We start from the raw sequence: 46,961 nt of genomic DNA, 5'->3' as shown, positions 1-46,961 counted from the left end.
AAAATTTATTTTCTGAAGCGTTTCTTCTAAACTCCCGTCTTTACTGGCCTATATAGGTAGTAGAGACTTACTTCAGGAGGTTTGCTGTTTTGCTTTTCCCCCGAAGCGGATGCGCATTTTAGGGAAATGAGCGCTCACGTCAACACTTATTTTAAAAAAAGTGTCATATTCGATTTGAACGCTCAAAATACCAACTATTTCCAGTATTTCAGCTTATTTCTCAACCGGAACTTGCGCCAAAGGTTAAGAGGCTTAGATTTTATCTTACCTCTATAGTTATCATTAAAGTCATCTACCGCATCCAAAATTCGTTCGCAATTGCCACCATCTCGATAAGCTTCATGATAATGAGCAAATCTATTTACTTCTTTCATTAGCGATTCCGGTCGCGTTAATGCTATTTCAATAGCATTTTCTACATCATCTACTTCTGTGACATTAAGTAGATGTTCTCCGGGATTCGTATTGCGGTAAGTAACAACAGGCTTATCCATCAGCATAAACTCTAGAATGATTGAACTACTGTCACACAACATAACGTCTGACTTCCGAAAGTCCTCTAGGCTAACGTTGTCAACGAATGTTACGTTGCTGTGCTCAACTGCTAACTGGCGATATCTATTTAGTAGCACTTGGTCATTCAACTTAGGATGGAATGTCAAACGCCAATTCCACTTCTTTTCTTTTACTAGCTTACTAATTGTGTCGACTAATACAGGCGCGGAGGTGATACCTTTAGAGAACGTGGTGGAATAAAGAACAGTTGGAACCTCGCTCTCCTGTTTATATGAAGTGAAGTAATTGTCTACTTTAGCCCACCCTGTCTGGTATACCTTGAAGAATTGATGCTTGGCCTCGAGCTTTTTGAAGTACTCTGTACTGCTTGGTCCTTGCGTACAGTACATATCGAACCACCCGCGAATAGCGAAGTGATCATCTTTTTCACTACTTTTTTCCCCTCGCTTACCTATTGGGTAACCATGAAATACAGACACCTTTATACCTGGCAAGAAATGGTAGATGATATTTCCACAGGCAAAGATAGCCAGAGGGCTATATTCATTGATATCTTCTAATGAGCTAAGTTTAACTTCATCCTCTGAAAGAAGATTTGGGCATCCATCCTCCAAATACCAAGCAACTTCGTCTCCTCTTGCCCTTATGGCTTCTTGTATAGGTCTGTAAATTGGATACGCATAGGCAAGTGAAGTAAAAAAAACGTAGCGCTTTGTCATTGGTTTTTCTCTGTTTCTTTATTAGCACGCTACTTTATCATTTTTCTTTTTAACATTCCCTAAGCCGACTGGATAAGAGAAGATGGTCTATAACAGCCATATAGTATAAACATAACTCTATTACTGCTAAAGTTTGTAGTGTTTATTTACAGCTGTATTTCTAAGAGTGTGTAATGCATAAATCGATTAATAGTTTTAAAGGCGTATCTCCTACATTAGGCAAGAATGTTTATATTGACGACTCGGCAAGAATAGTCGGTGATGTAAAAATTGAAAAAGATAGTAGCGTCTGGCCTTTGGTTGCTGCGCGCGGTGACGTGAACAAGATTCGTATTGGCGCTCGCAGTAATATTCAAGACGGCAGTGTTTTGCACGTTACCCGTAAATCAGATAAAAACCCTGATGGGTTTCCACTTATTATTGGTGACGACGTTACCGTAGGTCATAAATGTATGCTGCATGGCTGCCAATTAGGTAATCGTATTCTGGTCGGTATGGGCGCTATTGTAATGGATGGCGTTGTTGTTGAAGACGATGTGTTCATTGGGGCAGGTACATTAGTACCGCCAAACAAAAGATTAGAGAGCGGATTTCTTTATGTAGGAAATCCCATGCAAAAGAAAAGGCCACTCAACGACGCTGAAATGGCATTTCTAAAACAATCTGCCGTGAATTATGTGGTATTAAAAGATGAGTACCTAGAAGAAGCGAACTAGTTTCGCTTCTCACTTTGCTCAACGATATCTCGAACCTGTTTCACAATGTCCGAGGTGTCAGGGCGTTTGCCCATCCATATATAGAATGCTTCGGCAGCTTGTTCAACTAGCATCCCTAGCCCATCTATCTGAGTTTTTACACCCAGCTCAGCCGCATCTCTCATAAAACGCGTGGGTGAGTTTTTATAAACCATGTCATACACCACTTCACAGTGCTGTAAAACACCGTCATTTAAACTGCACGGCAATTCATTACTTAAACTGGCGGCTGTTGAATTAATAACAATATGAGGCGCTATAGTTGCAATGTCTTCAAGTGCAACCACCTGCACTTTTGGGTTTGAGACAGCGTTTGCCACTTGTTCAGCTTTGGCTTTCGTTCTGTTAGCAATAGTCAGCGAAACAGCGCCCGCTTTTAATAACGGAGTGATCACACCCCGAGCTGCACCGCCGGCACCGATAAGCAACACGCGCTTATCTTTAATCTCCACGCCGCTATTTAGTAAATCGTTTACTAGCCCTACACCATCCGTGTTGAACCCTAATAGTTCACCAGTGTCACTATTCATTAACGTATTAACGGCTTGTGCATCTTTGGCTGCTTGGTCATCTACCTTTGCTAGATTGAAGGCATCAAGTTTAAAAGGCATGGTGACATTGCAGCCTACTGCACCTTCCTGAGCTAAGAATGCTTTGGCAGCTTCAACAAAACCATCTTCAGGCGCAAGTATCTTTTCATAAGAAATCTTTTCTCTAACTTGATCTGCAAACATTTGGTGAATAGTTGGTGATAAACTCTGTGCAATAGGATTTCCGAATACAGCGAATTTTTTCATGGGAATACGAGACTTATTTAATATAAAGAAGAAAAGCGATAGTCGTGCTTCGCAGAGTACACCATATAAACGTATAGGTGGAGAGGAGAAAGTACGGGAATTAGCAAATACGTTTTACGACATTATGGAAACCGACCCACTAGCAAATGAGCTGCTTGCTATTCACCCTCAGCCATTAGACAGAATTCGCCATGTATTCTTTTTATATTTAAGTTTATGGCTTGGCGGACCTGATGATTACCAGCAGCAGTTTGGACACCCGCGTCTGCGCGCGCGCCATCTTCCTAATACCGTAACTCCAGAGTTAAAAGCTCAATGGATGTACTGTATGCGAAAAGCCATGTTTAAAACGGTTAATGATATTGCTTTAGCGCAACAGTTAATCGAAGCCCTTGATCAACTAGCGGAACATATGGTGAATACAAAATAAAAAAGCGCGTAAAAAGGATTATCCTCTTAACGCGCAAGTCCCCTGCTACTGTATGCACTCTTTGAGGCGCATTAAGTAGTGCAATTATGGAAGCATCACTTGTTGGATGTTATATCTTAAAATGTATAGCCTACCGATAACGTGTACACCCAAGGATCTATTTCGATATCACTAACAGTTCCATCAGCCTCACCAACTTTAAATGTGGCTTCGGTATCAATATCAATAAATCGAACCGAAGCGTTTACATGCCACTTGGTATCTATTTGATAGTCCATACCGACCTGAGCTGATAAACCAAATGAGTTATCAAGCGATAGATCGTTTAAGCCCGCAGTTTCATTTGCTCCCGTAAATTCCTCGTCAAAGATAAAGGTATAGTTGATACCTGCACCAATGTACGGCTGAAATGCAGAGCTTGCGTCGTTAAAGTAATAGTTCGCCGTTAGCGTAGGTGGGAGGTGTGTGACTTCACCAAGCTGATTCCCTGTACCTAGAGGGTCAGCTACGGAAAAATTAACGTCGTGCTTAAAGGGCGTTGCGGCGAGCAGTTCAATATTAATATTATCAGTAATAAAGTACGCAACGTTCAAACCTAGCTGGGTATCGTTATCGATATTAAGGGCAACACCAAGGTCAGTTCCACCAGCGACGATGTTAGAAGTAGATTCGTCGGGTGCAACGGTAGTAAGACCGCCACGGACAATCCAGTCGCCCTGTTGGTGAGCGTTAGCTAAAGGTGAAAGTGCAGCAAGTGTAAGACAAAGTGCAGATAAAGTGTGTTTGCGCATGATGTGTCTCTTTTATGTTTAACTAAGATGGCGCAACTTTACGCCCCTGGTTAAGAGAAACATTGATCCAGCGCAAGCTTGATAACTTACTGAAACACAGTTGATATTAGACCTTGATGTAGATCAAAAAAACGCCGCATCATAACTCTATGCGGCGCTTGTTAGTCACGAAAGTTTAGTGCTTGAGTGATATTGCAACGTAATCCGAAAGGCGGCCTATTTAAAGGATAATCACCAGTCAGTAGGCTTTAACCAGTCTGTTAACTTAGCCTCTGCGCTTCCTGGAGCAGGCGTATAGCAATACTCCCAGCGCGCTAAGGGCGGCATCGACATCAATATAGACTCGGTTCGCCCGCCGGTTTGCAGCCCAAACAAGGTGCCACGGTCAAAAACAAGATTGAATTCAACATAGCGGCCTCGGCGATAAAGCTGGAAGTCTCGCTCTCTTTCACCGAAATCGGTCTGCTTGCGACGTTCAACGATAGGAACATAAGCATCAATAAAGCCATTTCCGACCGCCTGCATGAAAGCAAATGACTTTTCAAAGCCCCACTCATTAAGGTCATCAAAGAACAAGCCTCCCACTCCGCGGGTTTCGTTGCGGTGCTTTAGGTAAAAGTAGTCGTCACACCACTTTTTATACTTTGGATAAACATCATCGCCAAATGGCGTGCACAACTTCTTTGCAGTGTCATGCCAATGCACAACGTCATCTTTGTACGGATAAAACGGCGTTAAGTCAAAGCCACCGCCAAACCACCAAATAGGTGCTTCACCCTCTTTTTCCGCAATAAAAAAGCGAACGTTAGCGTGCGACGTTGGGATATACGGATTGTGTGGATGAATAACTAAAGATACGCCCATTGCTTGAAAGTTTCTTCCCGCGAGCTCTGGACGATTAGCCGTTGCTGATGCCGGCATTTGACTGCCAAAAACGTGAGAAAAGTTAACACCGCCTTGCTCAATAACCGCACCGTTTTTTATTACTCGAGAACGACCACCACCGCCTTCTTCCCTCTGCCAACTGTCTTCAAGAAACTGACCTTTGCCGTCGGCAAGTTCGAGGGTTTGGCAAATAGTATCTTGCAACCCTAGTAAATAGCTTTTTACTTGTTCAATAACTTCGTCGGCGTTTTTACCATCCAACAATTCTGCTGATGTCATGCTCTTATTACCTCTGCTGTATCACCATCGCGAATGGTACTTGGTTTGGTTGCACCGCCTACTTGCCCGTCTACGTAGAAGACGGAATCAGCGAATACGGCGTTTGCCTCTTCAGTAGTGGTGGCGGGCGGTTGACCAGTAAGGTTAGCACTTGTAGAAACAAGTGGCTTCCCTAACTTATTGCACAGCTCTACTACTACTGGATGATTAGTTACGCGCACTGCTATTTTACTATGCTTACCGGTCAACCATGCAGGTGCTGATGCCGATTTAGGTAATAGCCAAGTGTTGGGGCCTGGCCAGCTTGAGAAAATATCGGTGCGACGATGTGGTTGTATGGCATTGTCGTTGACATAGGGCAATAGCTGGCTGTAATTGGCAGCAATTAAGATTACGCCCTTTTCTACCGGTCGCTGTTTTATCTCTAACAACGCATTTACCGCTGCTTCGTTGTCTGGGTCACATCCAATGCCCATTACCGCTTCGGTTGGATAAACAATTAAACTACCCGCTTCAAAAGCGGCAACAACAGGGTCTACTTCAGATGAATTAGCCTCAACGGGGTTAAACGTATTTACGTTCCCATTTTGGATATCAGACATGTTTTTTATCTCTACGTATAGTTCTTCGTTTAGTTCTTCGTATAGCTACTTTTTAAAACCGCAAGCCGGTTGAGGGCACTGCAACTGCCCCTTTTTATCTATCAATACTCCCCAACCACAGTCAGGGCAGCTTTCATTTACAGGCGTGAAATTTAGCACATATCGACATTGTGGATAATGGTTACACGCGAAAAACTGCTTGCCGTATTTGTTAGTACGTGAGATCAAATGCCCTTTCCTACATTTAGGGCAATCTACCAAGGTGTCTTCTTTTTCTTTAATAGGCTCTATGTGATGGCATGAAGGAAAATTGGTACAGCCGATGAACATGCCAAACCGCCCCTTTTTAATTGCTAAATCAGAAGCGCATTCGGGGCAGGCAATACCATCTAAGGTTTTAAGTATTGTGGTTTGTTTATCGTGAAGTGGCTTACTAAAGTTACATTCAGGATAACCGGTACACCCGATAAAAGGGCCTGATTTACTGTTCTTTATATGAAGAGGTTTGCCACACTCAGGGCAATCTCCGAAGTTATCATCAAGAGCGTGCTCGTGTGCAGAAAAAAGTGAATGGTCTATTTAGACATGTTGTGGACGTAAAAGCCTTAAACGCGCTGCTGTTGCACAGCGCATTTAGTTAAGTATAGATGTAAAGAGCAGTGGGCAAGCCTGCATTAATGCAGAACACCATCTGGCTCTTCGAACAAAAGATCTTCCATTTGCGCATAGGCTTTTTCTTTACCCGGTACATTAAACAGTACCATTAGCACAACCCACTTAAGGTCTTCTAGACAGAATTCGCTAGAATCAATTTCCATAACGCGGTCTATCACCATTTCTCGTGTAGATGCATCTAAAACATTGACCTGTTCTAAGAACATAAGAAAGCCACGACATTCCACGTCTAAACGCATTTGTTCTTCGTGTGTGTAAATACGACTTAAGCTTGTGCTTATCCCTTTACAAAAGTACGGCTTTATATCGGTTTCTTGCAGAGCCGCTAGCTTTTCCAACCATGCGAGGGCTTTATAAATCTCATCATGATGGAAACCTGCGCGTACAAGCTCTTCCGTCAACTCGTCTTGATCAACACGAATTTCCGTTTCACTGTGAATGAAGTTTTCAAACAGATACATGAGGATATCGAACATATTATTTTCCCCTCAATTTAACGTAACCACCAGGGACAGCGGCTACTAAACCACGCAACTCATATTCTAATAATGATGCCATTGCTTGCGATACAGATACGGCATTGCGCTGGGCTATAACATCAATAGCGGTGATGTCATAATCCACACTAGCTAATAATTTATCGGTTGCCAAGCTATTCGCTGCACTTTTTTCGTTTTGCTCATTAACATCCAAGCCTAGTTGTTCAGGCCGAAGACCAATTTCATCAAGAATATCGTTAATATTAGTTACTAATTTGGCGCCCTGTTGGATTAGCCAGTGGCAACCTTCAGAATACGCGTGAAAGATATTGCCCGGCACAGCGAATACTTCTCGCCCCATATCTGCGGCCAAATTCGCAGTTATCAAGGTGCCACTCTTGATTTTTGCCTCAACCACTAAGGTACCGAGGGATAACGCCGCTATAATTCGGTTGCGTCTAGGAAAATGCCAAGGCTTAGGTCCCTGCCCCGGAAAGAACTCTGTAACGGTTAGGCCTCCTTCATTATTGATAGCTTCATAGAGCTTTCGGTTTTTGGTTGGATATATACTATCGGGTCCCGTCCCCATTACCGCAATGGTACCAGTAATCCCAGCCATGGCGCCTTGATGAGCAGCACTATCAATGCCCATGGCAAGCCCACTTGTTACCGCGATACCTTTACTAGAAAGCCCATACGCAAACTCATTTGCGACACGTTTACCTTGAATGCTGGCCCTTCTGCTGCCGACAATGGCTATTTGTGGGTTTTGTAACAAAGTACTGTCTCCTGCTGCAAACAACACAAGGGGTGGACTGTCCAACTGCTTTAAAGATTGAGGATAGTATGAAGACGAGTAAGGAATAATGTGTCTGTTGTCGCTTTCGTGCTGCCATGTAATAGCTGCAGCAATAAGTGGCTTGGATATTTGGTCTGTGAGTTGTTTCACAGCGTCGGGAAGTGATACTGCATTATCGGCTAGATCAGCGGCACATAGTTGATAATGTTCAAGGGCCTGTAGCCAGACTTTAGGAGAAACACGCTGAGCAGAAGCCAGTGCAACCCATGCAGATACGTCGCTGTCTATTTGAGAAACTTGTTGGTTCACCATCGCTCCTTTGTGAGCGACAATGAACCATGTAACGCTTAAGGCTTAGCGACAATAAAGCCGCGCTTAATTCCTTTTTTCGCTCGCGTTATTAATCCGTAACTTGCCGCATTAAATGTTTTAAAAACAATAACCTCACCTACTTTAAGTGCAGGCTGCTCTACCGTATCAATAAACCACTCACCACCATTTTTAGCACCGGGTTCATTAACATAGCGCGGGCTATCTTCATCAATAATGGCCGGGCCTTGCGCATATACGCCTAATACAGTGCCTGGCGCCACGTCCATTGAGCCAAGATTTAGAATGACAACGTCATACTTGCCAAGTAAATCGTGATCGTGCAAATCACCAACTACGGCACCGCGTTGTGAGGTAGCAGGAGTCAACTCAAAATCTTCAGGATGGGTAAAGCCACCGGCCATGAGTTTGTCGCCACGTTTTGCTTCTTGATTGGCGTCATCTATAAAAAGCAGCATAGTATCGTCTGCTTGATCTTTCTCTACTAATGAAGCATTTGACACATGCGTAACCTGAATACCCAAGGTTTCTCCGTCTAGGTTTCTGATAGTAGCGTGCTTTCTTATCACTCTGTACTGATCGTCGGTACTGAATTGTTGCTGGCTTAGCACAAAATCGTCCGACGCAAATCTAACGTTTCCATCCTGATTACCTAGTAGTCTAGGCAGCGCAGAATAGCTTTCTTCATCAAGCAACATATGTTGCCTCACAAAGGGAGAAATCGTAGTCCACGACAGCACATCAACAGGTTGTGACTTAATTCGTTTATCGGTCGAAGGAGACAATTTATAGGCGAGTTTATCGCGCTTGACAGTTAACACAGGCTTACCATCAACATAGCCAACAAGTATTACATCACCGGGATAGATGAGATGAGGGTTCTCAATTTGAGTATTGGTTCGCCACAATTCTGGCCACAGCCAAGGCTCGTTAAGAAAAATACTGGCAATTTCCCACAGTGTATCGCCGCGCTTTACTGTATAAGTTTCTGGCGCACTCTCTTTTAGTTGAAGAGCGAACACAGGCAGAGACAAAAGCGCTCCTAATACAAGTATTACTGCGCGACACGCGTTATTTAATCGCTTTTTCAAATTGACCACCTGCAAATTATTCACTATCACTTATTGTTGTTTTTTCAGACAATAGCACTTTATCGGCATAAGTTCGTATTCTTATAGGGGTTTGGCAAAAAACTGCGCGAATGAGCCCGATATACGTTAGAATAGTAACTTAATAAGCACTGTAAAGTGTGCTGGCAATTAGATCGTATATTAATTTATACAGCGAAAAGGTGAAGTAAGCGAGAAATGGCAATTTTAGACGTATTAAGTTTTCCTGATGAACGTCTTCGCACGGTAGCTAAGCCGGTAGAAGAAGTGAATGACGAAATTAAACAATTGGTTTCGGATATGTTCGAAACCATGAAAGACGAGAACGGTATTGGGCTTGCTGCGACGCAAGTTAATCGCCACGTTCAAGTTGTTGTAATGGACGTATCGGAAGATCAAAACGAGCCACGCGTATTTATCAATCCTGAAATAACCCACAAAGATGGCTCAACAATTAGCGAAGAAGGCTGCTTGTCTGTACCGGGCAACTACGCCAAAGTTGAACGCGCTGAAGCGATCACGGTTAAAGCTTTAGACCAAAACGGTGACGCTTTTGAGTTGGAAGCTGGAGGCCTATTAGCTATTTGTATTCAACACGAACTCGATCATTTAAAAGGTAAGCTTTTTATCGATTATCTCTCACCGCTTAAGCGCCAACGTATTCGTAAAAAGTTAGAGAAAGAAGCGCGCCTTGCCGCAAAAGCCTAAGGAATAACGTGACAACTCCATTGAAAGTTATTTTTGCCGGTACTCCGGATTTTGCAGCTAAGCATTTATCAGCGTTGCTAGAAAGTGAGCACAAGGTCATTGGTGTTTACACTCAGCCTGATAGACCTGCCGGGCGTGGTAAAAAGCTTACCGCTAGTCCAGTAAAAGTGTTAGCAGAAGAAAACTCGATTCCCGTATACCAACCACAGTCACTTAAAGCACAAGACGCACAGAAAGAATTGGCCTCGCTGAACGCCGATTTAATGGTGGTTGTTGCTTATGGCTTGATACTTCCTACTGCTGTACTTAGTGCGCCTAAACTAGGCTGTATTAATGTACACGGTTCTATTTTGCCTAAATGGCGTGGTGCCGCGCCAATACAGCGTTCTATCTGGGCTGGTGACGTTGAGACTGGCGTAACCATAATGCAGATGGATGAAGGCTTAGATACCGGTGATATGCTACATATCGCCACATTGCCCATTATGCCTGAAGATACTAGCGCGACCTTATACGAGAAGCTTGCTGAACTAGGACCACAAGCGTTAGTTGAAGTCGTTGATAACTTTGAAACCTATATGCCTACTAAACAAGACGATTCTCAAGCTACCTACGCGAAAAAGCTCTCTAAAGAAGAAGCCCTTATCGATTGGGCTGATGATGCTAAGCAAATAGAACGTAACATTCGCGCGTTCAATCCTTGGCCAGTAGCGTGGATGCAGATAGAAGATCAAAACGTGAAAGTGTGGGCAGCTAAAGTTGTAACGTTAGATAAAGAAGTTAAGCCAGGTACGGTAGTCAGTACTAATAAAGAAGGCATAACTATAGCGACAGGACGGGATGCGCTTTGCATCACATCGCTTCAAATTCCAGGTAAAAAGGCGCTACCTGCGTCTGACGTAATCAATGCTCGCCAAACGTGGTTTGAAGTGGGCCGGTGTCTTACACAAGCGGACTAAACGTGAAACCATTACCCTTACCAAAGCAAAAGAACCTGCGCGCAGATTGCGCCTGGGTTATTTATCAAATATTAGAGCAAGGCAAGTCATCTCGTGAATGCTTAGAACGCGTTCAGCGAAGACATAACGCTAAAGATAATGCATGGATTCAAGAGATGTCGTTAGGGGTAATGCGACGACTTCCCCTATTGCAGCACTGGTTGCGCTCTTTACTTGATAGACCTCTTAAGGGTAATAAGAAAGTGATAGAGCATCTTATTATTCTTGGGTTATATCAGCTTAATTTCTCTCGAGTTAGCACGCATGCCGCCGTTGGCGAAACTGTTGCAGCAGCCTCATACTTAAATGCGGCGGCGCTAAAAGGCTTAGTGAATGCGGTACTGCGTAATTTTCAACGAGAGAACCTTGCCGACAAACCTGTAGACGATGCCATTATAAACAGCGGTTTACCCAAGTGGTTGTTTAAAGCAATAGAAAACGCCTATGGCGAAGATGCCGAGCATGTACGTAGTGAAACTAACGCCATGGCCCCCATTTGGCTGCGCGTGAATAAACTACAAATATCGTTAACGGCATTTGCCAACGCACTTGATGAAGCAGGGGTAGAATATGCCTTTAGCGACAATCACACAGATGCAGTAATTTTGACTAAACGAGAAGACATTACTGCCCTGCCTGGTTTTGAAAAAGGCCACTTTGCGGTACAAGACGGGGCCGCTCAATTAGCTGCGCATTATTTAAATCCACAGGCAAACGAGCGTATTTTAGATTGTTGCGCAGCGCCGGGAGGAAAGACAGGGCACATTGTAGAATGTGCGCCTGATACAGAGTACGTACTAGCCCTTGATGCCGATGCCACCCGCTTAAAACGTGTTGAAGAAAACATGACGCGTCTTAATCATAACGTAGACATCAAACAAGGTGATGCAGCCAAACCTGAAACCTGGTGGGATGGAAAACCATTCGATAAAATATTATTGGATGCCCCCTGCTCTGCAACCGGCGTTATTCGCCGCCACCCAGATATTCGATGGCTACGAAAAGCTAATGACATCGACAACTTAGCGCAACTTCAGCGCAAAATATTAGATACGCTTTGGGGTTTATTGAAACCAGGGGGTACACTACTTTATGCAACGTGTTCAATTTTGCCAAAAGAAAACATGGCGCAAATACAGCAGTTTTTGGCCGATACTCCAGATGCCATGTTATCGCCCATAGTGAAAACAGAAACCGTAGATAAACCTGGACGTCAGATAACCCCGGGTGAGCAACAAATGGATGGTTTCTATTATGCGAGGCTGGTAAAGTCGGCAAACTAAGTTCAATTGTTGTGCAACGTAATAAAATTAAAACCAGCACGAAGATGAAGGCAAAACAATAACGATGAAGATCATCATTTTAGGGGCCGGCCAGGTAGGCGGAACACTTGCTGAAAACCTAGTGGGTGAAAATAACGAGATAACTGTTATTGACTCTGACCCCAATATATTGCGCGCACTTCAAGATCGCCTTGATTTACAGGTGGTATCAGGTGTGGGATCACACCCTGACGTTCTTCGTAAGGCCGGTGCAGAAGATGCCGATTTACTGATAGCTGTAACTAACAGTGATGAAAGTAACATGCTAGCCTGCCAAGTAGCGTATAGTTTATTTAAAACTCCGACCAAAATTGCCCGCGTACGTTCTGAACAATACATTATTTATCAAGAGCAACTATATAAGCAGCAAGACATTCCTGTTGATCACATTATTGCCCCAGAGCAACTGGTCACTAAAGCCATTAAGCGTCTTATCGATTACCCAGGCGCACTGCAGGTTGTAGAGTTTGCTGAAGGTAAAGCCAGTCTTGTGGCAGTGAAAGCCTATTATGGGGGCCTACTAGTCGGTCATGCATTGTCTGCACTTAAAGATCACATTCCTAACGTTGAAACCCGTGTTGCTGCCATTTATCGCCGCGGCCGCCCTATTCGCCCGTTAGGCACAACGGTTATCGAAGCTGACGATGAAGTATTCTTTATTGCAGCCACTAAACATATTCGTGCGGTAATGAGTGAGCTTCAAAAACTCGAATCGAGTTATAAGCGAATTATGATAGCCGGCGGCGGTTTAATTGGCGCAGGCTTAGCGAAACAACTAGAGCATAACCACAACGTTAAACTTATTGAATACAGCCCAGAGCGCGCCAAGTATTTATCCGCTAACTTAGATAAAACTATTGTTTTTAGTGGTGACGCGTCGGACCCTGAGTTACTAAGCGAAGAAAATATCGAGCAAGTCGACGCCTTTATCGCCGTTACTAACGATGATGAAGCGAATATCATGTCTGCGATGCTGGCAAAGCGCATGGGTGCACAGAAAGCCATGGTGCTTATCCAACGAGGAGCTTATGTTGACCTAGTTCAAGGCGGTGAGATAGATATCGCATTTTCACCTCAACAGGCCACTATATCGGCATTACTGACCCACGTGCGACGCGGCGATATTGTTAACGTGTACTCATTACGACGCGGTGCAGCGGAGGCTATTGAAGCCATTGCCCATGGCGATGAAAACACGTCTAAAGTGGTTGGCAGACAAATTGGCGATATTAAATTACCGCCAGGCACCACCATTGGCGCAATCGTTCGTGACGATCAGGTCATTATTGCTCATAGCGATACTAGGATAGAAGCCAACGACCACATTATTCTGTTCTTGGTAGATAAAAAGTACATTAACGATGTAGAAAAGCTGTTCCAACCTAGCGCTTTTTTCTTTGGTTAGACTTTTTGACGCGCTAATTTGCGCACTTTTTGGTTAGGCAAGGACGATGATTATCGTCCTTGTTTTTTGTAAGTTTAATTTAAAACTAGTGGCTTATTGATGCAGTTTACTGCGTATATTAGCTTCGCCAAAACGTAGGCGAGAACAACACCAATAACGAGAATACCTCTAGTCGTCCAAACACCATCGCTATAACCAGTATCCACTTGCCGGCATCGGTAACATCAGAATAGTTTGCAGCAACACTACCTAAGCCTGGGCCTAAGTTATTCAACATAGCCGCTGTTGCAGTAAACGCACTTAGGTTATCTAGTCCCGTAGCAATCAGACCTATCATAATTACCACAAACACCACCGCGTATGCTGAGAAGAACCCCCATACGGCTTCTACCACTCTGTCGGGCATGGCGCGGTCGCCAAACTTAACGCTATAAACCGCTTTCGGGTGGATAAGCCTGTCGACTTCACGTTTTCCTTGTAAAAACAGTAAACACACTCGCACCACCTTTAAGCCTCCACCTGTGGAGCTAGCACACCCACCGATAAAGCTGGAAAAAATAAGCATTATGGGCAGGAATGTGGGCCATACCGAAAAATCTGTAGTAGCAAACCCAGCTGTAGTGCTAATAGACACAGCCTGAATCATGGCTTGGTCTAAGGCTTGCTCTGCAGAGCTGTAATAGCCGGATAGTGTAAGCACCAAGAAGCAAATGCCAATCAGTGACGCTTGAATTATAAAGAAAGCTTTGAACTCAGGATCTTTAAAATAACCTTTCACAGAGCGGGAGCTAACAGCAGCGTAATGCAATGAAAAGTTCAACGCTGCAATAAGCAAAAACACCGTGCACACCATGTTTACCATGGGACTATTGAAGTAACCTAAACTGGCGTCATGGTTAGAAAACCCGCCAATAGCTACGGTGGAAAATGCGTGGCATATGGCGTCAAATACATTCATCCCCGAAAGCCAGTACGCACCTGCACAGGCGATAGTTATCGATAGATAGATATACCACAAGTGTTTTGCCGTATCGGCAATACGCGGTGTCATCTTATTATCTTTTACAGGTCCTGGGGTTTCTGCCCTGTAAAGCTGCATGCCACCCACGCCAAGAATAGGAAGTATGGCAACGGCAAGCACAATGATACCCATTCCACCTAACCACTGAAGCTGCTGACGATAAAACTGCACTGAATGAGGAAGAAAATCTATTCCCTCTATAACAGTAGCGCCCGTTGTAGTCAGTCCAGAGAATGATTCAAAAAAAGCATCGGTTACAGTCATGCTCGGTTGTTCTAGCAAAATAAGCGGAATTGCACCCACACTTGCCAGTACCGACCAAAACAAGGCTACGATAAGAAATCCTTCTCGTGCTCTTAGGTCATTTTTCTGCTGACGGTTGGGATACCACAATGCCATGCCGCCGATAACGCAAAATATGAAAGCAAGGGTAAAAGGAAGGCCACTGCCATCTTGATAAATCAACGACACGATTGCCGGTGGGATCATGGTTACGCTGAAAAGCGCAATTAATAACCCAAGTATTCGTATGATGGCACGGTAGTGCATTATTGTTATGCCTTTATTTTTATAGTGCGCATAAGAACCGTTAGGCCCTAGTTACAATGTACTTTTTTGAACTAACTTCAAAAAACAAATCTAGCTTCATAAAACGATGTGAGTAAACTATATACGTTACGTATAGGATTTTGATTATAGGGCTATAATCAATAAGGGGAAACCTTTGTCTCCCCACAATGTTGCGACTTACTGCACATTAGGACTGCAAGGCATTCCTGAAAGGAAAAACCAAAATTCCTAAACTTTTTTCTCTATTTCATAGCAAGCACGGTTTTAACCATCTTGCTTATGCTCGCATTTGCTTCGCTGATACTTTGCGCCAACATATATGCAGGCGTGGTTACGAGCTTTGCATCATTATCAACAACCACTTCATCTACCGAGCAATCTACATGAGTTGCTCCCAGCGCATTCAAACCACCTGCTGTGGCTTCATCATTTCCAATGGTAAGTTTAGTTTTATTGCCATAAACCTTGGCGGCCAATGCAGGTGCAATACACGCATAAGCTGCAGGTTTTTTAGCTTGTGCAAATGCCTTGCATACCGCTAGAACTTCTTCATTATACGTACACTTATCCCCGTCGACAGCAAAGGTACACAGGTTTTTCGCCGCGCCAAAACCGCCGGGCAAAATTAGTGCATCAAACACATTAACGTCGCACTCCGTTACGGTCTTAATATCGCCACGCGCTATACGTGCAGACTCCACCAGTACATTGCGTTTTTCACTTTCTGATACTTCACCGGTTAAATGATTGACCACGTGAAGCTGCTCTACATCAGGCGCGAAGCACTGATAAGAAGCCCCCTCTTGCTCAATAGCCAAAAGCGTTAATACTGCTTCGTGTAACTCAGACCCGTCGAACACTCCACTACCACTTAATATAACGGCTACTTGTTTCATATTGTCCTCCTAGGCGTTATGCCATCTACTTATTCAAAATTTGGCTATTATTCACACAACTGTATAAAAAAAGTTCTTATAAATACGTATATACAATGTTAAAGCTTATGCTACATTACTTGACCAACTTGGTTAAACCAAAAATAAACGTACACCGAGTTATCCACATAAAATGGAATGGTAAGTAGCAGGTACGCTGTTTTCACACCTTAGTCTCATTCCCTTATTTTTCTTGATTTGAAAGGTGATCTTTAACTTGACAAAGATCATCCGGATCACTGCGCCTAAAATTTTAGATCACAAAGTTATCCACAGGAGTAATACTATCAGTTATCGACTTTAATGTTCCTTCATAATATGGCGATCTGCCCTAGCCTGTGGCATCCTTGCGCTCATATTGTTTATTGGAAAATAGCCGTCTATGCCAGATTCTAAAAAGCCTCCATTTATTCTTGTCGATGGATCATCATATCTTTTCCGTGCCTTTCACGGTCTACCACCATTAACCAACTCAAAGGGCCAAGACACTGGTGCTATTTACGGTGTTGTGAACATGCTCAAAAGCTTGATCAAACAATACAACCCCACGCACATGGCGGTGATTTTTGATGCCAAAGGAAAAACCTTCCGCGACGATATCTATAAAGAGTACAAAGCGAACCGCCCTCCTATGCCGGACGAACTTAGAAGTCAGATCGAGCCGTTGCACGCTATCATTAGGGCAATGGGCTTGCCGGTTATTGTAGAGTCGGGTGTAGAAGCAGATGACGTTATTGGTACGCTAGCCAAACATGCTACAGAGAAAGGTATTGATACAGTTATCAGTACTGGCGATAAAGATATGGCGCAGTTGGTTAATCAGCATGTAACCCTAATTAACACTATGACGAACCAACTTATGGACGTTGAAGGTGTAAAAACTAAGTTTGGCATTCCACCAGAGTTGGTAATCGATTTCCTTGCGCTAAAAGGCGATAAAGTCGACAACATTCCTGGCGTACCTGGTGTAGGTGATAAAAGTGCACAGGCTTTATTAAACGGTATTGGCGGTATCGAAGACATTTATAAGAACCTGGATAAAATTGCAGATTTGTCGTTTAGAGGTAGTAAGTCTATGGCGGCAAAAATGCAGGAATATGAAGAGCAAGCGCGACTATCTTACACCCTAGCCACTATTAGCATCGATCTTGACCTAGACTATGATGTTGAGGCCTTAATGCCTTGCCAAGCCGATAATGAACAACTTCGCGATCTGTTTGCTGAATACGAATTTAAACGCTGGCATACAGAAGTAAGTGCGCTAGTGGCGGGCGGTGATAGCTCAAATAGCGAAACGACTACCAGTGAAGATAGCAACAGTGGCCAAGAGAGTGAGCAAAGTTCGTCGGTAGACATAGATAAATCAAAATATGAAACCGTGCTTGATGAAGCGCGCTTTAACACTTGGATCGCTAAGCTCGAAAAGGCAGCGCTGATCGCCTTTGATACCGAAACCACCAGCCTCAACTATATGGATGCCGAATTAGTTGGTGTTTCATTTTGTATAGAAGAAGGTGAAGCGGCTTACGTTCCTGTAGCGCATGATTATCCCGATGCGCCGGCACAGCTTTCACGAGAGTTTGTACTAGACGCATTAAAGCCTATTTTGGAGTCAGATAATGTTATCAAAGTAGGTCAGCATATTAAGTATGATAAAAACGTATTAGCGAACTACGACATTACCCTAAACGGCATTGGCTTTGATACCATGCTTGAAAGCTATGTGTTAAATAGTACTGCGCAGCGTCACGATATGGACTCGCTAGCCTTAGCTTATCTTGGTCACAAAACTATACATTTTGAAGAGATAGCAGGTAAAGGCGCAAAACAACTTACGTTTAATCAAATTAGCCTTGAAGAAGCAGGCCCTTATGCAGCGGAAGATGCTGATATTACGCTTCGCTTACATAACGCTATTTGGGCTAAGTTAAAAGATATTCCGGAACTTAAAAACTTGTTGATAGACGTTGAAGTTCCCCTTGCGTGCGTCCTTTCTCGCATGGAGCAAGAAGGCGTACTGATTGACAGCCAAAGACTTCGTCAGCAAAGCCAAGATCTTGCTACGCGTATTTCCGAGCTTGAAAGCGAAGTACATGAGGAAGCGGGCGAACCGTTTAATTTAGGTTCAACAAAACAGCTTCAACACATTTTGTTTGAAAAAATGTCGCTGCCAATCATTAAAAAAACCCCTAAAGGTGCGCCATCTACTTCTGAGGATGTATTACAAGAACTGGCACTTGAGTACCCGCTACCTAAGAAGATCATGGAATACCGCGGTTTAACCAAGCTTAAGAATACCTATACCGATAAACTTCCTAAGATGATCAATCATCGCACGGGCCGAGTGCACACTTCTTATCACCAAGCGGTAACGGCCACAGGACGTCTATCTTCAACCGATCCTAACTTACAGAACATTCCTATTCGAAATGAAGAAGGCCGTCGCGTGCGTCAGGCATTCGTTCCAAGGGAAGGCAATAAGTTTGTCGCTGCCGATTATTCACAAATTGAACTGCGGATTATGGCTCACCTTTCAGGTGATAAAGGTTTACTCGATGCGTTCGCGCATGGCAAAGATATCCATAAAGCAACGGCGTCTGAAGTATTTGGAGCTCCCCTCGATGAGGTGACTACCGAGCAACGCCGCAGTGCAAAAGCGATTAACTTCGGATTGATTTACGGTATGAGTGCCTTTGGGTTATCTAAGCAGCTTAATATTCCCCGTAATGAAGCTCAAAACTATATGGACCTTTACTTTGAACGCTATCCTGGTGTGCTTGAATATATGGACTCCACCCGTGAAAGCGCTAAGGAAAAGGGATATGTAGAAACTGTATTTGGTCGCAGACTATATTTACCTGATATTAAAGCGAGTAATGGCGCACGCCGCAAAGGCGCAGAGCGCGCAGCAATTAATGCCCCTATGCAGGGTACGGCGGCAGATATTATCAAGATGGCGATGATTAAAGTTGACGACTGGATCACAAAAAATGCATCTGGTGATGTGACCATGATGATGCAAGTGCACGATGAGTTAGTTTTCGAGATTAAAGAAGACAAGGTCGAGACCTATGTCTCTACTATTACTGCACTTATGGAAAGCGCAGCTACACTCAATGTACCACTGGTTGTTGAGGCTGGCGTGGGTGAAAACTGGGATGAAGCTCATTAGTTTGGTAATTAGATTACAGTTTTAACATTAAAAGTGCGGTTATTTTCATTAAATTTGGTAATTTAATTACATAATGCCCTTGCCTTTTCTGCTCTTTGTTGTAATATTACGCATGTAGGGTACAGAGGTGAGAAAGCTGTTTTCAAACCTTTGCTTTAACCCCGACAGTTTTGTCGGGGTTTTTTTATATCTGTAGAAAATAAATAATCATTAAATATCATAGACTTAAAAATTAAAATGATATTTCTTTCTATTTTTTCTGAACTTCTTTATTTCCTACTACTCTATATCTACGGTTTTTATGTGTTTTCTCTCAGTTTACGCCTCGCTTATATGCGGGGCGTTCTTTTTTGTAGCGCTTCATCCTACCCAACTCAAGCGCACTAAGTCAGCGTGAGTGAGATTCAAAATATAGGTTATTGGCCTTCGCTTTCAGATTCGTCTTCATCGCCTTTTTTGCCCATTCCGAACCAAGAATTCAAGATATGCTCAAGCTCTGGTAAACCATGTTTATTTAATGACGAAAAGGTTTGTACTGTTACATCGCCCATAAATGCCATAGCAGCTTCACGGGCCATTAACAGCTGTGCTTTACGCTTGCCGCTTTTCAGTTTGTCCGCTTTAGTAAGAAGCGCGAGTACCGGAATATCTGAAGCGACTGCCCAATGAATGAGGTCTTGGTCTAAATCCTTAAAAGGATGGCGGATATCCATTAGTACCACTAAGCCTTTTAGTGATTTACGCTTTTGAAGGTATTCACCTAGTGACGCCTGCCACTTCTTTTTCATCGCAACCGGGACTTTTGCAAACCCGTATCCTGGCAAATCGACAAGGCGCAAGTCTTCTTCTAATTCAAATACATTGATTAATTGAGTACGACCTGGTGTTTTACTGGTTCTTGCCAAGTTTCTTTGGCGCGTTAATGTGTTAAGTGCACTCGACTTGCCTGCATTCGAGCGACCCGCAAACGCAACTTCAATTCCGCTATCATTCTTTAAATGACGAATGTCAGGTGCACTCGTAAAGAACTTTGCTTTGGTGTAATACGACATCTAGACTTACCTCCACATGCGTCTTGACCTTTGGTTTACAGTTTTTTAATGAATAAACCAGCTAAAAACCATAGTTTTATCATGGAATAGGTTTTTCTGACGCGTTAAATGTGTAAAATACGCATGATATCACGTATATCACGCGAGCCGTTGGATCCATTTAAGAGATTTATTATGAAAAAACTGTGTTTGTTGGTGTGTATGTCTTTAGGTTTGAGCGCGACTGCTGTAGCAGAAGGCGATGCCGAGGCAGGTAAAGCGAAATCTGCAGTATGTGCAGCCTGTCATGGCCCTGATGGCAACAGCATGATTGACATGAACCCCAAGATTGCTGGCCAGCATGAGAAGTACATTGTTAAGCAATTAGCCGAATTTAAACTTGCCTCTCAAACCGGTGGCGAGGAAGGTCGTAACAATGCTGTAATGAACGGTATGGCAGCCCCACTTTCAGAGCAAGACATGAAAGACTTGGCCGCTTATTTCTCAAGCCAAGAGCCTAAAGCGGGCGAAACTCCAGAGCAGTACGTTGAAGCTGGACGTACACTCTATCAAGGTGGCGACGAGTCACGTGGCGTAACTGCATGTATCGCTTGTCATGGACCTAAAGGTAATGGTATGGCGCTAGCAGGCTTCCCTGACATCAGTGGACAGCATGCAACTTATACTGCATCTCAGTTAAAAGCTTTCCGTTCTGGTCAACGTCACAATGACATGAATGGCATGATGCGTGATATTGCGATGAAATTAACAGACGAAGATATCGAAATTTTATCTAACTATATCGCAGGCTTACACTAAGCCTCACCGTATTTACACACTGTTGTTAAAATTTTGTTACCAGAAAAGTTGTATTTTAAAATTATTCGTGTAATCTAACGGCGTAGTTTGTAGGTGCCTTTGAAAATCTACAAACTAAATAACAAGAATAATAATAAAAATGCAGCATGGAAGACGGGATAAAGAGCCACGAGGGCCAAAAACAACAATACAGCTCTGCTAACAATAAAAATAAGGGGAGCACAGCTAGGGAAGCCAGCTACACATAGATGTGTATAACGGGAGAGGTGTCATCTGACACTCATACAATGTAAGGTGATGGTGAAAACCATCGCCTTTTTCTTTTTTAGCCCCCTATTTTTATCTGCTTTTTATGTCTTGTCCTTTATGTCAAAGCGCTAACACGTCTTCTCACTACCACACTGATAAAAAGCGGAGCTATCTCCAATGTAGTCAGTGCGACCTCGTTTATGTTTCTCCTGAGTTCTTACCGTCAAAAGAAATGGAAAAGCAAGAATATGACCTTCATGAAAACAGTTTCGAAGATGAAGGCTATCGAAAGTTTTTAAGAAAGGTTTTAACGCCACTTTCACCTTTTATAAAGGCTACTAGCGAAGCTGAGCTATGTGGATTAGATTTTGGCTGTGGTCCGGCACCCGTTTTAGCAAGCATGCTCACAGAAGAAGGGGTAAATATGAATACCTACGACCCTTTCTATGCACCTAACTTACAGGTACTTGAGCGAGAATACGACCTAGTAACCTGCACCGAAGCCATTGAACACTTTCACGCCCCTCACGTTGAGTGGGCGTTATTTAACGAACTTGTGGCTTCTGGCGGCGCTCTTGCCATCATGACAAAGCGCGTGCTCGATAAAACACGGTTTGCAAATTGGCACTATAAAAACGACATTACTCACGTGAGCTTTTTCAGTGAAACAACGTTTCAGTATTTAGCCGAAAGAGATGGTTATGATGTTAGTTTCCCTGCTAATGACGTTGTCTTATTGAGAAAGCGCTGATATAGAATATCTATTACTTAATTTTTACCGTATTGATTTTATCCAGTACACCCAAAGATCAATACGTACACGCTAATTCGCGCTATAATAGCGCTGTTTTTTTACTCTCTTTGTTATTTGGAAATTATGGCACGTTCAAAGAAATCACGTAAAGTCGGCCTAATCGGCGTTCGTAAAGATCCTGACTTTAAACCAAGCGAAAACCGTAAATCAGACTCATCTCGCCCAAAAAAGCATAAAGGTAAGCCTGCTGGTAGCCGACACAATGTTGAACAGAAAAAAGTAACCGGTAAAAAGAGTGCTGAGAATAAAGATCCGCGCCACGGTAGTAAGAAGCCTGTTCAGCTTGTAAAAGCAGTGACGCCAACTCCTGCTCAAAAGAAAAAGTATGCTACTCCAGCGCAAGAATTGGCAGCGCTAGAGGCAGACCAACGTTTAACGGATTTACTCGACAAACTTGACGACGACAAGCCGCTAACACGTGAGCAACAAGCTTATGTTGACGAAAAGATGGCGCGCCATCGCATCCTTTGTGATTTGCTTGGCATAGTAGAAGAAGATGATGAAGACGACGATATGGATCCGTTTAGCGATTTAGACGCTATTAACATCGACGACTTTAAGCATTAATAGATACGGGAAAGAGTCATGCTTTGGGCAGTACTTTCAGGCATTGCACTACTAATCATTGTTGGGCTCGGTTTTTACGCAGGTAAACTGCTGTTTATGTTAAAGCAGCAGAAAGCTCGACAGGAAGCAGCAAGGCAGTCTCGCGTTGCTAACATTACTGACAGTATCATTGTGATAGCTAAAGCAATGGAACAGCAGCAATGTGATTTATCAGAAGGTGTTATTCGCATTGTGAACTTGCTAAATGCCCTTCCCATTAAATCTCCACCAGATTTCAAAGCACAGTACCCTCAAGTTTATGCGCTTTTCACTGAAATCAGTGGCTTTGCAATTTTAGAAGCAAGACAGCAACTACCAAAGAGTGAGCGAAGGAAGCAAGATATCGCACGCGAGCAAATTGAGTCTGAATACGAATCTAAGGTATTGGATGAATTGCCGCCGCTGAAAGCGTATTGCGAAACCCTTTTAGGCGCTCAATAGAAAATTGCGTTAGCTTGTAAAAGCAAAAAACTATAGCGTTAGCAAACATTACAAAATGACCAACATTATTATGTGCTTGGTCATTTTTTGCTTAGTTCACCTTATCGCAAGTTCGCAGGTACGCTGATAACAATGGCACCCAACTTCGTGGTCGTTAACCATACCTACCGCTTGCATAAAGGCGTAGCAAATCGTTTCCCCTACAAAATTAAACCCCCGCTTTTTTAAAGCTTTTGACATTGCTTTGGATGCTTCGGTTGAAGTAGGTGCCTGCTTAAAGTCGTCCCACGCATTAATAACTGTTCGACCATCTGTGAATTGCCAAATAAACTCACTAAATGGTTGTGTTTCTTCTATCGCTAGAAAGCCCTTCGCGTTTTTAATAATCGACTCTATTTTAACTTTGTTTCTTATTATGCCGGTGTCTTGCATAAGCCTTTCAACATCAGCAGGGCCCATCTCTGCGATTTTCTCAGGATCAAACTGGTGAAATGCCCGCTGAAAATTCTGCTGCTTTTTAAGGATAGTTAACCAAGACAAGCCTGCTTGCTGACCATCTAGGCATAATTTAGCAAACAGTGCTCGGCTATCTACCTCAGGTACGCCCCATTCGTTGTCATGATAAGCCAGATAAACAGGGTCATTGCTCACCCAACCGCATCGGTGTAATGGCGTATTTTGTTCTGTTTTTATTTGATTGGTCATGACTAAAGATTAATTCCTTGTTGTGAAGTGGCATATTGCCTTTATTAGTGATGTTTTTTCACCCTTTACACCTACATACTATGCCTCACAAATTGTATACTATCCCACCTTAATTTTAAGTCAGTTAACTAATAAGCAGCGGATGTATGCAGAAATACGATATTAAAACCTTTCAAGGGTTGATCCTTGCGCTTCAAGATTATTGGGCGCGTCAGGGCTGCGTTATTATTCAGCCTCTGGATATGGAAGTGGGTGCAGGTACTTTTCACCCTATGACATTCCTACGTTCTTTAGGTCCAGAGCCAATGAGTAGCGCCTATGTTCAACCATGCCGTAGACCCACCGATGGTCGTTACGGTGAGAACCCAAACCGCTTACAACATTACTATCAGTTCCAAGTAATGCTTAAGCCTTCGCCTGACAATATTCAGGAGTTGTACTTGGGATCTTTGAAAGAGTTAGGCTTTGATCCGCTGGTTCACGACATTCGCTTCGTAGAAGACAACTGGGAATCACCAACACTTGGGGCTTGGGGTCTAGGTTGGGAAGTGTGGTTAAACGGCATGGAAGTGACTCAGTTCACCTACTTCCAACAGGTAGGCGGCATTGAATGTAAGCCTGTCACCGGCGAAATCACTTACGGCCTTGAGCGACTAGCCATGTACGTTCAAGGTGTGGATAGTATTTATGACTTGGTATGGACAGACGGCCCAATGGGGAAAGTCACCTATGGTGATGTATTCCATCAAAACGAAGTAGAACAGTCGACGTATAACTTTGAACACGCCAATGTTGAAGCCTTGTTTAGAACTTTTGACGAGTGTGAAGCCGAAAGCAAAAAGCTTATTGAAAACAACCTTCCATTACCCGCTTATGAGCAGGTAATGAAGGCGTCTCACGCATTTAACTTACTTGATGCACGTCACGCGATTTCAGTGACAGAACGCCAACGCTATATTCTTCGCGTTCGAACTCTTGCTAAGGCTTGTGCAGAGAGCTACTACCAAGCACGTGAAGCACTAGGCTTCCCGCTATGTAACAAGGAGGCATAAGCGTGCGTACAGAAAATTGTTTAGTTGAATTAGGTACTGAAGAGTTACCACCAAAAGCACTTAAGACTTTGGGTGAAGCCTTCGCCACTCAGTTTGAAGCTGCGCTTACCCAAGCTGACTTAAGCTTTGACTCAGTTAGCTGGTTTGCGGCCCCTCGCCGCTTGGCGGTTTACGTGTCAGGCCTTGCTGAAGGTCAAGCAGATAAAGTCGTTGAAAAACGCGGTCCGGCGGTATCCGCTGCATTTGATGCTGATGGAAACCCGACCAAAGCAGCACAAGGCTGGGCCCGCGGTAACGGTATAGATGTTGCTGATGCAGAACGTCTTGTTACAGATAAAGGCGAATGGCTTCTTCATAAAGCCCATGTGCCTGGTCAATCTATTGCTGAGTTGTTAGAAAGCTTGATTAACCAAGCCGTAAGCAAGTTGCCTATTCCAAAGCCTATGCGATGGGGTAATTACAACACCCAGTTTATACGCCCTGTTCATACCCTTTGTGTGCTTTACGGTAGCGAAGTAGTGAACGTTTCTGTGCTGGGTTTAACGAGCGGTCGTGTTGTTCAGGGTCACCGCTTCCACGGTGAAGGTCGTTTTGAACTGGATCATGCTGATAATTACGCCTCTGCGTTAGAGCAACAATACGTGCTAGCTGATTTTGAGGCTCGTAAAGATACAGTCCGCCAACAACTTGAAGATGCAGCGAAAAGCTTATCGCTTACACCAGATTATAACGAAGACTTACTTGAAGAGATTGCGTCTCTTGTAGAGTGGCCTGTTGTACTTCAAGCTGGTTTTGATGAGGCTTTCTTAGAAGTACCAAAAGAAGCCCTTATTTATACCATGAAAGACGACCAAAAATATGTGCCGCTGCTAGATAGCGATGGTGCACTTTCAAACACTTTCTTGTTCGTTACGAATATTGAAAGTCGCGATGCGTCTCAAGTTATTTCTGGAAACGAAAAGGTTATCCGCCCTCGCCTAGCAGACGCCGAGTTCTTCTTTAACAGCGATAAAAAGACTACGCTGGAAAGCCGTCTTGAAAGCTTAGAAACCGTGTTGTTTCAAAAGCAGCTTGGCACGCTTAAAGAAAAATCTGAGCGCATATCTGCTCTTTCTGAATTCATCGCATCTCAAATTGATGCGAATGAAGCACAAGCAGCACGAGCAGGATTACTAGCTAAAACAGACTTAATGTCGAACATGGTTATGGAGTTTCCAGATGTTCAGGGCGTTATGGGCAAGTATTATGCGCTTAATGACGGCGAAGATGCGCCTGTTGCAGAAGCATTGTACGAACAATACATGCCGCGTTTTGCAGGTGATGCACTTCCTAGCTCTGGCGTAAGTGCATCAGTAGCCCTTGCTGATAAGCTTGATACTCTAGTAGGCATATTTGGTATTGGCCAGCTACCAAAGGGCGATAAAGACCCGTTTGCGCTTCGTCGTGCAGCAATCGGTGTTTTACGTATTGTTACTGAGCTATCGTTGCCGTTGGACCTTGAAACGCTTGTGAGTAAAGCGATAGATGTATATGGCGATAAGTTAACGAATGCTGAAACGCAAACTCAGGTGGTGGATTTTGTACTGGGTCGATTTACTGCACTTTTACAAGATCAAGCTATCGCCATTGACGTTATCCAAGCCGTAGCAGCCCGTCGCCCTACTAAGCCAGCTGATTATTTAGCGCGTGTCCATGCGGTAGATAAATTTAGAGCTTTAGAAGAAGCAGAAGCGTTAGCAGCTGCTAACAAACGTGTTGCTAACATTCTTGCAAAGCAAAACGTTGACGTAACCAGCACTGCTAATATTGATGAATCACTATTAGTGGAAGACGCTGAAAAAGCACTTTATGCCGATCTGGTGGCTGCACGGAAGGAAGTAGATAACGCTGTGCCCTCGCAAGACTACACTCGTATCCTTACAGCCCTTGCTACGCTACGTAATGTAATCGATAACTTCTTCGATAACGTAATGGTTATGGCTGATGACAATGCGGTTAAGAATAACCGACTTGCTTTACTGTCGCTTTTAAGGCAACTTTTCCTTACTACCGCGGATATATCTATTCTCGCGAAGTCGTAGGCTAGTAAAAGTTAATACGGTTTTAGGCCGTGAAAAACAAAAAGCCCAGCCTTAACGTTGGGCTTTTTTATAAATGGAGACGCTGTGAAAAAGTTATTAACTATTGCTTCTATGTGCATAGCGCTGTCGGCGTGCTCAAGCAGTGGAAGCTTTAAGATCCCGGAAATAGCACCGGAAGTACCACGCATTCAGTTTGAAAACATGTTTCTTAGGGGCGTGTTTAATTGGTGGGAGGCCGATCCTACCTACAAGTTCAAACAGTCTAGTTCAGGTTGGACAGTTGACGTTGAACTTATCGCCGACGGGCAACCTTACGATTTCAGATTATCAGATGCAAAATGGACGCCCTCACAGAGCTGTGGCGGCAAATATAAAGGTCAGCCTGTAATGTTAGGCTCCACCGTTTATTTAGTTTGTGAGCAAGGCTCGGAGAACCTCCAATTCACACCTTCTTCAACAGGTACCTATCGCTTTACGGCGACCGTAGCAAGTGCGGGAGAAGTCGCTCTAGTTGTGTCTAAGTTGTAAATTAGGTATAAGTTTGGCTAAACACCTACTGCGAGAAAGATACTTGAATACTAGCCTTTCTCGCAGCAAGTCTTTAGAAAAACTCCATTTCGAGTTCAAAAAGCATCATTGTTCCGTTATCGTTTTCAATAAAATATAGATCATACTTCGCATCATCTAGGAAAACCTGCCAATAATCGTCGCTACCCATAACCTCCTCACCGTAAAGATCTTTTATCTCTGTGCTAGGTTGTTTGAAATAGAGAGCTCCAAATTTCCAGTCTGCTAATTGCTGCTTTTTTCTAAACACACTTTCATAAACGGATAACTTGCTTAGTTCTTCATAACTAAAGTTTAGTACTAGATGGTTGCCGTATACTTGAATGACGTCGCCGTTATCAGCATAAGCATCAAATATTGGATTAAAACCCTGCTCATCTAATTGCTCTAACGTTATGGTATCGCCCTTTTTACGCTTACTGTCAACAAAGGCGATGACATCATTATATTGACGCGCTTTTTCGCTTTCAGTGTCGAAGTCTTTAATAAAGGCAAGATCTGTATATCCATATTCGAAACCATTAATTAGCCGCTGCTTTTCACCATTAATAATTTTTACATCGATTATTACATCAAGATTAACATTAGCTCCCTTATCTTTTGTGAGGCGATATCTTCCATTTTTAAAAAGATGTCCCTCAGGCAACTGTTTTAACAGTTCTGCTTTTTTAGTTTCGTAGCCTACCTTACCTTCAATAAGCCATTCGCTGTTAAAGCGGTTATCAAAAGCGATATAATTAGTAAGCGTTGTTGATAGCCAGTGGTTCTCGGTAGTTACTTTTTTTACCACTCCTTTATGGGTCAACACCCAAAGGTTTCTCCCATAAGAATGAAGCGCTGTGTCTTCGTTAGCGTTATACGTTGATGTAGGTGTGCCAAGTACGCGCAGCATATTTTCTACACTTTCATTAACTTTTAAGCCAAAAACACCACTTTCAAGGGATACATTGTTATTTTGTAGTAGTGGCTGAGATTTATTAATACTTGGTGTTCGAGATATAGAAAATTTTACTCGTCTTCAATGACAAGCACTGTTTCTTTTTCTGCGCCTTTTATTACTTTTACCGGTTTATCGTCATTATCTACAATCTTGTACTTAGTTTGTGCTAAAGCGGTTGGACTGCTTGAAGCATTAACAATGCCTAGACCCATACATGCAATTAGTGTTTTTCCCATTGTCGCCTCTTTCTTTTAGAATTATTATTCAACGCTTAAGCGTTGGTTGCGTGTCGCTCTTTTTGTATTGAGCACCAAGCGCTTTTATTTCTTTTTTATATTCTTTTGCTGTTTCAGGTTGTCTTAGCACATCTGATAATCTAGCCTCGACATTTGCTATCATTTTCCTTAAAGCGTAGTGCTCCAATTTGTCAACTTGCCCTAAAAATATGGCTATATCTTTTAAATGAGATATACAACATGAACTGACATCATCACTGTATTGCTTAGCCAAAAATTTTACCATGCCATCGCTTGTCGATGTGCTATTACTAGTTAGAGGTTGTAACGGCATATCTTCGATATCATTTTTAAAACTTTCCGTGATGTCTACTGACTTATGCAACAGCTTTATAGCCGTTAAACCTGCAATGCTAACGTGAGTAGCAATTCGGTTATCAAGGGCTGCTAAACTTTCACTTTTTAAATTGATTTTTGCGTCAACAAATACTTGCTTAGCATGAAGTGCTATTTCACTGGCATAAGAAATGTGGTTTAAATCCTCTAGAAAAATACCTTTAACTTTGGTGTCTAGAATAGTGTTCGCTTTTTCAATGAAAACAGACTGTGCTCTTTTTGCTTCCGACAAACGAATTTGAGATTCAGTAGGTCCCGGCTGTTTTGAGCAGGCTAAGAGTAAAAATGCAACGATGAAGGTAATAAGAAGTAAACGCACTGTCATTTTTCTATCCCTGAGAATCTTAGTGATGTTTTTTATCAATCTTTTTTATAGACCCATAGTAGTTCAATTTTTTACTTTTTGTTGCTCTCTCTTATATTTTCACGCTTGAACAAATGTTGTGTACAAAAAAGGCGACCCATTTGGGTCGCCTTTAAAAAAAACAATTCGCAATGTGAAACTACACGTCTAAGTTTTCTACATTAAGCGCGTTAGCTTCGATAAACTCACGGCGAGGCTCAACTTGGTCGCCCATCAAAGTTGTAAACAACTGATCGCAACCAATAGCGTCTTCAATGGTAACCTGAAGCATACGTCGACTATCTGGGTCCATGGTAGTCTCCCAAAGTTGCTCAGGGTTCATCTCACCAAGTCCTTTATAGCGCTGAATATATTGACCACGTTTTGCTTCATTCATCAGCCAATCTAACGCTTCCTTAAACGATTCTACTGGCTGTTTACGCTCTCCGCGTCGAATATAGGCATCAACCCCCATCATGTCATTGATTGCCAAATTAAGCTCTTTTAGGCGCTGGTATTCAGACGACTCAATGAATTCGTGATCGATGATGTACTCATAATCAATACCGTGCATACGCATAATAATCGTAATGTAGTACTCGCTAAGCTCAGCATCAGTTCTAATTTCGTAACGATAAGTAGCGCCGTCATTTTCACGCTCTGTAAGCTGAGCTACGAAGTGTTCTGCTACGTTTGCTAGTGCTGCTTCATCTTTAAGGTCTTCAAGGTTTAACGTAGGCGTGTACAGCATTCTGTAGAGAATCGCTGAAGGCATCTTACGTTTCATACGAGCAATCATTTTCTCTACTGATTGATATTGCTTAACAAGGTTTTCTAACCCCACACCACTAATACCTGGGTCGTCGTCACTAGTATGCAAAGATGCACCGTCAATCGCGATTGAAGTAAGGTAGTTAGTTAGCGCATCATCATCTTTAAGATACTGTTCTTGTTTACCCTTCTTCACTTTGTAAAGTGGAGGCTGTGCAATATATACGTAACCACGCTCTATGATTTCAGGCATTTGACGATAGAAGAACGTTAGAAGAAGCGTACGTATGTGTGAGCCATCCACGTCCGCATCGGTCATAATGATGATGCTGTGATAGCGTAGCTTTTCAGGGTCATATTCGTCACGACCAATACCACAACCTAGCGCAGTGATAAGCGTTGCAACTTCCTGTGATGAAAGCATTTTGTCGAAACGTGCTTTTTCGACGTTTAGGATCTTACCTTTAAGCGGCAAAATGGCTTGGTTCTTACGGTTACGACCCTGCTTAGCTGAACCGCCTGCAGAGTCACCCTCCACTATATATAGTTCGCTTAATGCAGGATCTTTTTCCTGACAATCAGCTAGCTTACCCGGCAGACCAGCTAAGTCTAATGCGCCTTTACGGCGAGTCATTTCACGTGCTTTACGAGCAGCTTCACGAGCTCGTGCAGCATCAATTATTTTACCGGCTATAATTTTACTTTCTGCTGGGTTTTCTAATAAGAAATCTGCAAGCTTTTCATTCATAGCAGACTCAACCGCAGGTCGAACTTCAGAAGAAACAAGCTTGTCTTTCGTCTGTGAGCTGAATTTTGGATCAGGCACTTTTACCGAAACAACAGCAGTTAGACCTTCACGAGCATCATCACCGCTAGCATTGGTTTTCGCCTTTTTATTAAGGCCTTCCTTTTCCATATAGTTATTTAGCGTGCGTGTTAATGCTCCACGGAAGCCCGCTAAGTGAGTACCGCCATCGCGCTGTGGAATGTTGTTTGTGAAACAGAATACATTTTCTTGGAAACTATCGTTCCACTGCATCGCTACTTCTACAGAAATGCCGTCTTCTTGTTCGCTTGCGAAGTGGAAAACCTTTTGATGTACTGGGGTTTTCTTTTCGTTCAAGTACTCAACAAAAGCTTGGATACCACCTTCATACATAAAGTGGTCTTCTTTGCCGTCACGCTCGTCTTTCAAGCGAATAGAAACACCAGAGTTCAGAAATGAAAGTTCACGAAGACGCTTAGCAAGAATATCGTAATGGTAAAGTGTATCTGTAAACGTATCTGAACTAGGCCAGAAACGAATCATTGTTCCTGTTTTGTCTGTGTCGCCAGTAACACCTAGTGGCGCTTGTGGAACACCGTGTTGGTATTCTTGCTCATGCGCTTTACCGCCGCGACGAATACGTAGCTTCAATCGGCTTGAAAGTGCGTTTACTACCGATACACCTACACCGTGAAGTCCGCCAGATACTTTATACGAGTTATCATCAAATTTACCGCCGGCGTGAAGTACCGTCATAATAACTTCGGCAGCAGACACACCTTCTTCTGGGTGTAACTCTGTAGGTATACCACGTCCATCGTCAGACACAGAAACCGAGCCATCACTATGGATTTGCACAGTTATTTCAGAACAGTGCCCAGCCAGTGCTTCATCGATAGAGTTATCGACCACCTCAAATACCATGTGGTGTAGTCCGGTACCGTCATCAGTATCACCGATATACATACCTGGACGCTTTCTTACTGCATCTAATCCTTTAAGTACTTTAATACTGGACGAGTCGTAGTTGTTCTCTTCTGACATACTAGCTTTTACTCCTCTTTCACGCTTCCATGTTCCACGTGAAACATTTTCTTTTCGTTGTATTTTTGTATAAATGCGAGTTGCGAGGATTCAATTGCAGTAACGAAAACCTGCGTATCCATTTTTAGCAACCCATCAATAAATTGTTCTCTTTTATCTGCATCTAACTCAGCACCGACATCATCAAGTAGAAATATACTTTTTCGTTGCGTTGCCGAGTTGAATAGCTTTGTCTGTGACATTTGTAGTGCAGCCACAGCCATTCTAAGCTGCCCTCTCGATAAAAGCTCCTGGGCATTTACCCCATTCACTTTAAGCTTTAAATCGGCTTTATGAGGCCCAGAAGAGGTATGTCCTATTTTACCATCATACTCGCGTTTTTTAACTAAGCTTTCTGATAAAGCGACATCTTTTTCCCACCCTTTATAGTAACTTAATTCTACGTCAAAGTTCGGAAGAAATTCTTCAGCATATAGTTTGAATATAGGAGTAAGACTAGCCACATAATTCTGACGAGTCGCTGTTAAAGATTCTCCCAGTTCGGCAAACTGTGACTCCCAATATTGATTTTGGGGCGCAGTTAAATTTGCTTGTTGCTTCAGTAATGCATTTCTATGTTTCAGAAACTTACCATACTTATTTGCAAGAGATGGGAAGTCATGTTCCACGTGGAACAATCCCCAATCACAAAATCGACGACGCTCTGATGGAGAACCGATTATTAAGTCTGTACTTTGAGGGGTAAATAATTGAACCGGAACTAAGCTGACTAAATCTGACAGTTTATTTGAGTGTTCGCCATCAATACTACAAGTGAATGTATCGTTTCTACTTCTTTGAAAACCGAGTTTCAACTCTTCCCCGGCTTCGGTTTTACAAGTGGCAAAAACACTAAAGTTGTCTTTTTCATTCTGAATCACTGAACTGTGTTTATTTGTTCTGAAAGAACGACCAAAACCTAAGTAATAAAGCGCTTCAATTAACGAAGATTTACCACTGCCATTCGCGCCCTTTATGATAGTTAAAGATGGTGAAGGAGAAAGCGTTACGGAAATAAGGTTACGAAACTGAGTAATTTGGACACGGTCCAGTTTCATGAGATCACACTAAAGATAAAAAAGAAGCGATAAATAAAAAAATTCATCGCTTCTTGGTTTGAGAATATAGATAACAAAATAGAGGAAGTTATACGAAAACAATCAATGTAGACAAGACTACAGTCGCATTGGCATGATTACGTATAATGCGGCGCCATCAGCGTCATCTTCAATGAGTGCACTCGCGTTTGAATCAGACAGACTAACTTTTACGCCATCTGTACCTAACGCATTTAATACATCAATAAGATAGGCAACATTAAAGCCAATTTCTAAGTCGTCGCCTTGGTATTGCACATCAACGACTTCTTCTGCTTCTTCCTGCTCTGGGTTGTTTGCTGTTATTTTTAGCTCACCAGAAGACAAGTTTAATCGCACGCCTCTAAATTTTTCATTAGACAAAATAGCGGCCCGCGAAAACGCTTCTTTAAGTACAGCTTTACTTGCGATAATTTCTTTATCACCATTTTGAGGTAAAACCCGACGATAGTCAGGGAACCTGCCGTCTACTAGCTTTGAGGTGAAAATGAAATCATTGGAGAAAATACGAAGATGATTTGCGCCAATCTGTACTTTTAACGATTTATCATCTTCGCTAATAAGACGAGAAATTTCCAATACACCTTTTCGAGGAATAATGACCTGGCGAGACGGTAACGCAGTTTCATAGTTCAAACGGCAAAGTGCCAGACGGTGACCGTCAGTAGCAACCGTTCGAATGATGTTCTCTTCAGTTTCAAGAGACATACCATTTAAATAGTACCGTACATCTTGTTGCGCCATAGAAAAACTAGTTGCATCAATAAGACGTTTTAAGTCGCTGCACGATAATTCAAACTCAACCTCACCTTCCCAATCCTCAAGATTAGGATAATCGTTAGCAGATAACGTTGAAAGCGTATAGCGACCGCGACCAGCACGAATCAGCGCCTTGCTTCCCTCTAACGAAAAATGAATGTCTGTTCCTTCAGAAATACCGCGGATAATATCAAACAGTTTTTTAGCGGGAACAGTAATTTCACCTTCAGTGAAATCTCCCTCTAATTTCACGCTCGAAATTAGCTCTACCTCTAAATCTGTGCCAGTAAGCCAAAGTGCGTCCTCACTAACTTTAATGAGAACATTAGAAAGAATTGGAAGTGTATGTCTACGCTCTACAGCACCAGATACCAACTGTAGGGGTTGTAAAAAATGCTCGCGGCTTATAGTAAATTTCATCGCAGTGCTATCTCGCCTCTAGGGTCGTGTTGTTAGGAAGACAAAGTCCTAATGAGGTTCTTATAGTCCTCTTTTATATCATGACTTTCTTCTCTTAGCTGCTCTATTTTTCTACATGCATGTAAAACTGTAGTATGGTCACGCCCACCAAACGCATTACCTAATTCAGGTAAACTGTGATTAGTAAGTTCTTTAGCCAGGGCCATCGCTACCTGTCGAGGACGCGCAACACTACGACTACGTCGTTTAGACAAAATATCAGCTACTTTTATCTTATAATAATCTGCGACAGTTTTCTGAATATTATCAACGGTTACTAATTTTTCTTGTAAAGCGAGAAGATCTCTAAGTGCTTCTCGAACAAAATCAATAGTAATAGGACGGCCAGTGAAGTTTGCATTTGCTATAACACGGTTCAAAGCGCCTTCTAATTCACGTACATTCGACCGCAGTCTCTTAGCGATAAAGAACGCGACTTCATTAGGTAGGTGAATACGGTTTTCAGCTGCTTTACGCATCAAAATTGCAACACGAGTTTCAAGCTCAGGCGGCTCGATAGCAATAGTTAAGCCCCAACCAAAACGCGACTTTAATCGATCCTCGACCCCATCAATTTCTTTAGGGTATCTATCAGAGGTAAGAATAATTTGTTGGTTGCCTTCAAGGAGTGCATTAAACGTGTGGAAGAACTCTTCTTGCGAACGCTCTTTGTTAGCAAAGAATTGAATATCATCGATAAGTAACGCATCTACGCTACGATAAAAACGCTTAAAGTCTTCTATGGCATTATTTTGAAGTGCTTTAACCATGTCTTGCACAAAACGTTCAGAATGCATGTATACAATTTTTGCGTCGCCATTGTTAGCAACAATCCCATTACCCACGGCATGCAATAAGTGAGTTTTACCTAAACCCGTTCCACCATAAATAAACAACGGGTTATAAGACCCTCCAGGATTGTTTGCTACCTGCGTGGCAGCCGCACGAGCGAGTTGGTTAGATTTACCTTCAACAAAATTATCAAACTGATACGTAGGATTAATATTGCTTTTGTGCTTCATTGCCTCGGGGATCGGGATCACCTTAGGGGGCGTAGAGGATCGCGATCCTTGATTTCCATAATGATTGTGAACGTTATGATCCGAATTTTGTGATCCATGATTGCGTTGTTCGCCATGCTGTGTATAAGGCGTCGGACGCTTATTCTGCACATTGTAGTTGGACGGATCACTACTATTAGCGCCCATGCGCGAATTACCGCTTTGGGATAAAGGCGAATGATGAGATACCGGTTGACCTTGGCCTGCACTATTACTCGATTGAGGTGCGCCATAATTAGAATTATTCCCTTGGTACACTTGGTTACCAGAAGAAGAATTATTGTTATAGCTGCTGGCGTTGCTTGTACTAGGTATAGAAGCAGACGTATTAATCCCAGAGGGTTGAGAGCGATTAACACTGTCGCGGCTCATGACCTCCAATCGTAATTGGGGCGCATCACTACCAGCAAATTCTCTTAGAAGCGCAGTAATGTTGTTTAAGTATTTGTCTCTCACCCAATCAAGTACAAAACGATTTGGAGCATATAAAGCAACTACGCCCTCTTGCTCTTCACAAACAAGCGGCCGAATCCACATACTAAACTGCTGCGTTGGTAATTCTTGACGCAGTCTTTCAAGACATTGGTTCCACAAGGACATGGTACGTTGTTAGCTCCTGTGACTCACTCGAAAAACCAACTCCTTAATAAAGCCAAGCATAGAGTAGCAGGCACTGGAAAGCGCCATTGGAAGAAAATAGCGTTGGAAGTGTTGGGTAGCAGCGAGAAATTTAAGTTATCGTTTTAATCGCTGTGGATTATCTAACGTTATCAACAAAATGTAAATGGCGATCCCAGACGATCTTTTCGATCAAAACAGTAAGTTATTGTAATTTATGCGCTTTGTTTTTAGATCAAATACAACTAAAACAAGATAAAATCATTCTAAATTTAGATGAAAAAACCGTTGGATCACCTTGCTTTTTACGTTTTGTTTTACGTTTTTCACAAACTACTGTGGATAACCTGAGCCTCTTTTACGCGTTATTCACAACTCATATGCAAGAAAAATCTAGCTGCTGATTAAAATATAACGAAAATTGTTCAGTTATTCGTCCGAAAAGTAAGAATATGCATTGACAGTAGGCCCCGAGATCTCTAGAATTCAGCGTCCTTTTTCGATGGGCTTTTCTGGTGAAAACACCACATTGTTCTGGCAACAGTTCATTGTGTTACCAAAAACGCCTATGTTTAAACTAAATATAAGTGAGACTTTGGTCATGAAAAGAACATTTCAACCGAGCAATTTGAAGCGTAAGCGTTCTCACGGTTTTCGTGCTCGTATGGCGACTAAAAATGGTCGTAAAGTACTAGCAGCTCGCCGTGCAAAAGGCCGCGCTCGTCTTTCAGCTTAATTAGAAAGACGCCAAAGTGGGCGAAAATAATTTTTCCAGGGAGTTACGTCTGTTAACTCCCACCCACTTTACTTATGTGTTTGATGACGCAACCCCTGCTGTATCTCCCTCTTTTACTGTTCTAGCCAGAAAAAATACCCTTTCTACTCCTCGTTTAGGCATTACGCTTGCAAAAAAACGTATTCGTAAAGCGCACGATAGAAATCGATTAAAACGTTTAGTTAGAGAAAGTTTTAGGCATAAGCAGCACAACTTACCAAATGTCGATATTATCGTTATTGGCAAGTCTGGCGCTGACAACCTTAGCAACCAAGAAGTTTTCGCTACATTGGAAAAGCTATGGAAAAAATTAAACAAGCGTTGCGGCAACTCTTAATTGTAGTGCCTTTGGCATTGATAAAGTTCTATCAATGGTTCATTTCCCCTATGTTAGGGCAACGATGTCGTTTCCATCCTTCTTGTTCTTGGTATGCTATAGACGCATTAAAAACACACGGATTAGTAAAAGGCGGTTGGTTATCTATTAAACGCATATTAAAATGCCACCCTTTGCATGCCGGCGGATATGATCCAGTGCCGGAAAAACAACAAGATAAACACTCAAAATAAAGAGACCTCTATGGAATCGCAACGTAGTTTTCTGATAATTGGCCTTGCGCTAGTTAGCTTTTTGCTTTGGCAATCATGGCAAAAAGATTATGGGCCGCAGCCAGTTGTGCCTGTCGAGCAACAACAATCGCAAGAAACATCACAAGGTGTACCTTCATTTAATGATAACGGTAGTGAAGATGTACCTAGCAGTGATAGCGTGCCCGCTGCACAGCCTATTGCTGCCGCGCAAAACACAAACCGAATTATTGAAGTAAAAACCGATACGCTAGATTTACGCATCGATTTGTTAGGCGGTGATGTAGTATCAGCAGACTTACTTAAGTTCCCAGTAGAGCAAGGTTCAGACATTCCGTATAGCCTGCTTCGTTCAGGCAATGGTCTATATGTTGCCCAAAGCGGTCTTATTGGCGCACAAGGCCCTGATGCCAGCAGCAGTGGCCGACCTGTTTATAACGCTCAAAATGAATTTTATGAGATGACAGGCGACACCCTTGTTATTCCTCTTACTTGGAAAAACAATCAAGGCTTGGCCATCACCAAAACCTTCACTTTTACTAAAGGTCACTACGACGTAAACGTTAGTTATAGCGTTGAAAATGGTACCGGCAATTCAGCAACGCTTCAGCCTTATGCACAACTTAAGCAAGTGATGGAATTTGAAGACGACGGCAACATGTTTATGCCAACGTACCGTGGTGCTGCTTATTCAACAGAAGACGATCGCTACCAAAAGTACTCGTTTGACGATATAGAAGATGAAAAGCTACGTGAAACAACCAAGGCAGGTTGGGTTGGCATGCTTGAACACTACTTTGTGTCAGCCTGGGTACCTTCACAAGAACAAACTAACACGCTTTACTCGCGTAACTTGAAAAATCAGTATGCGGTAATTGGTGTGTTATCACCGTCTGAAAGCGTAGCCCCTGGTGAAACCAAAACTATTGCGTCTACCCTTTACATGGGTCCAAAAGACCAAGAAAAACTTGCCAAGATTGCCCGTGGTTTAGACCTAACCGTTGACTACGGCATTCTTTTCTGGATTTCACAGCCGCTGTTCGCCCTGCTTACGTTTCTTCACAGCTTAGTTAATAACTGGGGTGTGGCAATTATCCTTATCACTATTGTAGTGAAAGGCGCAATGTACTGGCTAACTAAAAAGCAATATGAGTCAATGGCACGTATGCGCAATCTAGCGCCTAAGATGCAACAGCTTAAAGACCGCTTTGGCGATGACAGACAGAAAATGTCACAAGCTATGATGGAGCTATACCGCAAAGAAAAAGTAAACCCGATGGGCGGCTGTTTACCCCTTCTTCTGCAAATGCCTATATTCCTAGCCCTTTATTGGGTACTAATGGAAAGTGTTGAATTACGCCATGCAGACTTTGTACTTTGGATCACTGACCTTTCTACGAAGGACCCATACTTTGTATTGCCTATTCTAACAGGCGCAAGTATGTATCTATTGCAAAAGCTTCAGCCGACCACCATTACTGATCCAATGCAGCAAAAAATTATGCAGTGGATGCCAGTAGCAATGAGTGTGTTCTTCCTGTGGTTCCCTGCGGGTTTAGTCTATACTGGCTAGTAAGTAACGTGATTACCTTGGTTCAAGCCAAAATGATTTATGCTTCCATGGAGAAGCGGGGCATCAGCAGTAAATAACACGCTGATCAATTAATTATACAGCCCGCCTATGCGGGCTGTTTTGTCTTAAAAGATAGAGGATTAACCTGTGCCATCATTTGATATTGTTTCAGAAATCAATATGGAAGAAGTTCGCAACGCCACCGAGAATGCCAGTCGCGAACTATCTACGCGTTTTGACTTTCGCGGCATCGACGCCAGCTTTGAATACAAAGATAAAACCGTGGTTATGAAAGCCGAAGCTGAATTCCAACTTCAGCAAATGGAGAGTATGTTTAGAACGGCGATGTCTAAGCGCAATGTAGACACCTCTATGATGGATGTGAAGCCTTATGACGCTCACGGTAAAACCTATCGCCAAACCATTGCGTTTAAAGAAGGTATTGAACAGCCAACGGCAAAGAAAATTGTAAAGCTTATTAAAGACGCCAAAGTTAAAGTGCAAACTGCCATTCAGGGTGAAGAACTTCGCGTAACGGGTAAAAAGCGTGATGATTTACAGCAGGCAATTGCGCTAGTTAAAGAATCGAACTTAAGTCAACCTTTTCAATTTAAGAACTTCCGCGACTAATTTATGGAATCACTCACCCTTTCTACCGACACTATTACCGCACAAGCAACGGCCCCGGGTCGTGGCGGCGTGGGTATAGTGCGCGTATCTGGCCCGAAAGCTAAAGCTATAGCTGAGGCATTAGTTCCTAGTGCGCTGGCACCTCGTCTTGCAACCTATACGCCGTTTGTTGACGCCAACAAAAGTGTAATAGATCAAGGCATAGCCCTATTTTTTAAAGGCCCAAATTCGTTTACCGGTGAAGATGTACTTGAACTACAGGGCCATGGCGGTCAGGTAGTGATGGATATGCTGATTGATGCTGTACTCGCTACAGGTCATGCTCGCTTGGCCAATCCCGGTGAATTCAGTGAACAGGCCTTTTTGAATGATAAGTTAGATCTTGCACAGGCAGAGGCAATTGCCGACTTAATTGATGCAAGCTCTAAACAGGCAGCGAAAAGTGCGCTTCGTTCACTACAGGGTGAGTTTTCCACACAAATTCAAACGTTATCTGACCAAATTGTACACCTGCGTATGTACGTAGAAGCCGCTATTGATTTTCCTGAAGAAGAAATCGACTTCTTGTCGGATGGGAAAGTATCAGGTGATTTGAGCGCCATCATGCAGAGTCTTACTCAAGTGCGCGAACAAGCTAAACAAGGCACCTTACTGCGCGAAGGTATGCAGGTGGTTATAGCGGGGCGGCCTAATGCGGGTAAATCGAGTTTATTAAATGCCTTGGCAGGACGTGATAGCGCTATTGTTACTGATATTGCCGGTACGACGAGAGACGTATTAAAAGAGCACATTCACATTGATGGCATGCCAGTGCATATTATCGATACTGCAGGTCTTCGTGAAAGCCCAGATAAAGTAGAACAAATAGGCATTGAGCGTGCGTGGCAAGCTATTAACGAAGCTGACCATGTGTTGTTTGTTGTGGACTCTACCGCTACGTCAGTTATCGACCCTTATGAAATTTGGCCAGAGTTTATGGCGCGATTGCCACAAGGGATCCCGGTTACAGTGGTGCGCAATAAAGCAGACTTGAGTACCTTAGATATTGGACAAAGCTCGGTTGCAACAGAACAAGGCGATATCTCGGTTATCAACTTATCTGCCAAAGAAGGTAGCGGCGTTGATACACTAAAAGCGCATTTAGCAAAAACAATGGGCTTTGACACGACGACTGAAGGCCAGTTTATTGCGCGTAGACGACACATAGATGCACTTGATCAAGCTTACAGCTATGTAAGCACAGGTGAACAGCAGCTACATGACGCCATGGCCGGTGAATTACTTGCTGAAGAATTACGCTTGGCGCATCAGGCGCTATGTGAGATAACCGGTGAGTTCACATCCGACGATCTGCTTGGCAAGATTTTTTCATCGTTCTGTATCGGCAAGTAGCGTAATCAATAAAGTTACAAGTAAGATGGTGAATAACCTAACAGATAAGACTTACTTGCGTTAAGACGATAATCGTAAATAGAGAAGTAACCCATTAATGAGCAAGCACTTTGAAATAATTGTCGGCACCATGTTAGGTGCGGCCGAATACGTGGCGGATGCCATTGCAGAAAAACTTGATGCAAGTGGGCACACCTACACTATTCATGCTGAACCGAGTTTAGAAGAGATCAATACAGACTCAACGTGGATCGTTTGTACGTCTACCCATGGTGCAGGTGAACTACCTGACAATATCCAACCGTTTGCAAAACAGCTAGAAAGTGCTGACTTAAGCACAGTTAACGCCTACGTTATTGGTCTGGGCGACACCAGTTACGACACCTTTTGTTTCGGTGCCAAAGAAATGGAAAAACACATAGCAAAGGCTGGTGGAACATTAATAACCGATGCCCTATACATTGATGTCCTTGAACATCCAATTCCCGAAGATGCTGCAGTAGAATGGTTTGAAGAAAAGCTGGCAAATGCTTAATTACACCTTCAATGTGGACATTACGCTATGAACAGCATCCTTACCCAAGCTGAACTGGCTGCATTACAATCTCCTCTTTCAAATGATTGTAGAGTGCTCTATTTACTTGGGCTGCGCACAGGAGCTAATTCAGCGACCACTTCGTCTGCGCCTATTGATTACAAGAAGTTATTGAATTTGCTAAACGGCGACAGCAAAGAAGAGCCTTATCAGCGTGGCCGTCAGATCAACAGTTTAATAAGACAGCTTGAACAAGTAGGGTTAGTCGCCCTGCCCCTTGAGCTAGACCTTGATCACACGATCAACGGCAAAGCCTTACTTCTTCCACTTATAAGTGAACCTCAATCAGACTTCGAACAACTCCATGCTCGTCATAGTGCCATGAGCCCAAATTGGACGCCTAATAATGCGCTGTTTGAAGAGATGGCGTCGTTGCTTGGTATTATCGATAAAACATTTGATGACAATGAGGTGGGTGAATTCATCGCCTACTGGTTGGGAAGACCAAGTTCTGTGTTTAGTGAGTTTCAATGGACACAAAAATTTGCCAACAATATTAAGCGAAAGCGCTTGGCTTCAGGCTATGCTCCGACAAAAGTGGTGGGAACGCAGCAAGTGAAAGTTGCAGCCGGCATTGAAGCAGATGATAATGCTAGAAAGCTGGTTGAAAAGTATGCCGCAACAAAGAAGAGTTAACTCATTATGGATCGTATAACTGACAAAATTGCTAATCTTGCTAAAGCGCTTAAAAAAGATGTCGATCCCAATGGGGAATACATCGACTACAAAACGCTGCGCAAGCAGTATGAAGCGAAAGCTAACGAGGAAGTGTCACAACTACAGCAGCGTAGTAAGAAAGCGCGTGTAGAAGCTATCCATGGCCGTTCTGACTTAAATCCAAAGTGGACGTTTGCCAACTTAGTGGAAGACAGTGACGATGTCATTGAAGCTGTTTCTATCGCACAGTCGTTTATTGCTGCTCATGATGATCCAGCGTGGCGCCAAAGCGGCTCTCATATGATGATTTTTTACGGTGATTACGGTCGCGGTAAATCTCATATTGCAGGTGCTATCGCCCATCAACTTATCGAGCAATACGAGATCTCTGTACTGTACCGCCAACTCTCGACTCTGCTCGAAATGCGCAACTTTTCTTTTGATTTCTCTGCTACCGATAACGCTAGTCAGCGTTTCAGAGAAATAAACCAAGAGCTTTTAGACGTAGATTTGCTTATTTTAGATGAGGTCTGTGTGAACGAGTCGGCACTTAAGAAAAACGCACAGAGCTGGTTTGGGAACTTACTCAGACAGCGCTTAGTGAACAAGAAAAACTGTATCTTAATCACTAATCACAACTTAGCCGAACTTGAAAATGCCCTTGGTCGCTATTGTTTTGAGTCGATTAAAGAATACGATACCTATAAGGTTCGATTCCAAGGCCCAAGCCGCCGTGAAGGCCTAACTATCGAACAAGAGGATATGCAAAGTTCTGTTGCACAGCCACGCTATCAACCTAACCAGGTGCGCTAACAGCACCTGGTTGCGTTTATTCCGATATCTGATCTCTTCCTAGTTTTATCCTTTGCAAACGCTTATCCCCTTCTCAGTTTGTGCTAATTGGGAACGGATCAATTAATCTGTTGATCACCCGCTCAACCAAAATGACGGTGTTCCAATCCATAGGAACACACATCGATCCCTTTAATCTTTACAATGACCTTTCCTGTTTTCTCGCATCTTCATTATAATTGTGACTATATTTTGCTCAGTGTTGACGGTTCTATCTTGAAAAATGGGTTATTTTAGAAAAAATATTATTGTCGTTCATAAAAGCATGCACTTTTTTAAAGGTTCGCATAAGTGCGATCGGGCGATCTAATCACAGGTTTTGGGAAAGATCTCCTCCACAGTGTGATCACGCTATAGCGCGCGTGACTACACGATCTTTTGATCACAATACATAAATAGCAAACATTTTATCCCCAGCTGGATCACATCTTGATCACCCCTGTGGATAGGATCCTACAAACCACTGTGTATAAGCTTTGATCGAAAAAAGAATAACTTTTCAAACAAATTGGGGTGTGGATAAAAAGGCTATTTATACACAAGTTTGAAGTAGGGTTATGGATCGGGGTGTCCCAATGTTATTGATCGCGTAACTTGATGATCTTTATGTCCTTTGATCGGTTACCCACAGATCTTGATGATCCTAATAAAAGTAAAAATAAACAGATCTAAAAGAGATCTTAAGATCTTATTATTCGATCACACCTTTTCAAAAACAGGTTTTGAAGAAAATTTAATCATTTTCTTTATCCAATAAGTCAGATAAAATACGCGCCCTTTTTTCGTAGACTGTGCACGAGAAAATTTAGTTTTCAATCGGCTTATCGTAAGTTATTAGTGAGGTTCAACCATGTTTTATGCTGAAGCATTTGATGTCATCGTTGTTGGTGGTGGACATGCAGGTACAGAGGCGGCACTTGCAGCTGCTCGCATGGGTGCAAATACGCTTTTGCTTACTCACAACATTGAAACGATCGGTCAGATGTCCTGTAACCCAGCAATTGGTGGGATCGGTAAAGGACATCTTGTCAAAGAAATTGATGCGTTAGGTGGCGCAATGGCGCTCGCTATCGATAAAGGTGGAATTCAATTTAGAACATTGAACTCTTCAAAAGGTCCAGCAGTACGTGCAACACGTGCACAAGCTGATAGAACGCTTTATAAAAACGCTATTCGAGACATTGTTGAAAATCAGGAAAATCTAACGCTGTTTCAACAAAGCGTTGATGATCTGATTGTTGAAAACGATCGAGTTTGCGGTGTTGTTACTCAAATGGGGCTGAAGTTTAAAGCTAAGTCAGTCGTGCTCACAGTAGGGACCTTCCTTGGCGGCACCATTCACATTGGTCTTGAGAACTATCGCGGCGGTCGAGCGGGCGATCCACCGTCTATAGCACTAGCAGATAGACTACGCGCGTTGCCGTTTCGCGTAGAGCGCTTAAAAACAGGAACGCCAGCAAGACTTGATGCACGTTCGCTAGACTTTTCTGTGATGCAACCTCAACCTGGCGATAATCCAACGCCGGTATTTTCGTTTATGGGTGATAGAGCCATGCACCCTACGCAGATCCCGTGTTATATCACACATACCAATGAGAAAACTCACGATATCATTCGCGGTGGTTTAGATCGCTCACCAATGTTCACCGGCGTAATTGAGGGTATTGGCCCGCGTTACTGCCCAAGTATTGAAGATAAGATCACCCGTTTTGCTGACAAGAATTCACATCAAATTTTTGTTGAGCCAGAAGGCTTAAACAGCATTGAAGTTTATCCAAACGGTATTTCAACTAGTTTGCCTTTTGACGTGCAAATGAATCTTGTTCGCTCGATCAAAGGTTTTGAAAATGCGCATATTGTTCGCCCAGGTTATGCCATTGAGTACGACTTCTTTGATCCAAGGGATTTGAAACAAACGCTAGAAACTAAATTTATTCAAGGTTTGTTCTTTGCAGGGCAAATCAACGGTACTACTGGCTATGAAGAAGCGGGCGCACAAGGCTTAGTAGCGGGCGCGAACGCGGCGTTACAAGTTCAAGAGAAAGATCCGCTAACTTTACGCCGCGATCAAGCGTACATGGGCGTACTTATCGACGATTTAGCGACAATGGGTACGAAAGAGCCATACCGCATGTTCACAAGCCGTGCTGAATACAGACTACTGCTTCGTGAAGATAATGCTGATAGTCGTTTAACTGCAAAGGGCCGCGAAATTGGTCTTGTTGATGATGCACGCTGGGCGAAGTACAACGACAAGATGGAAGCGGTTGAAAGTGAATTACAGCGCTTGCGCGGACAGTGGATTCATCCTGATCACGCAGCTACACCTGAACTCAATCCCATGTTAAAAAATCCGGTGAGTCGCGAGCATTCTCTTGAAGAACTGATACGCCGACCTGAAATGACCTACAGTCAGTTAATGGAAATTGAGAGCGTAGGTCCGGGTCTTGAAGATCCGATAGCGGCAGAGCAGGTAGAAATTCAAATTAAATATGCGGGGTATATTGCCCGTCAAATGGATGAAATCGCCAAAACACAGCGACACGAAAATACTTTGCTACCCGTTGATATGGATTTCAGCAAGATCTCTGGCCTGTCCAATGAGGTCGTGGCTAAATTAACGGAAACTAGACCCGAAACGATCGGTAAGGCGTCGCGTATTTCTGGTATTACACCTGCGGCCATTTCATTGCTGTTGGTCTACCTTAAAAAACACGGAATGTTACGCAAGCAAGATAAAATTAGTGCGTAAAACACGCGCTTGATTCATCAGGCTACTCACAGCGCTTAGTTTTTCCTGTTTATTCGCGTATTATGCTAGTCACAATTGCCTAAACTATGCGAAAACTAGAAGAACTAGGTGCTTTTCATACCGTTCTATTGTTCCCATTTACTAGCGTCGTGCGGCTTTTACTTTAAGTACATTTGATTTGTACGTAAAAAAGTCACATCGATTGACGATGGTAAAAGTGTGACAAATGCATAAAACAAATTGCGGTTCGCCGCTAATGTTTATGTTAAAGACTAAGTTAAGCTAAAGACTTCAACGCGAACAGACAGATTTTTCAATGACGATACAGCAAGAATTGCACACCATTTTGGTTTCTGGACTTGATGCCCTTTCACTTGATTTGAGTGAAAAGCAACAGCAGCAGTTAGTCGACTATGTGCTGCTTATGGATAAATGGAATAAGGCGTATAACCTCACTTCCGTACGTGATCCTAAGCAAATGATGGTGAAACACATGTTGGACTCGTTAGCTATTGTGCCGTTTCTCGATGGTACCAATATCATTGATGTTGGCACGGGCCCCGGTCTTCCAGGTATGCCTTTGGCTATCGCGTTTCCTGATAAATCTTTCACGTTGCTTGATTCATTGGGTAAACGGGTACGATTCATGACGCAGTGCGTGCATACGCTTGGAATAACTAACGTAACTCCAGTGCAAAGCCGCGTAGAAGAGCACAACGGCGACAAGCCTTACGACATTGTGCTAAGCCGAGCTTTCGCTTCGCTAAAAGATATGTTGCACTGGTGTCAGCATCTGGTAGATTCAGAAGGTCAATTTTTGGCGCTTAAAGGTCAGTTTCCACAAGATGAGATAGAAGAAGTGAGTGGTCACTTCCATGTGAGTAAAACGGAAAACCTCACTGTGCCAAATTTAGTAGGCGAACGACATCTGGTTTGGCTAAAAAAGAAATAGCCGA

At 43.0% G+C, this 46,961-nt stretch carries 44 protein-coding genes and 1 pseudogene; 25 read left to right on the top strand and 20 right to left on the bottom strand.

What is annotated here, in order from left to right; translation table 11 throughout:
• Window positions 1-194: 194 nt before the first annotated feature.
• Window positions 195-1,235 (bottom strand): UDP-N-acetylglucosamine 2-epimerase, encoded by a 1,041-nt coding sequence (locus KL866_RS01750; protein WP_025257112.1) that lies wholly within the window; start codon window positions 1,233-1,235, stop codon window positions 195-197.
• A gap of 173 nt (window positions 1,236-1,408) precedes the next feature.
• Here KL866_RS01750 and KL866_RS01745 point away from each other — a divergent pair, with 173 nt between their 5' ends.
• Window positions 1,409-1,951, top strand: coding sequence for a gamma carbonic anhydrase family protein (locus KL866_RS01745; RefSeq protein WP_025257113.1), 543 nt, complete (start codon window positions 1,409-1,411; stop codon window positions 1,949-1,951).
• Here KL866_RS01745 and aroE read toward each other — a convergent pair.
• Entirely contained in the window at window positions 1,948-2,787 is an 840-nt protein-coding gene (gene aroE, locus KL866_RS01740) for a shikimate dehydrogenase (RefSeq protein ID WP_025257114.1), read from the bottom strand. The two genes, KL866_RS01745 and aroE, sit on opposite strands and share 4 nt — an antisense overlap.
• On the opposite strand from aroE, the gene KL866_RS01735 reads away from it, so the two are divergent.
• On the top strand, window positions 2,786-3,217 hold the full coding sequence (locus KL866_RS01735) for a group II truncated hemoglobin (RefSeq protein WP_214992795.1): 432 nt from the start codon (window positions 2,786-2,788) through the stop codon (window positions 3,215-3,217). The two genes, aroE and KL866_RS01735, sit on opposite strands and share 2 nt — an antisense overlap.
• Before the next feature lie 116 nt (window positions 3,218-3,333).
• Here KL866_RS01735 and KL866_RS01730 read toward each other — a convergent pair whose 3' ends face one another.
• The 7 genes from KL866_RS01730 to KL866_RS01700 all read right to left on the bottom strand — a co-directional run bounded on the left by KL866_RS01730 (window position 3,334) and on the right by KL866_RS01700 (window position 9,148).
• The gene (locus KL866_RS01730; protein ID WP_025257116.1) at window positions 3,334-4,008 is read right to left on the bottom strand and encodes an OmpW family outer membrane protein; all 675 of its coding nucleotides are present in this window, start codon (window positions 4,006-4,008) and stop codon (window positions 3,334-3,336) included.
• 231 nt (window positions 4,009-4,239) lie between these two features.
• Window positions 4,240-5,172: an oxygen-dependent coproporphyrinogen oxidase gene (gene hemF, locus KL866_RS01725; RefSeq protein ID WP_025257117.1), complete on the bottom strand. Its 933-nt coding sequence runs from the start codon at window positions 5,170-5,172 to the stop codon at window positions 4,240-4,242.
• Entirely contained in the window at window positions 5,169-5,774 is a 606-nt protein-coding gene (locus KL866_RS01720; protein WP_214992792.1) for an L-threonylcarbamoyladenylate synthase, read from the bottom strand. The genes hemF and KL866_RS01720 overlap by 4 nt, the downstream gene beginning before the upstream one ends.
• A gap of 45 nt (window positions 5,775-5,819) precedes the next feature.
• Window positions 5,820-6,353 carry a type I DNA topoisomerase gene (locus KL866_RS01715; RefSeq protein ID WP_214992816.1) on the bottom strand — a complete coding sequence of 178 codons (534 nt, stop codon included), beginning with the start codon at window positions 6,351-6,353 and terminating at the stop codon, window positions 5,820-5,822.
• A 95-nt stretch (window positions 6,354-6,448) separates the two neighbouring features.
• On the bottom strand, window positions 6,449-6,925 hold the full coding sequence (locus tag KL866_RS01710; protein WP_025257120.1) for a DUF494 family protein: 477 nt from the start codon (window positions 6,923-6,925) through the stop codon (window positions 6,449-6,451).
• Between the two features lies 1 nt (window position 6,926).
• Window positions 6,927-8,036 carry a DNA-processing protein DprA gene (dprA, locus tag KL866_RS01705; protein WP_214992779.1) on the bottom strand — a complete coding sequence of 370 codons (1,110 nt, stop codon included), beginning with the start codon at window positions 8,034-8,036 and terminating at the stop codon, window positions 6,927-6,929.
• Between the two features lie 38 nt (window positions 8,037-8,074).
• Window positions 8,075-9,148, bottom strand: coding sequence for a LysM peptidoglycan-binding domain-containing protein (locus tag KL866_RS01700; RefSeq protein ID WP_025257122.1), 1,074 nt, complete (start codon window positions 9,146-9,148; stop codon window positions 8,075-8,077).
• 216 nt (window positions 9,149-9,364) lie between these two features.
• Here KL866_RS01700 and def point away from each other — a divergent pair, with 216 nt between their 5' ends.
• The 4 genes from def to trkA all read left to right on the top strand — a co-directional run bounded on the left by def (window position 9,365) and on the right by trkA (window position 13,599).
• Entirely contained in the window at window positions 9,365-9,874 is a 510-nt protein-coding gene (gene def, locus KL866_RS01695) for a peptide deformylase (protein ID WP_025257123.1), read from the top strand.
• Between the two features lie 8 nt (window positions 9,875-9,882).
• Window positions 9,883-10,833 carry a methionyl-tRNA formyltransferase gene (gene fmt / locus KL866_RS01690; protein WP_025257124.1) on the top strand — a complete coding sequence of 317 codons (951 nt, stop codon included), beginning with the start codon at window positions 9,883-9,885 and terminating at the stop codon, window positions 10,831-10,833.
• Window positions 10,834-10,835: 2 nt separating this feature from the next.
• Window positions 10,836-12,155, top strand: coding sequence for a 16S rRNA (cytosine(967)-C(5))-methyltransferase RsmB (gene rsmB / locus KL866_RS01685; protein WP_214992765.1), 1,320 nt, complete (start codon window positions 10,836-10,838; stop codon window positions 12,153-12,155).
• Window positions 12,156-12,219: 64 nt separating this feature from the next.
• Complete coding sequence (gene trkA / locus KL866_RS01680) at window positions 12,220-13,599, top strand: Trk system potassium transporter TrkA (RefSeq protein ID WP_214992762.1); 1,380 nt, start codon at window positions 12,220-12,222, stop codon at window positions 13,597-13,599.
• A gap of 118 nt (window positions 13,600-13,717) precedes the next feature.
• Here the strand turns inward: trkA and KL866_RS01675 are convergent, their stop codons facing one another.
• Both KL866_RS01675 and elbB read right to left on the bottom strand, forming a co-directional pair.
• Window positions 13,718-15,169: a TrkH family potassium uptake protein gene (locus KL866_RS01675; RefSeq protein WP_025257127.1), complete on the bottom strand. Its 1,452-nt coding sequence runs from the start codon at window positions 15,167-15,169 to the stop codon at window positions 13,718-13,720.
• Window positions 15,170-15,432: 263 nt separating this feature from the next.
• Complete coding sequence (elbB, locus tag KL866_RS01670; protein ID WP_025257128.1) at window positions 15,433-16,086, bottom strand: isoprenoid biosynthesis glyoxalase ElbB; 654 nt, start codon at window positions 16,084-16,086, stop codon at window positions 15,433-15,435.
• A gap of 421 nt (window positions 16,087-16,507) precedes the next feature.
• Between elbB and polA the strand changes: the two genes are divergently transcribed.
• Window positions 16,508-19,297, top strand: coding sequence for a DNA polymerase I (polA, locus tag KL866_RS01665; RefSeq protein ID WP_214992759.1), 2,790 nt, complete (start codon window positions 16,508-16,510; stop codon window positions 19,295-19,297).
• 416 nt (window positions 19,298-19,713) lie between these two features.
• Here polA and yihA read toward each other — a convergent pair whose 3' ends face one another.
• Window positions 19,714-20,349: a ribosome biogenesis GTP-binding protein YihA/YsxC gene (yihA, locus tag KL866_RS01660; RefSeq protein ID WP_214992756.1), complete on the bottom strand. Its 636-nt coding sequence runs from the start codon at window positions 20,347-20,349 to the stop codon at window positions 19,714-19,716.
• A 174-nt stretch (window positions 20,350-20,523) separates the two neighbouring features.
• Between yihA and KL866_RS01655 the strand changes: the two genes are divergently transcribed.
• The 4 genes from KL866_RS01655 to KL866_RS01640 all read left to right on the top strand — a co-directional run bounded on the left by KL866_RS01655 (window position 20,524) and on the right by KL866_RS01640 (window position 23,257).
• Window positions 20,524-21,147, top strand: coding sequence for a cytochrome c (locus KL866_RS01655; protein ID WP_025257131.1), 624 nt, complete (start codon window positions 20,524-20,526; stop codon window positions 21,145-21,147).
• A gap of 481 nt (window positions 21,148-21,628) precedes the next feature.
• Window positions 21,629-22,147 carry a class I SAM-dependent methyltransferase gene (locus KL866_RS01650; protein WP_251139760.1) on the top strand — a complete coding sequence of 173 codons (519 nt, stop codon included), beginning with the start codon at window positions 21,629-21,631 and terminating at the stop codon, window positions 22,145-22,147.
• A gap of 126 nt (window positions 22,148-22,273) precedes the next feature.
• On the top strand, window positions 22,274-22,777 hold the full coding sequence (yihI, locus tag KL866_RS01645) for a Der GTPase-activating protein YihI (protein WP_025257133.1): 504 nt from the start codon (window positions 22,274-22,276) through the stop codon (window positions 22,775-22,777).
• Window positions 22,778-22,795: 18 nt separating this feature from the next.
• Window positions 22,796-23,257, top strand: coding sequence for a DUF2489 domain-containing protein (locus KL866_RS01640; RefSeq protein ID WP_214992743.1), 462 nt, complete (start codon window positions 22,796-22,798; stop codon window positions 23,255-23,257).
• 96 nt (window positions 23,258-23,353) lie between these two features.
• Here KL866_RS01640 and KL866_RS01635 read toward each other — a convergent pair whose 3' ends face one another.
• Window positions 23,354-23,962 carry a DNA-3-methyladenine glycosylase I gene (locus KL866_RS01635; RefSeq protein ID WP_214992740.1) on the bottom strand — a complete coding sequence of 203 codons (609 nt, stop codon included), beginning with the start codon at window positions 23,960-23,962 and terminating at the stop codon, window positions 23,354-23,356.
• A 146-nt stretch (window positions 23,963-24,108) separates the two neighbouring features.
• Here KL866_RS01635 and glyQ point away from each other — a divergent pair, with 146 nt between their 5' ends.
• The 3 genes from glyQ to KL866_RS01620 all read left to right on the top strand — a co-directional run bounded on the left by glyQ (window position 24,109) and on the right by KL866_RS01620 (window position 27,623).
• On the top strand, window positions 24,109-25,014 hold the full coding sequence (gene glyQ / locus KL866_RS01630; protein ID WP_025257136.1) for a glycine--tRNA ligase subunit alpha: 906 nt from the start codon (window positions 24,109-24,111) through the stop codon (window positions 25,012-25,014).
• Between the two features lie 2 nt (window positions 25,015-25,016).
• Window positions 25,017-27,095, top strand: a complete 2,079-nt coding sequence (gene glyS, locus KL866_RS01625) for a glycine--tRNA ligase subunit beta (protein ID WP_214992737.1) — start codon at window positions 25,017-25,019, stop codon at window positions 27,093-27,095.
• A gap of 84 nt (window positions 27,096-27,179) precedes the next feature.
• Complete coding sequence (locus KL866_RS01620; RefSeq protein WP_025257138.1) at window positions 27,180-27,623, top strand: hypothetical protein; 444 nt, start codon at window positions 27,180-27,182, stop codon at window positions 27,621-27,623.
• 73 nt (window positions 27,624-27,696) lie between these two features.
• Here the strand turns inward: KL866_RS01620 and KL866_RS01615 are convergent, their stop codons facing one another.
• The 7 genes from KL866_RS01615 to dnaA form a co-directional block, all read right to left on the bottom strand.
• The gene (locus KL866_RS01615) at window positions 27,697-28,554 is read right to left on the bottom strand and encodes a hypothetical protein (protein ID WP_251139759.1); all 858 of its coding nucleotides are present in this window, start codon (window positions 28,552-28,554) and stop codon (window positions 27,697-27,699) included.
• A gap of 116 nt (window positions 28,555-28,670) precedes the next feature.
• A complete protein-coding gene (locus KL866_RS20090; protein ID WP_251139758.1) occupies window positions 28,671-28,838 on the bottom strand; it encodes a hypothetical protein in 168 nt (55 codons plus the stop codon).
• Window positions 28,839-28,866: 28 nt separating this feature from the next.
• Window positions 28,867-29,598: a hypothetical protein gene (locus KL866_RS01610; protein ID WP_251139757.1), complete on the bottom strand. Its 732-nt coding sequence runs from the start codon at window positions 29,596-29,598 to the stop codon at window positions 28,867-28,869.
• Window positions 29,599-29,737: 139 nt separating this feature from the next.
• Window positions 29,738-32,158 (bottom strand): DNA topoisomerase (ATP-hydrolyzing) subunit B, encoded by a 2,421-nt coding sequence (gene gyrB / locus KL866_RS01605; protein ID WP_214992724.1) that lies wholly within the window; start codon window positions 32,156-32,158, stop codon window positions 29,738-29,740.
• Window positions 32,159-32,166: 8 nt separating this feature from the next.
• Complete coding sequence (gene recF / locus KL866_RS01600) at window positions 32,167-33,255, bottom strand: DNA replication/repair protein RecF (protein WP_025257143.1); 1,089 nt, start codon at window positions 33,253-33,255, stop codon at window positions 32,167-32,169.
• A 117-nt stretch (window positions 33,256-33,372) separates the two neighbouring features.
• On the bottom strand, window positions 33,373-34,473 hold the full coding sequence (gene dnaN / locus KL866_RS01595) for a DNA polymerase III subunit beta (RefSeq protein ID WP_214992721.1): 1,101 nt from the start codon (window positions 34,471-34,473) through the stop codon (window positions 33,373-33,375).
• A 32-nt stretch (window positions 34,474-34,505) separates the two neighbouring features.
• Window positions 34,506-36,173, bottom strand: a complete 1,668-nt coding sequence (gene dnaA / locus KL866_RS01590) for a chromosomal replication initiator protein DnaA (protein ID WP_214992707.1) — start codon at window positions 36,171-36,173, stop codon at window positions 34,506-34,508.
• A gap of 619 nt (window positions 36,174-36,792) precedes the next feature.
• Between dnaA and rpmH the strand changes: the two genes are divergently transcribed.
• From rpmH to rsmG, 11 genes and pseudogenes are all read left to right on the top strand, one after another.
• On the top strand, window positions 36,793-36,927 hold the full coding sequence (gene rpmH, locus KL866_RS01585; RefSeq protein WP_014290886.1) for a 50S ribosomal protein L34: 135 nt from the start codon (window positions 36,793-36,795) through the stop codon (window positions 36,925-36,927).
• Window positions 36,928-36,943: 16 nt separating this feature from the next.
• The gene (gene rnpA / locus KL866_RS01580) at window positions 36,944-37,303 is read left to right on the top strand and encodes a ribonuclease P protein component (RefSeq protein WP_025257146.1); all 360 of its coding nucleotides are present in this window, start codon (window positions 36,944-36,946) and stop codon (window positions 37,301-37,303) included.
• On the top strand, window positions 37,288-37,536 hold the full coding sequence (yidD, locus tag KL866_RS01575; protein WP_081765860.1) for a membrane protein insertion efficiency factor YidD: 249 nt from the start codon (window positions 37,288-37,290) through the stop codon (window positions 37,534-37,536). The genes rnpA and yidD overlap by 16 nt, the downstream gene beginning before the upstream one ends.
• Window positions 37,537-37,546: 10 nt before the next feature.
• Window positions 37,547-39,204, top strand: a pseudogene (gene yidC / locus KL866_RS01570) (membrane protein insertase YidC).
• Window positions 39,205-39,274: 70 nt separating this feature from the next.
• Window positions 39,275-39,757 (top strand): YajQ family cyclic di-GMP-binding protein, encoded by a 483-nt coding sequence (locus KL866_RS01565; protein ID WP_214992704.1) that lies wholly within the window; start codon window positions 39,275-39,277, stop codon window positions 39,755-39,757.
• A gap of 3 nt (window positions 39,758-39,760) precedes the next feature.
• Complete coding sequence (gene mnmE / locus KL866_RS01560) at window positions 39,761-41,149, top strand: tRNA uridine-5-carboxymethylaminomethyl(34) synthesis GTPase MnmE (protein ID WP_214992701.1); 1,389 nt, start codon at window positions 39,761-39,763, stop codon at window positions 41,147-41,149.
• A 97-nt stretch (window positions 41,150-41,246) separates the two neighbouring features.
• A complete protein-coding gene (gene mioC / locus KL866_RS01555) occupies window positions 41,247-41,684 on the top strand; it encodes an FMN-binding protein MioC (RefSeq protein WP_025257150.1) in 438 nt (145 codons plus the stop codon).
• 27 nt (window positions 41,685-41,711) lie between these two features.
• Entirely contained in the window at window positions 41,712-42,380 is a 669-nt protein-coding gene (locus KL866_RS01550) for a DnaT-like ssDNA-binding domain-containing protein (protein WP_214992698.1), read from the top strand.
• Window positions 42,381-42,386: 6 nt separating this feature from the next.
• Window positions 42,387-43,214 carry an ATP-binding protein gene (locus KL866_RS01545; RefSeq protein ID WP_025257152.1) on the top strand — a complete coding sequence of 276 codons (828 nt, stop codon included), beginning with the start codon at window positions 42,387-42,389 and terminating at the stop codon, window positions 43,212-43,214.
• Window positions 43,215-44,103: 889 nt separating this feature from the next.
• Window positions 44,104-46,005 (top strand): tRNA uridine-5-carboxymethylaminomethyl(34) synthesis enzyme MnmG, encoded by a 1,902-nt coding sequence (gene mnmG, locus KL866_RS01540; RefSeq protein WP_214992695.1) that lies wholly within the window; start codon window positions 44,104-44,106, stop codon window positions 46,003-46,005.
• Window positions 46,006-46,321: 316 nt separating this feature from the next.
• Window positions 46,322-46,957: a 16S rRNA (guanine(527)-N(7))-methyltransferase RsmG gene (rsmG, locus tag KL866_RS01535; protein ID WP_025257154.1), complete on the top strand. Its 636-nt coding sequence runs from the start codon at window positions 46,322-46,324 to the stop codon at window positions 46,955-46,957.
• Window positions 46,958-46,961: the final 4 nt, after the last annotated feature.

The sequence above is a fragment of the Alteromonas sp. ALT199 genome, from assembly GCF_018619335.1.
GTDB lineage: Bacteria > Pseudomonadota > Gammaproteobacteria > Enterobacterales > Alteromonadaceae > Alteromonas.
Note: the sequence above shows the minus strand (reverse complement) of the source record. Positions and strands in the feature narration are given on the sequence as shown.

What these genes read in the sequence shown, in the direction of transcription:
- KL866_RS01750 (WP_025257112.1), bottom strand. Translation starts at nt 1,235, where the DNA reads ATGACAAAGCGCTACGTTTTTTTTACTTCACTTGCCTATGCGTATCCA.
- KL866_RS01745 (WP_025257113.1), top strand. Translation starts at nt 1,409, where the DNA reads ATGCATAAATCGATTAATAGTTTTAAAGGCGTATCTCCTACATTAGGC.
- KL866_RS01735 (WP_214992795.1), top strand. Translation starts at nt 2,786, where the DNA reads ATGGGAATACGAGACTTATTTAATATAAAGAAGAAAAGCGATAGTCGT.
- aroE (WP_025257114.1), bottom strand. Translation starts at nt 2,787, where the DNA reads ATGAAAAAATTCGCTGTATTCGGAAATCCTATTGCACAGAGTTTATCA.
- KL866_RS01730 (WP_025257116.1), bottom strand. Translation starts at nt 4,008, where the DNA reads ATGCGCAAACACACTTTATCTGCACTTTGTCTTACACTTGCTGCACTT.
- hemF (WP_025257117.1), bottom strand. Translation starts at nt 5,172, where the DNA reads ATGACATCAGCAGAATTGTTGGATGGTAAAAACGCCGACGAAGTTATT.
- KL866_RS01720 (WP_214992792.1), bottom strand. Translation starts at nt 5,774, where the DNA reads ATGTCTGATATCCAAAATGGGAACGTAAATACGTTTAACCCCGTTGAG.
- KL866_RS01710 (WP_025257120.1), bottom strand. Translation starts at nt 6,925, where the DNA reads ATGTTCGATATCCTCATGTATCTGTTTGAAAACTTCATTCACAGTGAA.
- def (WP_025257123.1), top strand. Translation starts at nt 9,365, where the DNA reads ATGGCAATTTTAGACGTATTAAGTTTTCCTGATGAACGTCTTCGCACG.
- trkA (WP_214992762.1), top strand. Translation starts at nt 12,220, where the DNA reads ATGAAGATCATCATTTTAGGGGCCGGCCAGGTAGGCGGAACACTTGCT.
- KL866_RS01675 (WP_025257127.1), bottom strand. Translation starts at nt 15,169, where the DNA reads ATGCACTACCGTGCCATCATACGAATACTTGGGTTATTAATTGCGCTT.
- elbB (WP_025257128.1), bottom strand. Translation starts at nt 16,086, where the DNA reads ATGAAACAAGTAGCCGTTATATTAAGTGGTAGTGGAGTGTTCGACGGG.
- polA (WP_214992759.1), top strand. Translation starts at nt 16,508, where the DNA reads ATGCCAGATTCTAAAAAGCCTCCATTTATTCTTGTCGATGGATCATCA.
- yihA (WP_214992756.1), bottom strand. Translation starts at nt 20,349, where the DNA reads ATGTCGTATTACACCAAAGCAAAGTTCTTTACGAGTGCACCTGACATT.
- KL866_RS01655 (WP_025257131.1), top strand. Translation starts at nt 20,524, where the DNA reads ATGAAAAAACTGTGTTTGTTGGTGTGTATGTCTTTAGGTTTGAGCGCG.
- KL866_RS01650 (WP_251139760.1), top strand. Translation starts at nt 21,629, where the DNA reads ATGGAAAAGCAAGAATATGACCTTCATGAAAACAGTTTCGAAGATGAA.
- yihI (WP_025257133.1), top strand. Translation starts at nt 22,274, where the DNA reads ATGGCACGTTCAAAGAAATCACGTAAAGTCGGCCTAATCGGCGTTCGT.
- KL866_RS01640 (WP_214992743.1), top strand. Translation starts at nt 22,796, where the DNA reads ATGCTTTGGGCAGTACTTTCAGGCATTGCACTACTAATCATTGTTGGG.
- KL866_RS01635 (WP_214992740.1), bottom strand. Translation starts at nt 23,962, where the DNA reads ATGACCAATCAAATAAAAACAGAACAAAATACGCCATTACACCGATGC.
- glyQ (WP_025257136.1), top strand. Translation starts at nt 24,109, where the DNA reads ATGCAGAAATACGATATTAAAACCTTTCAAGGGTTGATCCTTGCGCTT.
- KL866_RS01615 (WP_251139759.1), bottom strand. Translation starts at nt 28,554, where the DNA reads ATGCTGCGCGTACTTGGCACACCTACATCAACGTATAACGCTAACGAA.
- KL866_RS20090 (WP_251139758.1), bottom strand. Translation starts at nt 28,838, where the DNA reads ATGGGAAAAACACTAATTGCATGTATGGGTCTAGGCATTGTTAATGCT.
- gyrB (WP_214992724.1), bottom strand. Translation starts at nt 32,158, where the DNA reads ATGTCAGAAGAGAACAACTACGACTCGTCCAGTATTAAAGTACTTAAA.
- recF (WP_025257143.1), bottom strand. Translation starts at nt 33,255, where the DNA reads ATGAAACTGGACCGTGTCCAAATTACTCAGTTTCGTAACCTTATTTCC.
- dnaN (WP_214992721.1), bottom strand. Translation starts at nt 34,473, where the DNA reads ATGAAATTTACTATAAGCCGCGAGCATTTTTTACAACCCCTACAGTTG.
- dnaA (WP_214992707.1), bottom strand. Translation starts at nt 36,173, where the DNA reads ATGTCCTTGTGGAACCAATGTCTTGAAAGACTGCGTCAAGAATTACCA.
- rpmH (WP_014290886.1), top strand. Translation starts at nt 36,793, where the DNA reads ATGAAAAGAACATTTCAACCGAGCAATTTGAAGCGTAAGCGTTCTCAC.
- mnmE (WP_214992701.1), top strand. Translation starts at nt 39,761, where the DNA reads ATGGAATCACTCACCCTTTCTACCGACACTATTACCGCACAAGCAACG.
- mioC (WP_025257150.1), top strand. Translation starts at nt 41,247, where the DNA reads ATGAGCAAGCACTTTGAAATAATTGTCGGCACCATGTTAGGTGCGGCC.
- KL866_RS01550 (WP_214992698.1), top strand. Translation starts at nt 41,712, where the DNA reads ATGAACAGCATCCTTACCCAAGCTGAACTGGCTGCATTACAATCTCCT.
- KL866_RS01545 (WP_025257152.1), top strand. Translation starts at nt 42,387, where the DNA reads ATGGATCGTATAACTGACAAAATTGCTAATCTTGCTAAAGCGCTTAAA.
- mnmG (WP_214992695.1), top strand. Translation starts at nt 44,104, where the DNA reads ATGTTTTATGCTGAAGCATTTGATGTCATCGTTGTTGGTGGTGGACAT.
- rsmG (WP_025257154.1), top strand. Translation starts at nt 46,322, where the DNA reads ATGACGATACAGCAAGAATTGCACACCATTTTGGTTTCTGGACTTGAT.